This is a genomic window from Ruegeria sp. CDSC052 (assembly GCF_059610685.1).
In genome coordinates this window covers 1-56,398 of the sequence record NZ_JBXWOB010000009.1, presented here as the reverse complement: position 1 = coordinate 56,398, position 56,398 = coordinate 1, and the positions used below count along the sequence as shown (strand labels likewise).

The window sequence follows — 56,398 nt, the reverse complement described above, 5'->3', positions numbered from 1 at the left end:
CGAGTTGCTCGCCCGCTTCAAGTCGGCCTAAGCGGCAAGGCCGCCAATATCGGAAAAGACGAGGACAATATGACCGAACGAGGCAGAAAAGCACTGTTGCTGGCACCGGCAGGAATATGGCTTTTGGTAATGCTTGCCCTTCCTCTGCTGGTCGTCTTCGTCTTTTCCTTTGGCGAACGGGGTGCCGCCGGAGGCTATGTTCCAGCGTTCACGTTGGAACAATATGCCAACCTTCCTGCGCGATGGACGGCGTTTAAGAACACTTTGATCCTTGCACCTCTGGGGACTATCGCTGCGTTGGTAATTGCCTACCCGCTCGCCTACTTTCTTGCGGTGCGTTGTTCACCAAAGTGGAGAACTTCGCTGTTGATCCTGGTGATCGTGCCGTTCTGGACATCGATCCTGATCCGGTCATACGCATGGATTTTCATCCTTGGGGGGCGTGGCTTGCCCGCTTTACTGGAGTCGATCGGCATCGATGATGTCCGCCTGATAAATACGCCGTTCGCCGTGCTTGTTGGGATTGTCTATGGGTATCTACCTTTGATGGTTTTCCCAATTTTTGTAAGCTTGGACAAACTGGATAAACGCCTTCTGGAAGCCTCGGCTGATCTCGGCTCTACCCCATGGCGTACGTTCCGTCAGGTGACACTTCCTTTGTCGGTACCTGGTATCGCAACTGGCTGCATGCTGGTCTTCATCTTGCTGATGGGCGAGTTTCTGATCCCAGCGATCTTAGGTGGCGGAAAGGTCTTTTTCGTCGGAAATGCGTTGGTGGACCTGTTCCTGCAGTCTCGAAACTGGGCGTACGGATCGGCGGTCGCAATGACTCTGGTTGTCGTAATGCTTGTCACTGTCTCAATTTACATGAAATTCATCTCGCGTCTGGGTGGCCAGCGCGAAGATGTCTCGCTGATGTGAGGATCCGATGCGCTTATACGCGATTTGCGTCTACCTTTTTCTCTATATTCCCATCGGCATCATCGCGCTTTTCAGCTTCAATGCCGGACGACACGCAAGCCAGTTCATGGGTTTCTCGACCCAATGGTATGGCAAAGCGCTCAACAACCCATTTGTTATGGACGCGCTCGAGACCAGTCTGCTTGCAGCATTCATAACTGCTTGCCTCGCATCCACTCTCGGAACTATGGCTGCCATCGCTTTACAAGGGGTTAAGGGATGGCTCCGAACTTTGTTCGACGCGATGATTTATGTTGCGATAATGATACCCGGTATCGTCATCGGTATCGCGACGCTCATTGCCTTGGTTACCGTATTCGGCTGGCTTAACCCAGTTCTTGCCAGCCTATGGCCCGATGGAGCAAATCCCCCGCAACTTTCCATGGGGATGCCCACGCTTGTCGCTGCGCACACCATGTTCACAATGGCGCTGGTCATAATCATCGTACGTGCAAGGCTATCGGGTATGGACCGCGCGCTCATGGAAGCTTCGGCGGACCTCTTTGCGACGCCCTGGGGCACCTTTCGGCAGGTGACACTGCCGTTGATAGCCCCGGCAATTTTGGCGGGCTTCCTGCTCAGCTTCACTTTCTCATTTGATGATTTCATCATCGCGTTCTTCGTAGCTGGCTCAGAAACAACCCTGCCAATCTACATATTCTCATCCATCCGGCGCGGCGTAACGCCCGAGATCAATGCCATAGGCACTATGGTTATGGGCGCGTCGCTCTTGCTTCTCGTTACTGCGCAACTTCTTTTGCGCCGAGGCGCCTCAAAATCGAATAGTTAAATAAAGGAGCCAAGTGACATGCGGCTTGCAGGTAAAGTCGCGCTCGTGACGGGCGCGGGATCGGGAATTGGTCGGGCGGGTTCAATGGCAATGGCGCAAGAGGGTGCGCATGTCATGGTAACGGATCGCGATGCAACACTTGCTGACGCCACTGTGGCCGAGATCATTGCACAGGGAAATCAAGCATCTGCCTTACAGCTTGATGTAACCGATGACGATGCCCTTACCAAAACCATAGACGAAGCAGTTAAAAACTTCGGTCGGCTTGACGTGTTGCACTCTCATGCTGGGTTACAGATCGAAGGAACGCTGGAAGAAGTGGAACCGGTTGGAATGGATGCTTCTTGGGCATTGAACGTCCGCGCCCACTTCATTGCCGCGCGTGCAGCCGTCCCCCATATGAAATCACAAGGTGGAGGCAGCGTGATCGTCACTGCTTCCAATTCTGGCGTTCAATACGACCGGGGTATGATCGCCTATGCGACCACAAAGCACGCAGCTGTTGCGATGGTCCGGCAGATGGCAGCCGATTACGCTGTCCATGCAATCCGTTTCAATGCCCTTTGTCCAGGATTTGTGGACACCCCCTTCAATGCAGGCTTCGAGAAGCAGATGGGTGGCCGTGCCAAACTGGAAAGCTACATCGAGCAGGCGATCCCTATGAGCCGGTGGGCGACAGTTGAAGAGATTGGCCATGGGATCGTCTATCTAGCTTCAGATGAATCCGCTTTTATGACTGGGCAAGCCTTGGTTATCGATGGCGGTGAATGCATTTAGTGATGGGTTGGACCACTCAAGAGAATGTCTATCGCCGCACTTCATTTTTTGCGAGCACATTTCAGTCCGCTTTGGGCTCAGCTCGGCCCGTTGCTCGCGCGGCAATACCGTTGTGATCGGCTGATCGAGACCGGCCATAGGAGGATCGGGGCAAGTCTTTGATCTTGTGTCATGTCGTTCAATGCACGGACGTTGGGAAATCAGGAGCCATAGTTCGCGCTTCAGGCGGCGAAACCAGGGAGTGAGCCCAAATTGTCGAATACTGCGGAGCCGTGTTAATGTCTGCATACGATGCTCTGGAAGCCAAAATGACCAAACACCCCAGTCAAGTGAACGATGAAAGACCCGCCATTCTCTGTGTTGCAGGCTTTGGTGACAATGCGAGCATGTTTGAAGGTTTGGCTGACACCCACCTCGCCAACAGCTATCGTTTGCTACCCATCAATCTTCCGGGATTTGGCGCTCAGCCTCTGGCAAAGGCAACAACTCTTGAAGCACTTGCACAAACCGTCGCCGACAAAGCGATCAAGCACGGAGCTGAGATCATTGTCGCTCATTCGGTTGCTTCAATCATAGCCTCCCTGGCCGCCAAAAGGGCCGACTGTCCTTTGACAACCATTATTTCTCTAGAGGGTAATATCACCGCCGAGGATGCCTATTTTTCTGGAACTGCCGCGGACTACAGTGATCCGGTTGCGTTTCGTGCAGCTTTTCTTGAGCGGCTTGATGAAATGGCGAAAACGGCACCAATCATCCGACGGTATCGTAATGAAGTATCGAAGGCCGATACTCTGGCGCTGTGGCAACTCGGCACCGACGCACGGCATTTTTCAGCAGGCTGCGTGCCCGGCGAGCTTTTGCAAAGCGCGGCAAATGTGATTTATCTCTACAATCCTGACAACTGTCCGGACAGCACCGTCCGGTGGCTGGAAGAAAACAAGATGGATCGGATTATTCTCGAAAACGCCACTCACTGGGCGAGCGTAGATCAGCCCAAAAGGCTTGCGGAAATGATTGCTGAGGCACTCCACCGATAGGCGAACGCAGCCGTTCACAATTGGATAGATGAAAGTTGGCTTTGTATTGGATTTCCGCAAGAAACGGGTCGCGGTGTCGCGGTCACGTAAGCTAATCCGTTAGGTAATAGTTAGTGACGGATTCAGAAGACATGACAAACCAACCCATGCCAGCAATGGATTTAACAGCCGGCGTCATGCTGCTTTTGCTCGCCGCGGTTTGGGGCGGGTCGTTCTTTTTTGGTGAAGTAGCCCTGTCAGAGGTGCCACCACTTACAATTACATTGCACAGGGTTTTTTGGGCGGTTCCTATTCTTGCGCTAATCGTCATATTCAAAGAACTGAGTGTTCCACGCACCCCTCGGGCATGGGGCGCTTACCTCGTAATGGGGGCGCTCAATAATGCCATTCCGTTCTCGCTGATCTTCTGGGGGCAAACGCAAATCGACAGCGGGCTGGCTTCAATCCTAAATGCAACGACAGCAATGTTTGCAGCGGTCGTGGCGGGTTTGCTTCTTAAGGACGAGCCCTTGACTCCGAAGAAGATAGCAGGTGCTGCACTGGGTATTTTGGGGGTGGCCTTCATTATGGGGCCAAGCGCATTGACCGAGTTCAATCCGAGCAATCTGGCACAGCTGGCTATTCTTGGGGCGACGCTCTCTTATGCATTTGCCGGTGTATGGGGCAGGACTGCTCTTTCGGGCCAACCACCGCTGGTGAATGCGCTTGGTATGCTGATCGGCAGCACAGTGCTTATGATCCCGATTGTTCTCGTGATGGATGGCCCCCCAAACTTGGCTCTGTCTTCTGGCGTATGGGCTGCGCTTCTTGGGATGGCCGCACTATCAACAGCACTGGCCTATGTTCTCTATTTCGCAATCCTTGCGCGCGCAGGTGCTGCCAACCTTCTTTTGGTAACCTTACTGATTCCACCGTTCGCTATCGGCCTTGGCGTTTCATTCCTGGGTGAAAAGATGGAGCCAGAGGCTTGGGTCGGGTTCGCCATCATTGCCCTTGGCTTTGCTGTAACCGACGGCCGGCTTTTCTCCCGCTTTGTCAGGCGCAAGCCCCAACAAGCAGAATGAGGCGCTTTCTAGAATACTATTGACCACCACATTACGGAGTGACGATCCTCGCCGTCACCAACTGACCCGGCCAAGCGTCGGGTCTATTTTTGAGTAGCGGACACCCCCAACCCGCCAGCACCAGCGACCCCCGTCAGCCCCCGGAACGAGACTCGCCAGCGGTCGTCTCAGCACCAGTGGGCGGGTCTCTAGTGGTCTCGCAGCGGCCTCTCTAGCGGTCAGAAATGCCCCGTGCTCACTCGTCCTTTGTCCTCGTTTCGCGCTTCGCAAAATGCCCCCGAAACCTCCCCAGTTTCTCGGAGGGTTTAGCCCCAAGAGCCTGTTGTCGTTCTATGATTGCGAATTAACCATAAGCGTGCAAATTTCACTCGGTTCGTGCAAATCGATGTCAATAAGTTTGTCTACTCACACTGCGTCGAAGATCTACCACCATCTGTGCATTTCTATTGAAAGCGCAGAACACTAGTTTTCCTCAGATAATTGCTGCTGGCTTTTTGTATCGAGCCTCGGGTGGTTGATGCAAAGGCCGCTTCTAGGGTTCGCTCCAGATTTGTTGGTTCCGTTCCCAGATCTTCTCGCCAATCAGGCAGTCATAGTCTGAGGGTGAGGTGTATTGCGCCTTCATAACCTCTCCTGTTGCTGGCGCTGACGCAATTTCCAGTACCAATTTTCGTCGTACGGCCTCCGCAAAGCCCTTCTAGTCAAGCACCGGGATTACGAATGAACCAGGTCCGCCTGTCACACAGTTCTGGTAGTAGACGTCAAGATCGTCGAAGTGCCACTGACTCCCCATACCTTCTTGGGTCATCAGCGGTAACCCATTTATAATAATCGACTTCGACAATACTGCCTCACGGGCCCGCAAAACCGGGCGGAAGTTGCGAAACATCAGCCGCGACAGCTGGTGAGGTCCAAACAAGGCCCGAAGCAAGTACAATCGCGGAAACCAAACCTTTCGACTGGCGCACTATTTGGGAAGCTGGTTGGTGGGTGGCATCAATTGCACTGATCATACCTGTAGTCCCCGTACTCCAGCCAGTTTGCCGAGCCTTCGCTAAAAATCAGAAATTCGGACCTGTCTTCCCCAAGCAGGGCGACGACAAATCCGGCCGGTGGCTCGGAGTTTCCGAAGTAACTGTAGGCCGTCATGGCTCTGATTAACTCGCCGTTGACCGTTACTCGTGCGTCCCACTCCCCCTCCGGGTTTTCCAAAATCATGGGTTCGATCACGCGTTCTATCGCTCCGCCTCCACAATAGACGATGCCTTCGGGTGCTTCGTAGGAGGCTCCCTGGCTGGCATCCGAAGCACATTCAGAACGAAGGGACCGAATTGCCGCGCTGGAACCTTTTAAGTCGAAGATTCCATAGCTGACATCTTGATCAATCATCGACAAATTAACCGATGCATTGGCCGCAAGCTGGTCCAATACAAAACCATAGTCCTGCTGACTATTGAAACTGATCTCGACGGGATAATTGTCAACGATCTGCAACACAGCGTTTTCAGCGCCAACCTGAAATGCCCCAACCTCGGTGGTGCCGTTCTTCAAAAAACGAATGGAAAGCCCTTGCTTCTCCGCAATGTCCTGGCTGTCCTCATATCCAGCTGGAGCAAAGCGAATACTGTTACACTGAAGCTCCAGCGTCATGTTTCCGGTCTGAATAAATGCATTGGGATTAGGCCCGGAACTGAACGACCACTCCGCCGATGCTGTGGTCGCCATTGCCATCATTAGCGTTCCAATGGAAATCGGTCTGAAACTCATTTTCTCTCTCCATGGTGTTGCGGTTTGCACTTTCATTCAGCAGAGATTCCGACCTGTTGCCCCCACAGCGAGGTCAGGAAGCAGGTGCGCCGTATTCGTTTGCGCCTTCTTGGGAAGGTCGTGTCAGCCACCAGATCATCAGAATGGAAAGAACGAATTGCAGAATTGAGACAACGACAATACCGGTCAAGCCCAGGACTGCCGCGGGTCCTCGCAATGCATCGGGGTTTTCGGTCCCTTGCTCCAATACCGAAAAGAACGCCACCCCACCCAGCATAACAAAAAGCGTTGTAATGCTGAGCGCCATCGGCAGCAGCAAGTACCAACCAGGTCGTCCTGTATCATGCAGCCTCCGCCAACCGGCGGCTAGCATTGGAATGAGAACGGCCAGTTGAAAAACAGAGGACAGAACCCGAGATCCTTGGCCTGTTTCGGGGTTTGTCCCGAACAGGATCGAATCCAACCCGGCAAAAACGGCACTTACGAGAACCACAAACAAGAAGAACCACCAGTATTCTGAGCGTATAGCCCGCCCGGAGAACTGGAAGTATTTCGAGAAACACGTTTTAACTGCTTCACCGAATCCCATCTTTCATTCCTTTCTCAGTTTCTGTGCGGCCTCAAAACATTTCGCCGCTCAGGAGAACACACTCTCCCCTCTGGGGACTCCCACTTACCTTTTTGTTTGAAAGCAGAAGCCTATCGTACGAGAGCGTAAAGAAGTTTACGCGCGGAAAAAGTATTGATTTATGAAAAAATATATTCGAACATACGAATTCGACACAACTTTTTTTACCTCCGTTGTTGTCGCTGTCGCCCGATCTACCGGGCCCTTCCGACTGCTGGAGTGAGTGCCGGCGGTCGGAAGGCACTTCACAATAATCCGGCTTGGGAGAACACGATGCTCAGACTTAACGTACTCGCCCTCTCTCCCAAGTTCGCTCTAGCTTTTACCAGTGACGTCATACGGCCATCACACGTTGTTGGCGGCCTCGGTAGTCAACGTAATGTCGTTCTGCCCCACAAGCCCCCCGCGGCAAGTTTTTGGGAAAGGTAGTCAAAGGATCGAGGTGTGTTCTGTTGGCTGCACAGACGCCAAAGCTTCAAACATGCGCATCCAATTTCACTAATTTCAAAGGAACCTGAGGGAGAAAAAAATGACTAACAAGAAGGTTATGATTGCAGGCGTGACATGTTTCGCATTGCTTGCAGCCTGCGACGACACGAGTACGTCCAGCGCGTCCGCCGAGCTCACGCCCGCTCAGCAGGCATGTTTACGGGATGTAGCCAACACGACGAACAATTCGCAAGTCGTGGTGCTCTCATCCGCGTTTAGCGAGGCGGGAACACAGGTCACTGTAGGCGTTGGTGAGGATCGCGCTCCGTGGAATTGCATTGCCTACAGTGATGGCACGACAGCTGGTATCGAGTTCCTTGGCGACGAAGGCGCATTGTAGTCTGTTCGCTGTGTATCTCGAAAGCACCAGTCGTGATCAAATTTGAATAACGGCAAGCTTAGACATTCAAACCTCGTAATAGGATTGGGTTTTAACATGCTCAATCATGCTAAGGTTGTAGAAAATGTCCGTAACCAACTCGGTTGTAATTGCGATCATTTGCACTTTTGTGGCCATTGTTTCAGTTCCAAAATACAGCATTGCACAAACTTGGGACATAGCATCACAGCACTCTGTCAGCGGCGTAACGGTGTATGATTCAGATGAGCTGCTAACTTTTGCCGGTCAGTTGGCCTTTGATCGGTCAGGGCGCATCACAGCGGTGGAGGTCGCATCAACGATCACGCAGATCTACCGAGAAGACGGCTATTTTTTGGCTGAGGCCTGGCCTGGCCCCGATGGGCAGAGCATTGTTGTTGATGAAGGGCGTATTCAAACCATCGAAATTGAAGGTGTAGATACGCGCACGTTCCAAACCTTGGAAAAGATCTTTCGCCCCCTCACCACCGCATATCCAATAACTCTCAAACAATTTGAGCGGGCGGTTATGTTGGCCGAGGACATACCTGATTTGGAATTGTCGACCGAACTTGATTATCCGGATCAGGCAGGTGCCAGGCTGAGAGTATTGGGAGAGCCTCTGCGCAAACAAGCCGGGAGTGCGACACTCGACAACCCTCCGCGTGAGCTTGGAGAAGCGCTCAGCTTTTATGTCGTACAAGAGTTTTATTCGACGCTGACCGTCGGGGATTTACTGCGCTTTGAGGGATCAGGCAATTACAATTGGGACAAAGACGAACACTCTTTGTGGGGCGCTGTTACCTATCGCACTCCGCTGAACAGCAATGGTCTCTACGGTGAGATTTTCTACGGAAACATAAACGCAAAACGTGACCTCTCGGGGGATTTTGCAAGAACGGATATTGACGGCGAGAACTTCACCGTCGCGATGGGTTACCCCGTGATCCGCGATGTAGCCCGATATGGATATTTTCTGCTGGATTATCGCCTTTCAAAAGCGGACTCAGTCAGTGGCGGCGTTCCATTGTCCAGTGACGCGAGCGTTGCTGGTCTTACGTATCTTTACGGGCAAAACTATCCGAAAGGGCAAGCTCTGGAAGCGGGGCTAACCTTATCTTTTGGTGACAATGACAATGACACGACAGACGCAAATTTTGACGACGGAGACTCTTCGTTCTGGCATCTGCGGGGCGGCATCGGATACGAAAGTCCACTTACGAACTTGTCACCCAACACAGCTTGGCGCACCGAGATCTGGGGCCAGTTCACAACCGACCGGTTGCCCTCGGTCGAGGAGTACTTCCTTGGTGATCGCTATGCATTGCGCGGCTATCGGTTCGACGAAGTAGACGGTGATTCCGGGGTTTCCGCGATTTTCGAAGTGTCTCACTCCTACTTTCCAAGTTCCCAAAGCATTCATCGCTTAACGCCTTTTGTCTTTTTCGACGTGGGTTACATCTCGAACAATGACCCAGCGAGTTTTGAAGTTGATAATGCTACACTGGCATCGACAGGTCTGGGTTTGGACATTGAGTTTAAGCAAAACCTTTTCCTGTCCGGATATGTCGGTGTCCCTTTGAGAGACGGCCCTTTGACCGACTCAGGCGATCCTGGCGCGTATCTTGCTCTGACAACAAGTTGGTGAGAATGTTATGAAACGGAACCGCATTGTTTTACTTACCGCAGCTTGTTTGGTCGCAGAGCTGGCCGCTACGCAGGTCGTCGCGCAGGGAAATCATTTTGGGTGGTGCCGTGGCGTAGGGAATCCGCACCAGTCGAGCCAAGGATGTGGGCAGGCCGGTGGGCAAGGGGCAGGCAATCAAATTACCGGCCCAACGCAGCCGGTGGCAAATCAGTTGCCGCCTAAAGGAACACAGCAAACGCCCACATCAGTTACTGTTCCAGTCCTTGCGCCGGGCGCGGTCCCGAACGCAATTCCCGGTCAGGTTCCTATTGCGACACCAATAGCGGTTCCAGGTCAGGTTCCCACGCCGGTCCTAGCGCCGACCCTAGTTCCGCCTTTGACACCAAACGCGACACCAAACCGGGTTCCGACAGCTGTTCCAAATCAGGTTCCCTCATTGGCTACCGGTCCTACCGCAGTGCCGCCGCAAGTTCCGACTGCAACTCCCAATCAAGTTCCGATAGCTATCCCTGGCCAGGTTCCGCCTCAAGTTACTGGCCCGACGGCTGTGCCGCCCCTTGTGCCAACAGCAATACCCAACCAAATACCAGTCGCAGTGCCAGGCCGTGTTCCGCAACCCAGCGGCACTACAGCGACGCCACCGCTTGTCCCAACCGCAACCCCCAATCAGGTTCCCACGGCGGTTCCTGGCCAGGTTCCACAGTTGACACCAAAACCTACGGCAACTCACGTGGCCGTCCCAGGACATCCGAAGCCACAAGGCGTCGTGACAATCATGCGCCCAAAGCCGAGGCCGACAACCGGTACTGTTCAGCAACCTGGCACAACACAAGTGACCCACCATTTAACCCACCAACGTAATTCTAAGAAACACGATCACGTCGCAGCAACTCCTGGACGGCATGACCCGCACGACCTGCCGAGGTTCCGCAGCGCAGCGGCCAAGGAAAACTGGGAATGCGTTGCCAGCGGATTTGGGCAACGTCGGTATGATGCCGGGCGCGGCGTGTTGCTGAACAGCGGGGCACTACGACACCTTGGAAATGTGGATGCGATGGCTCGTGATGTACCAGCACGGCACCCGAAGCATTCCGGATGCATTATCTCGGTCAAACGAAAGCAGCGCTGAAGCTCGCTGGGTAGGTTTTGCTCGGACAATGAGATTAATCGACCAATAGTTCGTCAATTGTCACCTGGTTAACTGGCTTTCGTATTGCCCTTATTCCCTGGCGTTTACGTTGGCTGACGTAGCCCAACAATGCTCCGTACCTATATTTACTTCAAATAGGCCAACAATCTAAAGTGCCGCACTTCCACGAAGAGCCTCCGACCATCTGGGCCGGTCAAATTAGGCAAGCGAAACTTTGAACGGCAACTTTGCAAAGTCAGCTTTGCCCGCGCTGTGCCGTTTCTCTTCCTCAGGGCACAGGAAACGCGGCGCGTGAATGTCGGCTTGAACGGCAACGCCGTATTCATCGCGAAGCCAGAGGCAGAAGCCGCGGACAAGCCGGACCTGCTCGGGAAGCGGTAGCTCGCGCGGCAGGGATGGGCGCAGTTCGCGGATGACTCTTGCATTCTTTCGGCGTTCCGAACGCTCAGCAGCGTTCCAGAGCTCCTCGGCGTTTCCTGTCCAGTTGATCAATTCATGAGACAGGAGGCCACCCTTTCTGCCCGGCGAAAACCGTCGTCTAACCCGCGCATCCCGGAAGGTGGTGCGCGCGGTGTAGGCGGCGGATTTGACGGCGGAGCGACCGTCGGCACGAGAATGCAGGATGTGCGCGCATCGTAGACCGGGCGCCGCACAGAGGTCGGTTTCGGGACCAAAGGCGACTTAGGGGATGAGCGCAGCATTTGTCGTTTGGGCGGGAACCGGGGGTATTCTGCATTCGTAAAAGATCGGCGGGGCGGAGAACAGTCGAACTTTGATCAACAAACCTGTCTGAAACCTGCCAGCACCGGTCTCACATAGAGGTGCCGAGTGATTTTGTCGACCGGCTGTTGGCTCCGGATGGGAAGATCTTCAAATCCGAAGAAAAAGACACTGGCCGCACCTCGCAAACTTGGCATGGCATCGGGACAACATATTTTGTCAAATGGCCGCCGAAGGTTCCGCTCCTTGTGAATAATTATTAGCCTGCGAATATGAAAAACTTAATTTCCCGCGGCATATCGAAGGCCCTTGGCCGTGGCAAACAACAGCCACTTGAAAGCCCCGAGGCTATTCCGCCGGGAAATAAGCATATTCAAATGCCGCGGGAACAAGCCAACGTATTGTCGCGTTGTCTGTCGATTGATCTGGAGGTTGATCCCAAGGAAGCCAAGTTGTTCGCCTTTGCAGCCGTGCCAGACGGTGATGGAGAGGGGATAATTCATCGTAAAGGCGATCCGAAGGCCGCGCTTGAAAAGCTCGACTTGTTTTGCGCCGGTTTCGCACATGTCATTGGACACAATATTCTGCGCCATGACCTGCCGCATCTCATGGCGGTCTCGCCGCGCTTCGCAAAGCTCGCGGACGGACCGATTGACACGCTGTGGCTCAACCCCTTGGCGTTCCCGCGCAATCCCTACCATCATCTGGTCAAGCACTACCGCGATGGGCGGCTTCAAAGTGGTCACGTCAACGATCCCGAGCTCGACGCGCGTCTTGTGTTCGAGGTTCTTCGCAATCAGATCGACGCCTTGGTATCGCTGAACACGTTGTCGCCAGAAACGATGATGGCCTATCACTGGTTGTGCTGCCGAGGTCCCGGTAGCGACGGGTTTGATCGGTTGTTCAGCGACGTGCGCGGGGCGCCTATCCCGACAGAAGCAGAAGCGCACGAGGCCATTCGGAAGTTGCTTAAAGACTTGGCCTGCGGCGCGCAGGTGGACGCCTTGCTCGAGCGGCTCTCGGACACTGGGCTGGGCTGGCCGATGGCATATGCCCTTGCCTGGATTTCGGTCGCTGGTGGGGATTCTGTTATGCCGCCTTGGGTGCGGGCGCAATTCCGTGACGCAGCACGGCTGGTCAAAGACCTGAGAGATACGAATTGTCGTGATCAGCACTGTGCCTATTGCGCAGAGCACAATGATCCCACTCGTGCGCTCGAACGATGGTTCGGTTTTCCAAGTTTCCGCCCGGAACCAATCGACGAGAACGGACGCCCGCTTCAAGAAAAGATTGTGGCGACGGCCATGGAAGGCGACAATTTGTTGGGCATCCTTCCGACGGGCACGGGTAAATCCATCTGTTACCAGATCCCCGCGCTGTCTCGGTTCGACAAGACCGGGGCCTTGACCGTCGTAATATCGCCGCTTGTGGCGCTGATGGCGGACCAAGTTCAGGGCCTGGTTCGGGCCGGAATTTCCTCGGCAGTGACTATTAACGGGCTATTGTCATTGCCCGAGCGTCAGGATGCGCTTGACAAGGTGCGGCTCGGGGATGCTGCGATCCTTTTGATTTCGCCCGAACAACTGCGCAGCACAACAGTTCGGTCCGTTCTGGCACAGCGCGAGATAGGGCTGTGGGTGTTGGACGAGGCGCACTGCGTGTCCAAATGGGGACACGATTTCAGACCCGACTATCGCTACGTTTCGCGGTTTATCAAGGAGAGCTCAGGCGACGAACCGGCTCCGGTGCTTTGCTTGACCGCGACAGCGAAGCCAGACGTCGTGCAAGACATCCGCAATCATTTCAAAGAGCGTTTGGGGTCCGAACTGGTGTTGATCGACGGTGGCGCATCGCGGTCGAACCTGAGCTTCCAGGTGCTGCCAACGCAGCGTGCCACCAAGATGACCGATATCCTCGACACGATCGAAGCCCAGCTTCCGCGCGAGGGCGTGTCAGGGGCCGTCGTCTACTGTGCGACCCGAAACGCAACCGAGCGCGTGGCGGAGTTCTTAAAACAACAAGGCATCGCCGCTGAACGCTATCATGCGGGCCTCAGCGCCGATGACAAACGTGAGATCCAGGAAGATTTCCGCGTTGGCAATCTGCGCGTGATCGCGGCCACCAATGCCTTTGGGATGGGGGTCGACAAGCCGGACATCCGTCTGGTGGTTCACGGGGACGTGCCGGGGTCGCTGGAAAACTACCTGCAAGAGGCGGGTCGCGCCGGGCGAGACCGCGAACCTGCAAACTGCGTCCTGTTGTTCAATACCGAAGACGTTGATCGTCAGTTCAACCTCAGCGCGCGTTCTCGACTCGCGCGGCACGAAATCGGCGCGATCCTGAAGGCGCTTCGGCGCCTTGATGCTCGGACCGGAAAAGGCGGTGAAATAGTCGCTACACCCGGTGAGATCGTTCATGAGGAGAAAGAGCGAGATTTCCAGCGGGACAGCAATACCGACGATACGCGAGTGAAGACGGCCGTCGCCTGGCTGGAAGAAGCACACCTTCTGAACCGCGAAGAAAACCGGGTGCAGGTGTTCCCCGCCTCGCTCCGAGTAAGAAGCATGAAGGAGGTCCGTGAAATCCTTGCATCCGCTGAGATCACCGAGCGGCGGCGCGAGGATCTGGCCGCCATCGTGCAGCATATCATCAACGCGCCGCAGGAAGAGGGCATCACCACGGACGAGCTCTGCGGGGTCAGTGGGCTGACGATGTCGGGCGTTCGCAAAGCTTTGGCGGACCTCGAGGCCTTGGGGATTGCAAAAGATGATACAAACATCACCATCTTCGTGCATGTGCGCGTCGAGAATGCCTCGCCGAAACGATTCCAAGCGGCGTCCCGGTTGGAAGCTGACCTGATTGCGATCCTTAGAGAGCACGCGCCAGACGCGGACATCAATGAGGCTGTGCCCTGCCATCTGGCCTCAGTGGCGCAGGACCTGCGGGAGCGGGGACACGCCTCCGTGCGGCCCGATATTGTCGAGGGTTTGCTCCGTGGGATTGCGCAGGATGGCCGCGACATGGATGGCGGCAGAGGCAATATTGGCCTGCGCAAGGTGTCTAAAGGCAGTGTAATGGTGCGAACGCAAAGATCATGGGGGACAATCGAACAGACCGCTCAGCTTCGCAGGCAGGCCGCAGAGCGATTGGTTTCATTCTTGATCAACAAGGTTCAGGCTGGCCTGCGTGGGAAAGATGTTCCCGTCGAGACCACGCTTGGCGACCTTCTTGCAGCAATCAACAGCGATGCGCTATTGCGGACATCTGTCAATCACCCTGCAAAGCTGATGGACCGGGCGCTTCTGTGGTTGCACGAACAGCAGGTGGTGACTCTGGGCAAGGGTTTGTCCGTGTTCCGCTCGGCCATGACGTTGCACATCAATCAGAAGGGCGGCGCTTTTACCACCCAGCATTTCGCGCCGCTCGAAGACCACTACACTGAACAAACCATCCAGACCCACGTGATGGCGGCATATGCGGGCAAAGGTATCGACGATATCGATCAGGCCCAGCGGCTCGCGCATGACTATTTCGCAATGGATCAGTCCGACTTCATGAAAACTTGGATGCCAGGGAAAATTTCGGAGTTCAGACGGCAGGCAACACCTCAGTCTTACGCCGAGATCGTCGACAATCTGGGGAATTCGACACAAGAGCAGATCGTGCGTGACGACCGCGAACAGACCAATGTCCTTGTCCTCGCGGGGCCGGGGTCGGGCAAGACACGCGTGCTGGTCCATCGCGTCGCTTATCTGTTCCGGATCAAGCGCGAAGATCCAAACGGTATACTGGTGCTCGCCTACAATCGTCACGCGGCCGCCGAGATCCGGGAACGCTTGCGTCTGCTGATTGGCGAAGATGCTCGCTTTGTGACCGTCTTGACCATCCATGCCTTAGCCATGCGGTTGATTGGCGCGAGCTTCGCCGGACGGGAAACGGCCGATGAGCCTGATTTCGAGACGCTTCTGATCGATGCGGCACGTCTTTTGCGTGGCGACGGGCTGGACAAAATCGAGGCCGAAGCCTTACGAGAGACCTTGATCCAAGGGTTCCGATGGATTCTCGTGGACGAATATCAGGACGTTGGGCCCGAGGAATACGCCTTGATCGCAGCGGTGGCCGGTCGCAGTATCGACGACCCCGATCAACGCATCAGCCTGTTCGCGGTCGGCGATGACGACCAGAATATCTATGCGTTTGCCGGCGCATCGGTGCGCCACATCCGGCAATTCGAACAGGATTATTCAGCCAAGCCGGTCTTTCTGACCGACAATTATCGCTCGTCGAAAAACATCATCAGCGCAGCGAATGCCGTGATCGAAGGATCTCGGGAACGTATGAAAACTGGCCATGGGATTACAGTCGACAAATCGAGGCAAAAGGACCCGGCCGGGGGGATCATGGAAAGCCTCGACCCGGTTGCGCAGGGGCGGGTCCAAATCCTTGGCTGCCCGGCCGGAAATGACGCTCAGGCCCTTGCGGCGGTCAACGAGATGATCCGCCTGTCAAAACTGATCCCGGATTGGAGCTGGAAGGGCGCGGCAATCATTTCTCGTGATTGGCGCAAGCTTCTGCCAGTCCGCGATTTTGCCGAGGCGCATGGAATTCCAGTCGAAATGGCGAACGAAAACTTGCCAAGTGTGTGGCGCACCCGTGAGATGCGGAGGTTCATTGGTGGCCTGTGCGAGAGGCACGTTGCCTTGGTCAGCTTGGGCGACCTTACCGAAACTCTGAATGCGATACCCACGAGCCGTTGGACTGACCGGATCGGCGAGGGACTTGGCCAACTTGCGCGTGAAGTTGATGGCAAAGCGCTTCCGAGCCCTGACGTGATCGAATGGTTTGCTGAATGGTCGAAAGACTCATGGGGCGAGCAGCGTGGCCTCAAGTTGTTGACGGCGCATCGCGCGAAAGGCCTCGAATTCGACGATGTCGTGATCCTGGATGGTGGTTGGGAGCGGCCCTCGCGAAACGAAGATCAGGACGCGCCGAGGCGTTTGTTCTATGTCGCCATGACACGTGCGCGGCGCAATTTGATCGTCATGAGTAACGACAATCACGAATACCTTCCCACCGAGTCTCCTTCCGTCGTCAAGCGGAACGTGGTGCCCGACTTGGCGACAGTCCCTGGCCCGCGCCGGTTCTTTCAATCGCCAGAAATGAAGATGGTCGACCTGTCATTTGCAGGGCGCCAAGGTGATCGGCACATTGTTCATGACGCGATCGCTGAAGCGCAGGTCGGCGCGCCAATCAAGCTCGCCAGTGTTGGAGATCGCTGGCAGATCGAGGATATTCAAGGGCGGGTCCTCGGGCGGATGGCAAGAGCATTTACGCCCCCGATTGGCACGAAATTTGTCACCGGCGAGATCGCGGCCATCATACACTGGCGTAAGGAAGATGCCGATGAGCGTTTTCATCACCTGATTAAACGCGCCAATTGGGAAGTCGTAGTGCCTGAACTGGTTTTCGAAGAGGCCAAGGGGGCAGTATAAGATCAGAATGGCAAGTGGGGCGGTCAAGCAATCGTTCGCTGCACTTGCCACTAAGGACTGCTCAGGGCCGTTATCACACATTCCAACAAGATGGATTATTGGCAGCTTTGTCCGCATGGCGGGCCAACACTGTTTTCGGACACCCCCAACATTTCCAAGTGAAGTACACATCTTGAGCGGAGCTAATTGTGGAGCAAGTTGTGGAGCAAACAGCCCCTTGCCCATTCAATCAAGCAGACGCAGTCTACATTTAAGGCTTATAAAACAGATTGTTAGCTACAATCTGATCCTGGATAAATGGTGCCCGGGGGCGGAATCGAACCACCGACACGAGGATTTTCAATCCACTGCTCTACCCCTGAGCTACCCGGGCACGGATACGGCTTTTGCCGTTGGGTGGAGGCGTTCTATGACTTGCTACTGGCAGTGTCCAGAGGCTTTTTTACATTTTTTCAATGTGGGCGCGGCATCTCAGTTTCAGTTGAAGAAACATTCTGTTCAACGTCTTCTTCACGCTGCGAAGGAACCGCGTAAGACCCGTTCAGCCACTTGGCCAAATCAATGTCTGCACAGCGTTTCGAACAAAAAGGACGGAATTGAGACACCGTTGGTTCGTGACAGATCGGACAGCTCATTTCAGCACTTCCGCAAGGGAAATCCGGCCGCGTTTGCGTTGCAACTCATAGTGACCCAACGGGGTCCATCCTGCCAGAATCGTCTCGATCGGATCAGACTTGAATGCAGATCGCAAAGCGGCTTCGAAACCGCGCCGGTCTTTCTTGGGCATTGGAGCGAGGTCGAGCGTGATCTGCCCCCCCAACCCACGGACACGCAATGCACGTGGCAGTGCTTTTGCGCAGGCGAAATTGGCCTTGGTTCCGGCGGCCATCGAGGTGTCTGAACCCGTGTTTACATCTACGGCCACCAGGGCGCGGGTGGGCTGGATATAGATGTGTCCGCCCCCGGCCAATGGTTCTGATATTCCGCCCGCCTGATCCAATGCATCCAAGACACCATGCGCCTCAAAGGCGCCGGGCTCGGTGACGACCTCGGCCGGGTCGGTCCAGTCGCGCCAGGCCAAAACATGCGGCCCATCACCTGCGAGCAGAACCTCAGGCTCGGTACCGGGATCGTTCATCACAGCATCGGCATGAGCCAGCATGACGCCGATATCCTCGGCAATCTCTTGGGCATTCTCGCCCTGACAGCAGGACCGCAGGATCAACCCGTGTTCGCTGCCTGCCATGGCCTCATGTGCGATTTCCAGCAAGCGGTCGCGTTCATCCTCATCCCGGATACTGCGCGATATATTCAGGCCCGGTGCATCCGGAGTGACAATCGCAAAGCGGCTTTTGAACAGCACGCGATCCGTCACCGGCAGCGCCTTTCCGGGTTCGACAAAACCGGTCACCTGGACCAGCTTAAGCTCTCCAGGGGCCAATCCTTTGACCTGTCGCAAAAAGGCCTGGCCGTCCGGCGTGGCCAGAAACATCCCGCCCTGCCCCTTGACCGGGCGATCCGCCCGCGCCCGGTAGATAGTACCGGGTGCCGGGGCTTCGGAAGCAATCAGGAAATCGTCAAGCTTTCCGTCCACCATCAACGCCGCGGCCTCGCGGTTGTTGATGTGGTCTAAAACGATGGTACGCCCCTTCATGGTGCCTCGCGATACAAAGGATAGCCGATGCCCTGCAGCAATCCGGCGGTCTCGGATAATGGTAGGCCCACGATGCCCGTAAACGATCCGGAAATCCATGGGATGAAGGCTCCTGCAGGCCCTTGGATCGCATATGCACCGGCTTTACCCTGCCAGTCACCCGTCGCCAGATAGGCATTGATCTCAACATCCGACAGGCGCTTGACCTTGACCTGAGAAACGACGTCGCGTTGCAATACACGCTCTCCGCGGCGAACAGCGACCGAAGTGATCACCCGGTGCCGCCGCCCGGACAGAGCGTGCAGAAACTCGGCCGCCTGACCTGCATCTTCGGGTTTTCCCAGGATGCGCCGGCCCAGCGCAACCGTGGTGTCCGCACACAGCGTGACATCATCGCTTTCGGCGGGAACTGCTTGCACTTTGGCGCGCGTGATCCGGTGGCAATAAGGCACCGGCAACTCACCCTTCAAAGGCGTTTCGTCAATGTCAGGGGCACGGATGGCGTCGGGCTGTACGCCAAGCTGCGCCAGCAGGTCCAGCCGCCTTGGGCTGCCCGATCCAAGAATAAACGCCATGTGTCGGGCGTTACTTAAAGCGATAGTTGATCCGACCTTTGGTCAGATCGTAGGGGGTCATCTCGACTTGAACTTTGTCGCCAGCCAGAACACGGATGCGGTTCTTGCGCATCTTGCCTGCCGTATGTGCGATGATCTCATGGCCGTTTTCCAGCTCGACCCGAAACGTCGCATTAGGCAGGAGTTCCTTCACGACACCGGGAAATTCGAGCGTATCTTCCTTGGCCATGTTGTCTCCATAATTACGTTGCACCCGCAGAATCTACGGGGATGTGCGCCTAAATGAGCCTATTTGGGGCTTATTTCAAGGGCGTATTCACCTAAAGAGAGGATATTGTGACTGTTTCGACTCGACCGCACTGCTCGTCCCAATGGGCGCGGTTCAACACATGGCCATCCCGGCGCACATTGGCGATCGTAGTCAAGTCGACGTCGGCATAGGTCCAGCCAGGTTGGTTCAGCGCTCCCTCTGCTAACACTCCGGTCGCGGGAAAACCCTTGTCAGGTGGACCAAAAATACCACCCGTTCCTGTATTCATATCCACCGCATCGGACCATTCGTTTTTGCCCACCAGAGACGCCATGACCATAACACATTGGTTTTCCAGCGCACGCGACATAGCCCCGATGCGGACACGCCAGTATCCTGCCAACGCCTCGGTGCATGAGGGAACCAGGATTATATCCGCCTCACTTAGGGCTCTACCCAGCAGGGGGAATTCACTGTCATAGCAGATCAGGATTCCGATTTTTCCAAGTGGGGTATCAAACAATTTCAGTGGTCCGCCCGGCGCGATATCCCAGTCTTCGCGTTCAAAGCGGGTCATGATCTGTTTGTCCTGATGGTCAAACGTCCCGTTCGGAGCGTAGAACACAGCCCGGTTTACCGGACGGCCTGACCCGTCAATCACCGGAGCGGATGCGCCCAGGATGTAGGTCTCATGCTCTTGAGCCAGACGCGAATGCAGGGCCTGCACGTCCCCCATCCGATCTGAAACAGCACGGATCGAACGCTCTAGATCACCCGCTACTTCGGCCCCATCCAAAGTCGACAATTCCATCGCGCCATACTCGGGGAAAACGAGAAGATCTGCCCCCTGCCCTGCCGCATCCGAGACCCAGCGGGCCAGCTTATCTTCATACTGCGCCCAGTTTTCGAGCCAGTCGAGGTTATAGGCGGCGGAGGCAAGTCTCATGGGGCATTCCTTGCAGTCTTAACTCGGCTGAAATCTAAGTGTGCGTTCGTGGACTGTATAGCCCAACCGTGACACATTGAATTTAGGACAGCTAGTTCATTTGTAAGCCCATGGCATACGAACTTCAGCACTGGTAAATGAGAGCAAGAAAATTGAGGATTTTCCAGTGATGAATTTTAGAATCCTTTGCTTGGTTTTAGGAACAACGTGCTTATCTGTGCCCGCGCTTGCGGACTGTTTTGATACGCCAACATGGCACGACGAACCGCTTACTCAGTTGTTTTTGGATGGTTTGGGTGATGGCAAAGAGCAAGACGTTAGACGAGCCAGTTTGACCATGTTGCTTATGTCCAAAGAACCCGCCCGCGAACAGCGGGATGAGTTAAAGTTCTATTTGATGCGGACGGCATTAATGCAATTCGATGGCGACAAAGGGGCGCTCAGGAAGAAACTGCAAGATGGTTCGCTTTATGATGTCATTCAACTGACTGACTTCTCCCGTTCGAACCCGAGGGATCAAAGCAGGATCATCTCCGCTTACTGGTTAAACGGGTGCGTCGAGGAAGCGCTTGAATTACTTGCCTCGACGAACAACTCGCTGACAAGCCAATACTATATGCCAATAGCCACCGGAGATGCCGAGTTACTTCGCAGCCTAGCGCAACGCCTGGAGCCGGGCGGATACCATCAAAAAAGACTAATTACTTTTGCAAAGCTGCTTGAGAGCCCGGACACCAAAGAAGAAACTCTTCAAGAGTTTTTGGATTATCTGGAGTCGGAAAGAACAGGTGCCGAGTCAGAGGATTGGATTGACAGCACTGGAGTAAAGGTTGCTCTGAACGTAATCCGAGGCAAGCAACTGGACCTGGAGCTGTTACCGACTGAACCTGTCTATGACCCGGTCGAACTAGAGCTCAGCGGTATGCGATTCTCAGCCTTTGTCGCATGGATGGGCGCCGCTGGATTTTGCGAAGCGACTTGGAAAACATCTTTTGTCCTTCTAGGCACGCCAGCCAAAAGCATGCCCTTCAATCGCGAGCTTCTTGAAGCGTCTGTGATCAGGTGCGTAGAAAATCATGATGGATGAGGGCCGGTAGACGTTGATTTCGGCTTTCTCCGCACAGCGGGCAAAACCACCTACAAATCCCTGATCCAGAATTGCAAAGGCTTCAGCGTCTCGCCTTCTTCACCGATATCCCTCCACGAAAACTGCGCAATAGCGCCGGGCAACGGCTCATACTTCCGCGCGCTCCAAAAAGCATCCAGCGGGCGGTAGGTATCAGGCCGCATCGGGTGATCGGTCGTGCGTTGCACACCGCAAAAGGCGCATTTCGTGAAGCCAAAGCTGCGCGCATGGGCTTCGCGCAAGTCAAAGAACCTATGCCCCACGCCCTGCCCGCGATAGTTGGGCAGCAAGACGGATTCCGCGCAGTAGAAGATCTGGGACAAGTCCAGCCCAGAGCCATCGAAGGCCGCCGCGAAATCGGCGGCATGGTCGGCTAGCGGGGCGCCGGTCGATGCGCCGATCAGACGATCCCCGTCAAAGGCACCAACAACGATGGATCTGTCGCTGTCACGGTAGGATTGCAGGTATTTCCGCTCGTATTCCAGATCGCCGCCATAAAGATACGGCCATGCCCGAAACACCTCGATCCGCAAGCGAGCGACGTCATCCAGAGCCGCCTCAAGCGCCGCCCCGGTCAAGGCGCGAACGCCTGTGACCTCAGCCATTCGAGACCTGCTTGGTCCAGTCGGCCAGGTTGTAAAAGGTGGTGACCCGCGTGATCTTGCCATCCTTCAGGTCAAAGAATGACCCGGCTGGTAGGCGGTAGGTCTGCCCGCGTGCTTTGGGCAGGCCTTCATCCGTCTCAAGATAGGTGCCGTTCACGATGAATTCAGCGGCGGCACGGGTACCGCCCTCGGCCGCGAACACAACGATATCGGTGAGGTTCTCGCGATAGCAGCGGTTCATGTGGTCACAAAAAGCTGCGAATTTCTCTTTGCCCACTCGTATCTGCCCTTCGTTCACATGATGGGCTACGTCGTCGGACAAACAGGCCAGCATGCCGGTTACGTCCCCGGCGTTGAAGGCTTCGAAATAGGTTTTGACGGTTTCGTTCATGGTCACTCCGTTGGTTCGCCCCAGCGGTCCTTCAGATGCTGAATGATCTGATCGCGGGTCTGTCGGTAGTGATGTAACTTTTCCTCGCGGCTTTCGCCCAGCCCGGTAGGGTCCATTATTGGCCAATAATCGACATCCAGATGAAAAACCCGCGTCAAATCCAGCGCACGGCGCTGGCTGGCCGGCGACAGCGCTACAATCAGATCGAACGAGCTGAGGTCGTCACCCCATTCCTGCATTTCATCGAACGACCGGGATCGGTGACGTGAAAGCTCGACGTCGATTTCATGACAGACCGAAATGCAAAAGCCATCGATCTCAAGATCGTTGTGCACCCCGGCGGATTGCACATAGGTGCCGGTGCCATAAAACTTCTTCATGATGCCTTCGGCCATCGGAGATCGGACCGAATTGTGGTCGCAACAGAACAAGATGGACTGCGGCAGAGACGTCACCCGTCACCCCCCGAAATGCAATACGCAGATCAACGTAAACAGGCGGCGGGCTGTGTCTGAATCAACTTCGGCCTTGCCTTCCAGACGTTCCTGCAACACCCGACTGCCTTCGTTGTGGATACCACGCCGGGCCATGTCGATGGTTTCGATCTGGCTGGGCGGCAAAGTCTTTACGGCGTCGAAATAGCTTTCACAGATCTGGAAGTAGTCCTTGACCACCTGCCTGAATGGTCCAAGGGACAGATGGAACTCGGCCGCTTTTTCTTCGGCTTCGGTGGCAATGTCGAAGACCAAACGCTTGTCACGGATCGAGAGCTGCACATGATACGGCCCTTCCGGAACCACACGATCATCGCGTTTGGGCAGCGCGAAAGCGTTATCCTCAAGCAGATCATAGATTGCCACCTTGCGCTCCTGCTCGATCTCGGGAGTCGGCGGGGGCAAGTTTCTATCATCCAGTTCGATGTGCGAAATTCGGGTCATGGTCGTTTGGTCCGTTCAGGTCGGGACAGACTTATCCCAATGGAAATAAATGGGCAACGCAGTGACCGCCCGTCCGACGAAAATCGTCAAAGCGGGTGTTCGGACGGATCTATTCCGTGTTTGCGCAACAGCGTATCGACCAGTGAACCAGAGTTGATTTGGCGGCCAAGAAAGATCTTTCGGAACCAGGATCCAAAAAAATGGACAGACATCTGTTGGTCCCACTTCAGAAAATCCAGTTTGGAAAGGTCGGGGTCATTCCAAAGGCCGCGATATCGCAATGGGATAGGATAGAGGACCGACCTGTGCACAGCCATCTCATGCTCTGGTGTGCCATACAGAAAATGAAACAGCATGGGCGGACCAAAGCTGAAAATTGGCAGGCTCCAATAGGTCGACCCGTTGAACATCTGGCGGTAGGTTTCCCTATGTTCTTGTGTCCACCATGGCGGCACCAGATCGCTGTCAAAAGCATATTTGCACATGGCCTGCAGCCCCGGACTGTCGCTGGGCAACGCAAGTACACCGTTCATGATCCGTTGTTTCTTGAGGTTCGCATTCGGAAAAAGATACCCGTTCTTTGTCTCGAATGGCCGGACCGCATAAGCATCCGCATCGGCCCAGATATAGTTGGTTTTTTGCATCAACTGCAGACGGAAAAGATCTGCATGAACGGCCACGGATCGGGTTATCGGATCGCGGTAGATCTCGGGAGTATCATAAATTTCGCGGGCATCGCGCGGCTCGATATAATCCGGAATGTCTTCAAGATCGCCATAGTGATAGACGATTGGCTTCTGGTCGACATCGGCGAAGGACTTCAGGCACAGATGTTCCAAAAAGCTAAAGCGCTTACCGATCCAGAGGGTCGCCACACGTTCCAAATCAACCTCCTTTAGATCCGGTCGCACATAAAGAGCGCCGCAATTTGCCCCTTGATTTCAAGCCCTATCGGGGAAAATCGGATGAGGTAATTGCAGGTGTGACCCTCTGACCATAGGTGATCAACCGTTCAATCGTTTCAACCGTGCGGTCACGGACAGCCCGTGCGCCTCGAGGCTTTCCGACTGCGCAAGTTGCTCTGCCGCTGGCCCGATTGCCCGCAGGGCTTCGGGTGTCATCTGGCTGAGCGTCGTGCGTTTCAGGAAATCCATCACACTCAGACCGGAAGAAAAACGCGCCGACCGGGCGGTGGGTAGGACGTGATTAGGCCCACCAACATAATCCCCGATTGCCTCGGGCGTGTACTGACCAAGAAAGATTGCACCTGCGTGAATTGTCTTTTCGCTCAGAGCGACGGGATCTGCGACGCATAGCTCAAGGTGTTCCGGGGCAATTCGGTTCGACAGAGAGGCTGCCTCATCCAGACTGCCCACAGTGATCACCGCACCAAAATCGCGCCAACTGGCCCCGGCTATGGCCCGGCGTTGCAGGGTTTCAAGACGTTTTTCCACGGCTTGCGCCACGGCCCGTCCAAAATCGGCGCTATCCGTGATCAGGATCGACTGAGCACTTTCGTCATGTTCTGCCTGGCTGAGTAGATCCAGTGCAATCCAGTCGGGGTCGTTGTCTTTGTCAGCAATAACCAGAATCTCGGACGGTCCCGCAATCATGTCTATACCGACCTTACCAAAGACTCTGCGTTTGGCGGCAGCAACAAAAGCGTTTCCGGGGCCTGTGATCTTGTCCACCGCTGCGATGGTATCTGTTCCATAGGCCAGTGCCGCAATCGCTTGCGCCCCGCCGATGCGATAGACCGTAGTCACGCCTGACAGGTGCGCGGCCAAAAGGACCAGAGGGTTCGCCTGACCGTCTGGTGTGGGCACGGCGATGGCCAGACGCTCGACCCCTGCGACATTGGCCGGGATCGCGTTCATCAGAACCGACGACGGATACGAGGCCAGCCCTCCCGGCACATACAGCCCCGCCGCAGACACTGCGGACCAGCGCCAGCCAAGGGTCGCCCCGGCCTCATCCGTCCATTGGTGATCGGCGGGCATCTGTTTCTCGTGATAGGCCCGGATGCGTTCGGCTGCCAGTTCGAGCGCCTGACGATCCGCGTCCGAGACCTGCGCAATGGCGGCGTCGATTTCCTCTGCCGAAAAGGCCAGCGTATCCGGTGTCAGCTCTAACCGGTCGAATTTGGCCGTCAGTTCGATTACCGCCTCATCCCCACGGACCCGCACATCGTCAATGATCTGCGCGACGATGGCATCCACATCCGGGCTGTCTTCGCGCTTGGCCGACAGCAGGGTTTGAAAAGCGGCTTCAAACTCGGGCGACGTGGTGTCTAGAAAAACGGGCATGATCTGGCACTCCGTGGCGTTTCACCGGGTCATATCGCCGGGATGGGCTGTCCTCAACCCTGAGTCCACCGGGTGCAGCGATTTGCGCATCTCAAAACAGGATATGCTTTTGCGCGCCGCGCAGCCGCCAGTCGGTTTCCAGCCATGCCGGATATAAAACGCCTGGGCCGTCCGTGTCCCCTCAAGCTGTGCCTCGGTGCAACCGGCAGCGGCCAGTTCCTGTTCCAGCCGGGCCAACAACGCGCTTCCCACCCCAAGACCGGTATGAGCCGGGTCGATATAGAGCAGCGTGATCTCGCCGCCCTCACGCAATCCGCCGACAGCCGCAACCTGACCTGCGCGCTCGGCCAGCCAAATCTGCGCTCCGGCCTTGATCCAACCCCGAATGGTCTCCGGGTCTTTATTGGCGGTCCATTCCGCAACGGCCTGTGGATCATCGCCATGATCCACCCGGCACAGCTGCGTGATCGAACGGATCAGTACGCGGCTTAAATCAAAGACATCAAACACGGTCGCGCGGCGCAACATCAGACCAGCGGGTGGTTCTGAGAAGGCCTGCGCGATACCGCGCTTATTCTGCATGATGCGGTGCTTGCCCCGACGGCGCCTGATACGGGCGGGTCACATCTTTGAGCGTGACGTCTATTGCCTCGACCGACAGGCGGATCGCGCCATCACCGGCCAATGTCAGCAAAATCTGACCCGCGCCGTCTTCGCCGGGTTCAAAATCGACCGAAAGCAAGGACATCACCAAATCCTTCTCGCTACGGTCGATACCCTGGCTGGCCACGGTTAGAACGGAAGCGAACACCAGCACAGACTGCACCCTTTCGAATGGACGGCCCCGGCGCGTGGCCGCATCCTTGTCCTCCCAGCGGAAACGGTTCAGCAACAGGCCAAAGCGGCGCTGCGACGGATGCCAGGTCATTTCGGATACGGGGAACACTGCATCCTGTGTCAAAGTCGAGATCACCCGAAGGTCATCCCCATCCTCTGCACCCAGATTCAGTGGAGCCTCACGCCCATCGTGGAAACTTGCGTCTGTCATTGGTCTTTGATCCGTTCAATTTTGGCGCCCACGCCTTCCAACTTGCGCACAACATGCTCATACCCACGATCCAGATGATAGACCCTGCTGACAGTTGTTTCACCTTCAGCAGCCAGCCCCGCCAGTATCAGCGAGACCGAAGCACGCAGATCTGTCGCCATAACCGGCGCGCCCTTCAGACGTTCGACACCAGTCACGGTTGCCGTGCCACCGTGCACTTCGATATTCGCGCCCATCCGCACCAATTCGGGGGCGTGCATGAAACGGTTCTCGAAAATGCGTTCTTCAAGCACCGAGATACCTTCGGCCGTGCACATCAGCGCCATCATCTGGGCCTGCAGGTCGGTCGGAAAACCCGGGAACGGCTCGGTCACGACATCCACGGCTTTGACGCGCCCGTTCTTGCGGGCGACCAAAAGACCGTTTGCTGTTTCCGAGACATTCACGCCCGCCGCATCCAGTTTCCCGGCAAATGATTCCACCAGAGACATCCGCCCGCCCAACAGTTCGACTTCTCCACCACAAATCGCCGGCGCCAGCATATAGGTGCCCAGCTCGATCCGGTCAGTGACTACTTGATGGGTGGCGCCATGCAACCGGTCTACGCCTTGAATTTCGATGGTCGGCGTGCCTTCACCGGAAATCTGGGCACCCATCTTCCTCAGACACTCGACCAAATCGACGATTTCAGGTTCGCGCGCCGCGTTCTTCAGAACCGTTGTGCCTTTAGCCAGCGTGGCCGCCATGACAATGTTCTCGGTCGCGCCCACGGATGCAAATCGCATCTCATGCACGGCACCTTTCAACCCGCCCACAGCTTTGGCATGCAGATACCCGTCCTTAAGCTCAATCTCAGCGCCCAGCGCCTCGAGCCCTTCGACGTGCAGATCCATCGGACGCGCGCCGATTGCACAGCCTCCGGGCAGCGAAACGACCGCCTGCCCAAACCGCGCCAGCAAAGGACCCAGCACAAGGTTTGACGCGCGCATCTTTCGCACGATGTCATAGTCCGCCGTCTGACTGGTCAGGTCGTGGCTGGACATTGCGATCACCTGACCATCCTGCAATGACGACACCTCGGCCCCCAAGGACTGCAGCAAAGCCGTCATCGTCTTGATGTCGCTCAGCCGAGGCGCATTGGTCAGCGTCAGCGGTTCTTCGCTGAGCAAGGTCGCCGGCATCAGCGTCAGACACGCGTTTTTTGCCCCTGCAATCGGTATCTGACCTTTAAGCGGCCCGTTGCCTGTCACCAGAATCGAATCCATCTGCTCTTATCCCTCGTCTTTGTCGGCTTTGCCGTTCTGGGTTGCCCGCGCCTTAGCCTGCGCCTTACGCCGCGCCATATTCGCCTTGAGCGCCGCTTTCAGCCGCTCTTCGCGCACATCGCCGGATCTGCCGTGTTTTTTAGGTGTATTTTTTTCTGCCATAACCTTTCTCTACAGGAGGCGAAAAAAACCGTCCAGACACCCTTGCGCCGCGTTTCGTTTGAGTCTAATCACCCGCCCACAGCGCTGCTGTAGCTCAGAGGTAGAGCACTCCCTTGGTAATGGGCGGGTCCATTCCAAGTTTGTTTGTTCGAACAATGAGTTAGTGGAGCGTGGTGGAAATTAGTAGGGTATTAGTAGGGCGTTTTTCCCGGTGCCCTGAAGTGGATAGGCTGCTGTAGCTCAGAGGTAGAGCACTCCCTTGGTAAGGGAGAGGTCGAGAGTTCAATTCTCTCCAGCAGCACCATAAAATCAATAATTTACGAGATTTACTCTGCTGGCACCATATAAGTGGCGACCACATGGCGACCACGCCTTAGCAAAATACGTCCGTTGTTAACGTCGCATGGTCGGGGCCTTGCCTTCATAGACGAGCTCCACCCCCCGCCCCTTGGCACCCCTTCAGCTGATCGAACGCAAGCCTGTGAGCCTCTCACACTTTCTGTGACGCGTTTTTCCAAGGCTACTTTTATTGGGGTAGGTCCACTATCTGTTGGTTGGAGCCCGTCGAACTAGAGTTTTGGGTTCGAGTATCCCTTCGCACCAATAGCGGACGTTCAGGAAATTTGATTTTATGTCCGCATTGCGGGACAAAGCGGACTTGTGCATGTGCGGCTATTGCTGACGCAGAATTTGCTCGCATGTGCGGCGGACACGTCGCTGCGATGCAGCTGATATCGCCAAAGCGGCCATTGCCGAGTGGTCTTAGAGGCCTGGTTCAAAACTGCACTTTCGTTGCAATGGCGCAACAGAGGACTAAGTGACCAGCTGCTCTTTCGGTTTCGCGTAGTCGTCTCAACCCCAAGCATGCCCGGCTGATCGGTCACCTGAAGCGGTTTGCCACCGGTCTCTACCGGCAAATATCTCATTTTGCGTCCTTCGGAGATCTGATGAGCCATGACAACAAAAGCGGTGCCAAAGCGAGGGCAAGCATGACCCGAAAGACATGATGCACACCGACAAAAGCCACGTCACGATCATAGCTCAGCGCGATAATTGACATTTCCGCCAGCCCGCCGGGCGCATAGGCAAGAACCAACGAAACCGGATCAACACCAACCCCTTGTGCGACCAGAAGCGCTGCGGTGAAGGCCGTGCCGATTTGAACGCCGACGACTATGAAGGCCGCGCCAAACGAAGCAGTCAGGCTCTTGAGCGGGGCACCTGCGAAACGCCCACCTACGTTGATTCCGATGAAAACCTGGATGACGATTGTAATTGACCCTGGAACGTTGAAATCCGACGCCCCCGAGAGGTGCAGCGCCGCGCTGATCAGCATCGGCACAATCACGATGGGCGCGGGCAACCTTCGCCAGCCGCGCGCGAAGAGTCCCGCGAGAATGCAGATCACAATCCACAGCCAGTCCTGTCCCGTCAGGGTCGCAACATTCATCGATGCGTTGCCTGCGGCTGGTTCAATCGTCGCAATCTGGCTGATCAACACGGGGATGAACAGGATCGCAAGGGCAATCCGAAGCGCGTGTATAATTGCAACGCGGGTCTGATCTGCGCCCTCTCGGTCAGACAGCAACACCATCTCTGCAATGCCTCCGGGCATCGCGCAAAGGGCAGCGGTTGTCGCCTCAAACCGCAAGATCTTGCGCAGGAAAAGGAATCCTGCCGCAAACATCACCGCAAGAGACAGGATCAAACAAAGTAATGTCGGCCACCAGGTTCCAACGGATGAAATCAATTCACTGGTAAAAGCGGCCCCCAGCATCACGCCGATGGAGGCGCGTATGATATTGAGCAGCAAACTGGGGGTTTGAACTGGCAAACGGGCCAGCGAGGCCGCCGCCGTCGCCAACATAGACCCGATCATCCAGCCCAGAGGCAGGCCGGTGCGCGAAACCACCCATCCAGCGATGCTTGCAGCGGCTATCGTCGCAAAGAGAAAGCAATATGAGCTTTGTCGCAAAATCAGACCAGTTGCTCTTTGCTGAGCAACACCCCGTCCGCATCACCATAAACCCAATCGTTCGGCTCAAACGTGACGCCACCAAATCCAATCTTTTGACCAACTTTGCCCCAGCCTTCTTTTGCGCTTTTTACCGGGCTTGTCCCAAGCGCAAATACCAGCGTATCCATCTGGTCAATCTCGATACTGTCACGTATCGCTGCATTCAAAATCAGACCGGTCCAGCCATTCTTGATTGCCAACCCGGCCAGAATGTCGCCCAGAATTGCAATACGGGTGGACGCGCCTCCATCGACAACCAGCACGCGCCCCTCACCCGGAGTTTCCAGCTGAGCGCGCACTTCAGTATTGTCCTCGAAACACTTCACCGTCTGCACCTGAGCCGCAAAATTGGTGCGGGTCCCGAAACGGCGAAAAGGCAGATGCACTAATGCAAGGTCGTTCGCATGGTTATCAATCAGATCAGCGGTTTTCATATCGGCCTCACATATTTGAGTAAGTTGCTCTTAGGTCGGCCACGTCGGCCTCGCTCAAAAAGCGCGTCTTTCGACCGCGCAACGCCACAAGAAGCTTGGCGGTTTCTTCCAGCTCTTCTGCTGCGCACACTGCAGAGAACAGATCTTTGGCCGACACCACAGGGCCGTGGTTGGCGAGCAGAACAGCGCTGTAGGCACCCTTCAGATCGCGGATCAGATCACCTGATTTCGGATCGCCCGGCTTGACATAGGGCACTAATTTCACCGTGCCGACCCGCATCACAACATAGGGTGTCAGCGGTGGGATGCAGTCATCAGGATTGGTGTCTTCCAAACAAGATAGCGCGGTCGCCCAAGTCGAATGAAGGTGCACCACGGCACCAGCCTGCTGGCGGGTTTCATAAAAGGCCTGATGCAAAAAGACCTCTTTGGTAGGCCGGTCGCCTGCGACATGGTTGCCCTCTAGGTCGATCTTGCTGATCCGGTCGAGGTCAATCGCGCCCAAGGTGGAGTTAGTCGGAGTCATCAGGATGCCATCAGGCAGACGGGCCGAAACATTGCCTGCCGTGCCGACAGAGAAGCCCCGGTTGAACAGCGACGCACAAAGGTCCGACATCTGTTGGCGGAGTTCTGCTTCGGTGTTCACTTTTGCCCCTCCATCATGCGCAGTGCTTTGGTGAAAAAATCGGGCGCGCCAAAATTGCCTGATTTCAGCGCAAGCGAGATCGGTTGATCGTCGCCCAAGGTCAGAACCGGAACACCCGGATCGATCTCTGCGCCGATGCGCATCGCGGGTGCGCCTAGTTCGTCGGCTACGGCCTGCGCCACTGCTCCAGAAGTTTCGCCTCCTGCAACCACGATTCGGCGATACCCGCGCTGCACCAGTGCACGTGCCGTATCGGCAAACAGATCGTCCAGTTTCGTAGCTACGGCCTCGCGACCAAACTTGGTCTGGATATCTTTCACCTCTTTGGGTGTGCCAGAGGAATAGATCAGAGGAGCGTTTCCCGTATTGTCGACGATGAAGGTCAACAGGTCATCCTTGGTGATAGTATCGTTCATGACACCGGGCACGTCGATGGCAAAGGTCGGATGAGACTTCTGGTGTTCGGCCAGCTGGCCTCGCGTGGCCCCAGAACAAGAGCCCGCCAGAATGGCTTCGGGTCCTGATGTACCCTCGGCAGTCGGCGCGTTGGGTTCGGCCATCCCGTTGCGAATGAAGTTGCGCGGCAAGCCCAATGCAATGCCGGAGCCGCCCGTTACCAAAGATGCCCCCTGAAGCGCTTCGGCTAAGATCAGAAGATGCTGATCCGTCACGGCATCGGCCACGAGAAATTTTTCAGATGCGCCAACAATTGCGGCCCGCACCTGCTCAGACCCCATCGATACAGTTGAAAGTGGCACGTGCCCGACCGAATTTTTGGTTTGCTGACGCAACCAGCGACGTAAGTCAGGATCGGTCATTGGGGTCAACGGGTGGTTCTGCATCCCGCTTTCGCTCAGCAACACGTCGCCCACGAAGAGGTGCCCCTGGTAGACCGTGCGTCCGGTTGCCGGGAAGGCCGGACAGACGACAACTCTCTGCGCATCCAGCGCAGCGCTCAAGGCGTCGGCAACCGGGCCTATATTGCCCTTGGGCGTAGAATCGAAGGTGGAGCAGTACTTAAAAAGGATTTGTTTACAGCCCTGATCCAATAGCCAGCCAAGCGCCTCGAGGCTTTCGCTTACTGCATCTTCGACCGCATTCGAGCGCGACTTCAAGCTGACAATCCCGGCGTCGATATCCGATGCTGCGGCCCCCGTCGGCACACCAGGATATTGGGCGGTACGTAGCCCACCTTCAGCGTCAACGCCCTTGGCCAGCGTGTTGGCGACATCGCTGCCACCCGTGAAATCATCCGCGATAACGCCAATCAACATGGCTGAACCTCTTATTTCTGTTCGATCCGGCGGCGGATTTCTTCAATCGCAGCCTCCGGGCTGGTCAATACTGGAATATCCGTGCGAGCACGCACCGCATCCACGGCACCAGCCATGGAAAACTGGGCCAGCAGAATGACATCGGCGTCTTCAACTGTGGCGGCAGTGTCGGCAATCAAACGATTATGGGCACCATCATCGCCTGCTTTCTTTGCATCAAGCGCACCATCGCAGAAAATCGACGAGATCTGCGCAGTGCTGCCCTTTTCGCGGGCCGCCTCGCGGAATTCATCCTCCATCCCACCGGCGGCTGGTGGGAAGGTATAGAGCATCACAACACGGTCCCCGTGGGAAAACGCCGTATCGAACATAGCTTCGTTGGGTTTCATGACAGGGATGTTAGATTCAAAGTCTGCTCGCTCGATGGCCGAGCCAAATGCCGAACAGGTAAACAAAACTCCGTCTGCTCCAGCTGCTTCTGCATAACGCGACAAATCGACGATCCGGCGAACGAGATCACCTGACAACTCGGCCGATTTCGCCCGATCAACAGACAACCCCTCTTCGAGTATCGAAATTGTCTCAGCTTCGGGCCACAGCTTCGCCGCCGCTTCTTCGATCGGGTCTATTGCCACTTTCGTGGCGTGTATCAGGGCAACTCGAGGATGGTCAGCCATTGGATTTCTCTTGATAACTCGGCGACGCTGTAAGAGTGCAGCGCCGCCGGTAAATGCGGACGATTTGCCCGCAGGGAGGAACTCTAGGCAGCGATGCTTTCTCTCGCCACCGTCTCGGCGACAAGGGAGCCGAAAGAATCACAGTTAACGGATCCACCCAAATCGCGCGTTCGCTTCGCTGGATCATCAATCACTGTATCAACCGCCTCTGCAATCGCGTTACCAGCATCCATCAACTTCTGGATGCCGCGCTGTTCACCCAGCCAGGTCAGCATCATGGCAGCTGACAAGATCAAAGATGTCGGGTTGGCCACGTTCTGTCCCTGGATATCTGGTGCCGATCCGTGTTGTGCCTGGGCGCAGCACAGTCCAGTTTCTGCATTGGCATTGATCGACCCGGCAAGACCGAGGGATCCAGACAGTTCCGACGCCAGATCCGACAAGATATCGCCGTAGAAGTTGGTAGCGACCACAACGTCATACACTTCGGGTTTGCGCACCAGTAAAGCGGCGAAGGCGTCGACGATCAACTCCTCGGTTTCGACCTCTGGGAAGTCTTTTGCCACCTCGCGGAAGCAATCCAAGAACAGCCCGTCGGTCATCAGAAAAGAGTTCGCCTTGTGGATGGCAGCGATTTTCTTGTTGCGCTGCATCGCCAGTTTGAAGCCTTCGCGACAGATACGCATAGAGCCATGTCGTGTGATCTTGCGCACCGACAACGCCATGTCGGGATCGGGCATCATCTCACCAACGCCTCTAAACATGTTGCGATCGGGGTAAAATCCCTCGGTCGCCTCACGCATAATAACCAAATCCATACCGGGTGCTTTGTTCGGGATGAAGCTTCGGGTGCGTGCAGGGCGCACGTTTGCATAGAGGTCAAGGCCAATGCGGAAACCAGCAGAAACGTTGCGACCTCCTTCGGCCAAGGGTGGGTAGTCCATGTGGGACTGAGTGCCCAGGATCACGCCGTCGAATTCCGTGCGTGCCCGGTCCAACACGCTTTCTTGCAAGGTGATACCGTGCTTTTTCAGACTGTCGAAGCCTGAGATCGCTTCCTCAAAAGTCAGCCCTAAATCAAAGCGATTGTTTGCAGCTTCGACAACCTCAAGGGTCGCTGCCATGATTTCCGGCCCAATACCATCGCAAGGCAGTGTCATAATACGCATATCAGTCTCCTATGATTGGCCAGTTAGCCAAATTCTTTGGGGGGCGCCGGCTTAGTCGCCGACGAATTCTTCTTCGTTGCGGGCGGCTTCCATACGCTTCTTCATTCTGCGACCCATCAGCATGGGCAGAACGAAGCCAGCAATTGCGATAAGCCACAGGATGATCGCCAGAGGGCTGCCAACAAGGATGAACCAGTCACCATCGGAGATTGTCATGGCGCGGCGCAGGTTCACTTCCATCTGGTTGCCCAAAAGGATGCCGAGGATCACCGGCACCAACGACACGTCCAGCTTGCGCAAAACCCAACCAGCGACACCGAAGCCAACCATCAACATCACATCAAATGTCGAGCCTGTGATCGAATAGATGCCCACGAAGGAAATCATCGCGACGATCGGCATCAGGATCCGGGTCGGAACCATCAATACTCGGGTAAAGATGCCAACCAGCGGGATGTTCATCGCCAGCAGAATGAAGTTGGCGAGGAACAGCGATGCGATTAGGCCCCAGACAATGTCCGGGCTTTTCTGGAACAAAAGCGGACCCGGTGTAATGTTCAACTGTAGCAGTACTGCGAGCAAAACCGCTGTGGTTCCCGACCCCGGTACACCTAATGCCAACATCGGTACAAGCGCGCCACCGGAGGCAGCATTGTTGCCAGCTTCAGGTGCCGCAACGCCCCTTGGATCACCTTTGCCAAAGGTTTTGCCGTCACGGTCAACTGCTTGCTTTTCTAGCGAGTAAGCCAGAAACGAGCCCAGCGATGCGCCTGCTCCCGGCAGAACGCCCGAGAAAAAACCCAGACCCGTGCCGCGTGCCATCGAGGGGATGCAGCGCTTGATCATTCCGAAATCGGGCATGATGCGGCCAACCTTGGTCACTCCGGCCGAGCCAACGGCACCACCGCGATGATGTTCAAGGAAAATGAACACTTCACTCAGCGCGAACAGGCCGACGATTGCGATCAGGAAGTCGATACCATCGTAGAGATGAATGTGGTCGAACGTGAAACGTTGGGAGCCAGTTTGGCTGTCACTGCCGATCATAGCAATGCCAAGACCAAGCGCTGCTGCAAAGGCTGACTTCGCTTGGTTCGTCGATGAGATCCCACCAAGCGTTGCGAAGGCAACAGTGAACAACACAAAATACTCCGCGGGACCGAACAACAGCGCAATCTTAACCAGCTGGGGAGCCAGAATGACCAGACCGCAAGTTGCCACGAATGCGCCAACAAATGACGCAACGCCCGACAAAGACAGCGCCTCGCCTGCCTTGCCCTGCTGAGCCATTGGATAGCCATCCAAACAGGTCATCATGGCCGGTTCATCGCCGGGGATATTCAAGAGGATCGAAGAGATACGACCGCCATACATTGCGCCGTAGTAAACACTGACAAGCAAGATCAGCGACCCCGTCGCGTCCAGACCCAGTGAGAACGCGATCGGAATCAAGATCGCGACACCATTTGCTGGGCCAAGACCCGGCAGCGCACCCATCAGCGTCCCCAGAAAACACCCGACAACCGCCAGTAGGAGGTTTTGCGGGGTGAGTGCGATTGCAAAACCATCACCAAGAAGAGAAAGGATTTCCATGCCTAGTGCTCCTCAGAAACCAAGTGGACCTTTGGCCAAGGCAAGGCCGAGGATCAGGTGGAAAACGACATAGATACTTACCGATGTGCCGACGCCTGTGACGAGGGACCAAAGGGGTTGCGTCCCTAAGCGCCATGTCAAGTAAGCGGTTGCAAATACAGTAGAAATCAAGAAGCCAAATTCGGGAAGCGCCCAGCTGTAAATGAGCATGACAACAGCGGCGAAGACGATTTCAGCGAACTCGCGCATATGCGGCCATTCCGGTTCGTCATCGGGACGTAAAATGAAATAGAGCGAGCAGATGGCCACGATAGTGCCAACGATGTAAGGAAAAGCACGGGGCCCAACCACATCTACCATAAAGCTGTCTTTGATTGTTGATGCAGCCCAGATGTAAAAGATGGCCAAAGCCAAGCCGAAGCCGCCAAAAATGCGGTCACTCATGTTTCCCTCCCAAGAATTAAGTGAAGTGGGCTGACCCGATGCAGCGGGTCAGCCCTGATGGCATTAGTCGATGATGCCAATCTCTTTCGACAGCTTGGTTACATCTGCGATGCTACCAGCTACGAAGTTGTGCATGTCGTCGCCAAAGTTGTTGAACGGCGCGATTGCGGCGGCTTCGAGGGTCTCTTGGAAGCCCGGGTCAGCAACCAAGGTCTGGATCGCATTTGACCAGAACTCTTTCGCTTCGTCCGAGGCACCTGCAGGCATGTAAAGTCCGCGCCAGTTTGCACCTACGACATCATAGCCCAGTTCCTTTGCAGTCGGGATGTCTGGGTAGTTGGCCAAACGCTCTGGCGCCATGATGCCGATGATACGAATGTCACCCGACTCTAGGAAGCCCAGCATCTCAGAGAAATCGCCCGACAGAGCTTCTGTCGCACCTGAAAGCAACCCGGTCATTGCTTCACCGCCACCATCAAACGAGACGTACTTCAGTTGCGTAACGTCTTCCATGCCAGCTTCCCGAGCAACGAGCATCGGTTTAATGTGGTCAAAACTGCCGACAGAAGAGCCGCCAGCAATACCAACAGAACGCGGATCTTCAAGGATCGCGTCCATCATGTCGCTGAGGTCTTGAAATGGTGAGTCTGCACGCACTGCGATGGCACCGTACTCAGCACCGAAGGTCGCGAGGAAGTGCACATCGTCTTGCACGGCCCCCTCATAAATGCCCTGCGCGATACGTGCGCTAGTGGACATTGATGCAGCTACGATCAGATTGTTGTCTTCGTTGCGCTCTTTGGTGACGTGCGCGAAGGCAACACCGCCGCCGCCGCCGGACATATTGGTGACTTGCATCGAGTCTTCGATGACACCCAGATCAAACAGATATTTAGCAGTCGTACGGCAGATGAAATCCCAACCGCCGCCCGGATTAGAAGGTGCGATACATTGCGGGCTTTCAGCTTTGAATTCAGCCGATGCTGTGCCCACACCGGCCAGCAAGGCAACGGTTGCGAACGCGCTTGCACGAGTAAGTTTCATGAACACGAGTAATTCCTCCCATTTGTTCGTTGTTCGATAGCGCGATTCTCGCACTAGCGTCAGTGATTGCATATTAAGGCACCAAAAGCCAATCCTATTTTGCTTTTATACAGGCAAAAATCCACTTCTGGATGAGCGTCAAGCTAAGCTCAGATGACGACCTGACGCATAACATGCTGTTAAATTGTGCTTTTTACCGCAACCTCGAAGTTTCTGAACCCTACTTGCTTTTTGCCGCACCACCAAAAACCAATAATTACCACGCGGGATCTGAAAAAAGATGTAGACGAAAATGCAATTTTTTGCTTTTTATTCGCTATAAAGCCAGAATCTTGGAGCGCACTCTTGGCGTGAATCCAATCTGGGAAATGCCAACAAACAGTCGATTGGTGATAAGGGTGCCTGGACGGACAAGCGAGCTTTCAAAAAAAATTTCAAACCGACTTCTGCATGATATCGTGTCTGGCTCTATTCTTGCGGGACAACATATCAGCGCTCAACAGGTTGCCGACAGATACGGTGTTTCACGCACGCCAGTGCGCGAGGCTCTGATCAACCTAGAAAACCAGAGCGTCCTCATCCGGCAAACAAATCGCGGGTATTTTGTTGCAGACAAAATTCCTTCCAAAGTCAACGCAACCTTAGTTGATACGCCACCTGATGGACATGAAGACTATCAAGCACTGGCTAATGACTGGCTGACAAACCAGATCCCCGAGGACGTCACAGAACAATTTCTACGACAACGATACGGCTGGACCAAAACCAAGGTTAACGACCTTTTGGTCAGGGCGTCACGGGAAGGATGGATCGAACGCAAGGAGGGGTATGGATGGCGCTTTTTGCCTGTTGCCAAGACTCCGGAAGCCTTCGACCAAATCTACCGTTTTCGGATGGCAATCGAACCTGTTGCAATGCTCGAACCCACCTTCGAACTCGACCACAGAGTTCTGTCTGAGCAACGGCGGATTCAGGAAGGTATGTTAAACATGGACCTCAACTCCGCTCCGGACGAGTCATTGCTGAAAAACGGTTCGCTGTTCCATGAAGAACTGATCAAACTCTCCGGTAACCCGTTTTTCCTGATGTCATTGCAGAGGGTTAACCGGATGCGCCGTTTGATGGAATACAAGGCTGAAATTAACCGCGATCGCCTGATTGAGCAATGCTCAGAGCATCTAGAGATTCTTTCACTTCTTGAACGCGGAAGTGTTGCCGATGCCTCGTACCGGATGCGCCAGCACCTTAGCGGAGCATTGAAACGCAAATCGCCACTGGCTTGGAGTTGGGCGGCGGACAACCATTCAGAGATCGAACAAAGCCATGTCAAACGACGCTAGAATTGTGCCCACGATCCGCTCGATGGCGCTAGTTGCCCATGATCAAATGAAAGATCCCATGATCGAATGGGCGAATGCGCATAAGCCTGAACTGGAAAGATTAGAACTATTCGGTACCGGCACGACCGGGGGCCGGATAGCCAAAGAAGCGGGATTGCAAATCACTTGCTTAAAGAGCGGCCCGTTGGGAGGCGACGCCCAGATTGGGGCGTTGATAGCAGAAGAGCGTTTAGATGCTTTGGTCTTCCTTATTGATCCGCTTTCTGCCTTGCCCCACGATGTGGATGTGAAGTCGCTTTTGCGGCTAGCCACACTTTATAACACGGCTCTGGCCATCAACCCGGCAAGCGCAACGTTATTGGTACGTGCGGCAAGCATTGAACCGCCTAAAACAGTCTGAGGTTCCTGTCTTTGCAGCCGGAACATCGAAGGAGCGTAGTGATGGCGTGACGTGCCAGAAAGCAGTGGGAAAGAGGAGGATCATGATCCAGCGCGGTTGACTCGTTTGAGTAGCAAAACTGGTGAATAAATCAGAGTTGGCAAAAAATATCGCAGCGATTGCGAGAAAATGCTGCATCGGCAATTACCGCACCTACAAGAGTCCGGTTTGGCCCGCGACTTGATCCTTGCCTTCTAAATTCTTGCTGCGCCAGGATCAAATGGCAGGTATCGCCGCCGCCGAGTAGCATCATAAAGCAAGCATGTGCAGCAGAATTCGTGCTGCGAGCGCAACGGCATCCAAAAACTGGCGCTGGAGGCGGCTTATGGCGTTTAGTGTCCATTCAACCGCGACGATCCGACCTGACAAAGCCAACTTGGGCACGTTGTCCAACGCGATTTACAGATTTGCGGCAAGATCCACAGCAATGGCGAAATCCGTTCTGAAGGCAATACATGCAGCCCGGACGAAGTCGGTTTTGGCGAACATGAGCGATCAGCAATTGGCCGCGATCGGCATCAGGCGCTCCGAGATTCTGCAGTACGCGGAACGGCTCATGGCGCAGGAAACAGACGGAAAAAACCAAGACCAATGCGGCGGGCCCCAATCCGAGGATTGCTGGCGAACTTGAACAAGAATTGCTGGTCCTCGCTCCTCCCAGAGTAAGCCAGCAAAAGCAGCGGCGACGAAAAATATCAACAGGGACCGCCAATGCTTTTGGGCCAGCACCTTCACCTCCTCCCGAAGGTGCTCGCCCAACCCACGTCTGCAATCGGAGCGACAAGGCGATGGTCCATCTCGGACATCATCAAGACTTTGCCATTCGCCGACACTATCCAGCCGACCAAAACGAGATCTGCGATCACTTTCGACGGCTCGACGCCGAAGCTCGACGCGCGCGGTTCTGGTGGACTGTCAGCGACGAGCGTCTGACGACCTAAGTTCAGAGCATTCCTCATTATGACAGCATTCTCTGTGGCGCGTTTGCAAAAGGGCGTCAGAGGGGCGTCGCCGAACTCCGCGGTGACGACCAGACCGGATCTACAAAGACGGAAGCCGCCTTTTCTGTCGAACCTGATTGGCAAAACATCGGAATTGGTGATGCGCTGTTCGAGCGCATTATCGCAATCGCGCGGAAGTGGGGTATCAGTTCAATTGAATTGATGTGCCTGCGAGAGAACCGCCGCATGAGGTATCTTGCAGCAAAGCACAATGCTCGGCTGTGCATCGATCAGGGCGTTGCTAAAGCAGTTTTGCATCCAAACTGGTCATCGCCCTCCTCCCAAGCCGCAGAAGTCGTTGGTGAAGCCAGGGGATTTTGCTTGTTCATTTGAGTGGGGGGAGAAACAAACGTTCCGAAACGTTGCGTTAACACATACTCGAATACTCTCAAAGTCCCGCAAAGTGGACCAAGCACCGTTCTTGCCGGCTAGGCTCTCATCAAATGCCGGAAAGAGATCTAAGGTGCGACGCGACCTCGTCCGAACCGTGGCCGGCTTTCAGGCAGGCAAATACCACCGGCAGATCGCCCCGCATTCTCGCGGCGTCTCGGCGCATGACGTCCAAAGATGCCCCCACATGAGGGGCAAGGTCGGTTTTATTGATGACTAGGATGTCTGACCTGGTGATTGCGGGGCCACCCTTGCGTGGGATTTCCTCGCCTGCGGCCACGTCGATCACATAGATTGTCAGGTCCGCCAACTCCGGGCTGAAGGTGGCCGATAAGTTGTCGCCACCGGATTCGATCAGGACGACCTCGACGTCGGGGTGACGCAGCCGCATCTCGGCCACGGCAGCCAGGTTGATCGACGCGTCTTCGCGAATCGCCGTATGAGGACAGCCGCCGGTTTCCACTCCAATCACGCGATCCGAAGGCAGGATTTGCATGCGCATCAGAGCTTCGGCGTCTTCTTGTGTGTAGATGTCGTTGGTGATGACGCCGATCGAGTGATCGTCTTTCAAAAGTTCGGCAAGCCTCGCGGTCAGGGTAGTCTTTCCTGCACCGACCGGGCCGCCGATACCGATGCGCAAAGGGCCGTTGAGTTGTGTCATGATTGGAAGAGCCTCGGTTCAAGAGTTTCGTGGGCCATCGCGGAGATGTCTGAGAAAAAGGCGTTGCCAAAAACGTCCGTGGTGTCCGCATTTCTCGTGTCTTCGGCGACCTGAAGGCAAAAGGGCTGCAAGTTCAGGATCACCCGTTGACCGGCCGTCTGCCCGATGGGGCTCAGGCGAATGGCCGAGGAGGTCAGGTTTGCGACAAAGGCCTGCAGATAGAGAACGGCAGTCGTATCGATATCCAGCTCTGCCAATCTAGCGGCGCGACCGACGGCAACGGGCAACAGCATGTCAGGCAGCGCCAAACCCCAGACAGCATTAACCGTCGCAACAAAGGCAGCGCCCTGCCTTTCAGCTTCGCGCAGACGCTCTTCGGCGATAGCAAAGGAACGTGCTTTCGCGTCCATCTCCAATGGGTCGTCGGCAGCATAAGCCAGCCGCATCCAGATCGCATCAGCGCGGCCTGAGCCATCACTCAGGCAATCTCTCAGCCAGTCTTCCAAACTGGTCGCGTCGGCGGCAATCCAACCCTCGTTGATCGCTGTTTCAAGTCCGTGCGAATAGGCGAAGGCCCCCACTGGAAACGCGGGCGACAGCCATTGGGTCAGCGTCAGTAAGTGCGCATCAATGGGCGTGGGCATGGGCCGAGTGTCCGTGATCATGCGCATGGGTGCGCCCGTGACCATAGGCGCCGCCTTCCGGAGTGAAGGGTTCGGTGACTTGGGTCACCGTGGCACCGAGGTGGCTCAGCATATGAGCGATGACGGGATCATCCTGGATCAAAAGGCGGGTCGCCTCGATCTGACAAGGTGTGTGGCGGTTGCCGATGTGCCAGGCGAGGCGGGGCAGGTCTTGCCCGGAAACGGCCAAGAGGTTTTCGGGTGCCGCCGTCACCTTGACCAGACGTCCATCGCCCAGTTCCAGCACGTCGCCATCGTTCAGGGATACGGTCTGTTCGAAGTCTGCGACAAAGGACCAGCCTTCGGTCGTTGTCAGTTTCTTTCGCCGGAAAAATCGGGCGTCATACGTCAACGCGCAGTCCGCCACCGCATTGTCTGATGTGCCAGCGGGATGGAGCGTTTGTGCAATGGGAATATCGGTCATGAGGCCTCAATACAGAAAATACCGCTGCGCCATGGGCAGCTCGGTTGCAGGTTGGCAGGTCAGCAATTCGCCATCAGCCCGCACCTCATAGGTTTCGGGGTGCACCTCGACCTCGGGCATGGCGTCGTTCAGGACAAGATCCGCTTTGCCGATACCGCGCGTGTTCTCCACCGGCAAACTTGTCTTGGCCAATCCAAGCGCATCTCCCAGTCCTTCGGAGTGTGCCGCCTCGGAAACAAAGGTCACGGCATTGGCTTCCAGCGACCGGCCAAAGGCCCCGAACATCGGGCGGGTATAGACCGGCTGCGGTGTCGGGATCGAAGCGTTTGGATCGCCCATCTGCGCACACACAATGCTGCCGCCCATAAGGATCATCTCAGGCTTCACACCGAAAAACGCCGGGTTCCATAGGACCAGATCGGCGCGTTTGCCTTCTTCGATCGAACCGATGTGCTTTGACAGCCCGTGCGCAATGGCCGGGTTGATCGTGTATTTCGCGATATAGCGACGGACGCGGAAATTGTCGTTGTCGCCGACCTCCTCGGCCAAGGCGCCCCGCTGTTTCTTCATCTTGTCAGCGGTTTGCCAGGTGCGAATGATCACTTCGCCCACACGCCCCATGGCCTGGCTGTCTGAAGCGATGATCGAGAACGCCCCCATGTCGTGCAGGATGTCTTCGGCGGCGATGGTCTCGCGCCGGATGCGGCTTTCGGCGAAAGCCACATCCTCTGGGATGGATTTGTCCAGGTGATGGCAGACCATCAGCATGTCCAGATGTTCGTCCACTGTATTGACCGTAAAAGGTCGGGTCGGGTTGGTCGACGACGGCAGAACATGGGCCTCGCCACAGATCTTTATGATGTCAGGGGCATGGCCGCCCCCAGCGCCTTCGGTGTGGAAGGCGTGGATGGTGCGGCCCCTTATGGCGGCGATGGTGTTTTCGACAAAGCCGGATTCGTTCAGCGTGTCGGTATGGATCATCACCTGAACGTCCATGTCGTCCGCCACAGATAGGCAACAGTCGATAGCGCCGGGCGTCGTGCCCCAATCCTCATGCAGCTTCAACGCGCAGGCACCGCCCTTGACCTGTTCCTCTAAAGCGGCGGGGAGCGACGCATTCCCCTTTCCCGCAAAGGCGAGGTTCATCGGAAACGCATCCGCCGCCTGCAGCATCCGCCCAATGTGCCACGGTCCCGGTGTGCAGGTCGTGGCCAGCGTGCCATGGGCCGGGCCAGTGCCGCCGCCCAGCATTGTGGTTAGACCAGAATACAGAGCATCCTCGATCTGTTGCGGGCAGATGAAATGAATGTGGCTGTCGAACCCACCGGCCGTCAGGATCTTGCCTTCGCCAGCGATGGCTTCAGTGCCAGGGCCGACGATGATGGCGACGCCGGGTTGTGTGTCTGGGTTGCCCGCCTTGCCGATCTTGTGGATCTTGCCGTCTTTCAAACCGACGTCCGCTTTGTAGATGCCGGTTGCGTCCACGATCAGCGCGTTGGTGATGACGGTATCCACCGCACCCTCGGCGCGCGTGGTCTGCGCCTGACCCATCCCGTCGCGGATCACCTTGCCGCCGCCGAATTTGACCTCTTCGCCGTAGGGGCCTGTCAGGTCCTTTTCCACTTCAATGATCAGGTCAGTATCGGCCAGCCGCAGCTTGTCGCCGGTGGTGGGGCCGAACATGGCGGCGTAGTCAGAGCGGGGGATTTGGGTGGGCATCAGAGATCTCCCATCACAAGCTGGTTGAACCCGAAGACACGCCGTGCGCCGCCAATCAGGATCAGTTGCACCTCGCGCCGTTGACCAGGTTCAAACCGCACGGCTGTCCCGGCTGCGATATCCAGACGCATGCCGCGTGCGGCGTCGCGGTCGAAATCGAGCGCCGCGTTGGCCTCGCCGAAATGGTAGTGTGAGCCGACCTGTACCGGTCGGTCGCCCGTATTGGCGACCATTAGCGTGATCGGCTCCGCCCCTGCGTTCAGAGTGACCTCACCGTCCGCCGGAAAGAGTTCGCCGGGGATCATTGGCGTCTCCGAACCCGGATTGCCTTGCGCTTGGCCATGAAGGCCGCCGCGCCAATCAACAGCAATGCGACGGGTACGGCCCAATCTGCTGAATGCCCATGCGGCAGGCTGGCAGGATGGGCCAAGGCGGGGGAAGCCAGAAACAAAGCGGGAATAGCGTAACGCATGAGAGACTCCTATCGGATGGGATTGTGGACGGTGACCAGCTTGGTGCCGTCCGGAAAGGTGGCTTCGACCTGCACTTCGTGGATCATCTCGGGGATGCCGGCCATGCAGTCGTCGCGGGTGATGACCTCGGCGCCTACCTCCATCATGTCGGCGACCGAGCTGCCATCGCGAGCGCCTTCGACGACCGTGTCGGTGATCAGCGCGATGGCCTCGGGGTGGTTCAACTTGACGCCACGGGCAAGGCGCTTGCGGGCCACTTCGGCAGCCATGGCGATCAGCAGTTTGTCTTTTTCGCGGGGGCTGAGTTGCATGGGTCAGAATCTCCAGGATTTCGGCAGGGTGGTTTCGGTCAGGCGTTCCAGCACCGGCACCAGCCATTGGCGCAACAGATAGGAATCGGCGGCAAGAAGTCGGATGGTCAAAAGATCGGGCGCGACAAGGCTTGCGCCGCCGGTCTTTGGCAAAAGTTGCCGGACAATAGGCAAAAGCGCCTCGGCACGCGGGCCGAAGTAAAGGGCGCTGGCAAGGGCGGTCATGCCGCCTGCGATGGCCGGACGGTCAAGACTGGCGCTGATTGATCCGGTCAGGTTAATGCGGTCCCAATAGATCGGGCGACCATCGTGGCGCAGGGTGATCCGGTCGCGAAAACTGCCCGAGATACGGGTTTCGCCCATGGCGCGTCGACCGAAGACGACGGGTTCGACCAGCACGGCCTCGGCTCCGTCGGTGACGTCCACGTCAAGGCGACGGTTGAGACAACCACCGTCAAACATGATCAACTCTTGTGGCAACCAATGCAGTACCGCGCCCATGGCGACAGACAGGCGCGTGCTGACACACGCAGCGCCAGATGTGCTGCGATAGGCACGTTCTGCGGCTTGGGTTGTCAGGATCAGGTGGCTGTCCGGCCCGGCGCTGGCCGAAGCCTCAAACCGGTCGCCGCCTGTTAATCCGCCCGAAGTGTTCAGCACAATGGCTTCGACGGCATCCTTGCGACGCGGAAAAGCCACCTTGCTAGCGCCCGAGGTTCTGAAGCGGTTTATGCCCGTACGTCCGTCACGGCATTTGGTCGACAAGGTCATGGCACCGATGGATCTCGGGGCGGTGTTCGCCTCTCGTGATGCCAGATGTGGTTGACCCATGCGTTTGTCGCCCCCGGTACTCGACCCGCATGGTTCACCATGCAGATTGGGGGGTGATCCACCGCTGCGCGCCGGGAAAAAGACCAATCCCGGAGTTCTGCCTATTTGCTGTGCGAAAGTGACCCCACTCGCCCAGAAGTTCAGCAATGATGAGATGCCGACACGGAAATGCCTGAATGACGTGTCGAACGGGTGACAGGGACTTCGTCTGTTAAGTGTGCGTTAGCCATAAGGCGGCAGAAAGCTTGATTGCTGACTCTTAGGTCGTTCATGATCGGATCATGAGCAGTTTGAAAACCTTTCTGGTCCTGCTTCTTATCCTGCCGAAGCAAAGTCCGGCGGCAGATGATCCCCTGATGTCTTCATTCGCGGCATGTGCAGGACGGTTCTCGGCCGAGTTGGAACATGCCTGGCTTATGAATGATGACCGCACGGATCAGATCGCGCATCGCCGGGCGCAGTTCATCGACCTTCTGAACACGACGGTGCCCGACGATCAACGACGTCATGCCCTTCACCTGCGTATCGACGCCAAGATGGCGCATGCGAAATTGCTGTCCGCCGCCAGATTCTCACACGATGCGGATCGCTCCAAATGGGCGGTGCGGCGTGCCCGGGCCGAGATCGTCTATTGCACAGGATTCTTGCTTGAAAGCTGAAGCGCCCAAAGATTTGGCGTTTCTTTCGCACAATAAAATGGCGAACCCGCGAAAGTCTGCGCAATTTTTGACGGATTGACGCCAGGGGCCGTTTTCCAACCCCCGCTGATCTCGCAGTCGCAGCAATTTCCATGGAACGACTTCTTCCGGGATCACACAAATCCCGTTGAACGTGCGATGGTGCTGGCCTTGCAATTCCAAAACACCACCGCACTCCGCAATTAGATTGCGTGGGGGGCATATGGGGGATCACACCCTTGAAAGCAACGCTTCCCCGCGCAGTGCCTGAAGGAAAACTGCGATGAAAAAGACACTTCTTAGTTCTGCTGCCGTCCTGGCCGCTTCGATGCTGCCGGCCATGGCGCAAGACTGCCCGATCAAGGTGGGAGTGCTGCACTCCCTGTCCGGAACCATGGCGATTTCAGAAACAACACTAAAAGACACGATGGAAATGCTGATCGAACAGCAAAACGCCAAAGGCGGCGTTCTGGGCTGCGAGTTGGAGGCCGTCGTGGTCGACCCGGCGTCGGACTGGCCGCTCTTTGCCGAAAAAGCGCGCGAGCTGATTTCGGTACACGAGGTTGACGTGATTTTCGGCAACTGGACATCCGTGTCGCGGAAATCGGTTCTACCTGTGATCGAAGAATTGAACGGACTTCTGTTCTATCCGGTTCAATATGAAGGCGAGGAATCCTCAAAAAACGTCTTCTACACCGGTGCCGCCCCCAACCAGCAGGCAATCCCGGCGACGGATTACTTTCTGGAAGAACTTGGCGTCGAGAAATTCGCGCTTCTGGGCACCGACTATGTTTACCCCCGGACGACGAACAACATCCTGGAAAGCTATCTTCAGCAGAAGGGCATCGCCGAGGACGACATCTTCGTCAACTACACGCCCTTTGGTCATTCTGACTGGTCCAAGATCGTCTCGGACGTCGTGGCTCTTGGTGCGGATGGCAAGAAAGTCGGCGTGATTTCAACGATCAACGGCGACGCAAACGTGGGCTTCTACAAGGAACTCGCGGCTGCTGGCATCAGCGCCGACGACATTCCCGTCGTGGCCTTCTCGGTCGGCGAGGAAGAATTGTCGGGTCTCGACACCTCCAACCTTGTTGGTCACCTCGCAGCCTGGAATTACTTCCAGTCAGCAGACACCGATGCCAACGCCGAATGGGTCGAGGCCTGGAAAGCCCGCATGGGCGACGAGCGTGTGACGAATGACCCGATGGAGGCGCATTACATCGGCTTCAACATGTGGGTGAATGCGGCGACCGAAGCAGGTACCACCGATGTCGATGCCGTGCGCACCGCCTTGTACGGGCAGGAATTCCCGAACCTGACTGGTGGCACCGCGGTCATGCTGCCGAACCACCACTTGGCCAAGCCGGTTCTGATCGGTGAGATCACCGAGGATGGTCAGTTCGACATCATCAGCCAGACGGAGGAAGTGCCGGGCGATGCCTGGACGGATTTCCTGCCGGAATCGGCGGTGCTGAAATCCGATTGGGCGGAACTCGATTGCGGGATGTACAACACCGAAACGTCGTCCTGCGTTCAGATCAAGTCGAACTACTAAGCATGGTGGGTTGAAAACCCACCCAACGGGTGCGGCGAATGTCGCCCCCAGAACGCCTTACGGGGGCTGAACTATCCATGTCGCTTATACGTCGGTTCAACATCGGTTTCATGTCGGTGCTTCTGTGCGCTCTTGCCTTGCCACTTTCGGCGCAGAACGCCGAGGCGCCGATCCAGCAACTTTTGCAAGAACATGGCGAAATCATCGCCAAATCCTCGCGCAAGACCATCGGTCCTGCCATCGACGCGCTTGCCTCCAGTGGTCTGGTCGAGGCCCAGGTCGTGCTGGAACGCTGGCAAAACAAAGAGATGTGGCGCGACAAGGACACCGGGCTTTTCGTCTATGGCGAAGCCTCGGGCAAGGAATTGACGGCGTTCGACTTTGCCGATGGCGCGGAACTTGGCACTTTCGTTGCCCGTGACTTCAAACAGTTGAAACCCAACAGCGGCATTCGCGGCATGATCGGCGCGGCCCTGGTGCAATTCCAACTATCAGGGTCCTTTGCCGAAAAGATGCAGGCCCTGAATGCGATCGAGCGTGACTCGGAGGCGTCCCATCTTGTGGCCCTGACCAAAGTTCTGCCCAACGAAACGGACCAGTCTGTGCAAAGTCGCATGGAACGCCTTCAGGGACTTTTGACAATCCGCTTCGGCGCGACCGACGAGGAGAGGATTGCTGCCATCCAGCAGTTTGACGGCGATCTTGGTGTCGATGTCCGGGCCGCATTGAACCCGCTTTTGGCCGTGAAGGTCGAGGCTTCGGCACAAGCACCCGAGGGCGATGACATCGCCCGCATCCTGACCGTCGGCAGCGACGACCTGCCGCGCGAGTCCGCCTATGACCTTCTGGTTGCCGCCGATCTGGCGAAACCCCGGATCAACCGGTACGACAAGCGGAACGCGCTTTTGGCCAACATCTCGGAGGGATCGGTCGCGGGGGTTCATGTGGCGACGCTGAACAGCGAAGACGCACGCGACCTTGCCTATGAAGCTTTGGCCGAACAGGGCGTGGTAGACCCTGTGGCCACCGAAGCCGAGGTGGATGAAACCCTGGCAGGCTTCACGTTCTACGAACGCTACAGCGGCTCGCCTTCAGTGGCCGTTGCCGCGGCGGCGGTGCTGACGGGCATCGAAAACAAGGTGGCATTCAACCAGGCATTTGACCTTGGCCTTGACGCCCTGTCGCTCGCTTCGATCTACTTTCTTGCCGCCATCGGTCTTGCTATCACCTTTGGCGTGATGCGCGTGATCAACATGGCCCATGGCGAGTTCATCATGATGGGCGCCTACACCGGCTACGTCGTCCAGCAGATCATCCCGGATTACACGATTTCCATTATCGTCGCCTTGCCGCTGGCCTTTGCCGTCACCTTCGGCGCAGGGGTCACGATGGAACGGCTAGTGATCCGCCACCTCTACCATCGCCCGCTGGAGACGCTTCTGGCGACTTTCGGGATTTCCATTGCCCTGCAACAGATCGCCAAGAACATCTTCGGCACGCAAGCGCGGCCCCTCACCTCGCCCGGCTGGCTGGACGGATCGCTGGTGTTCAATGACATCGTGTCGATCAGCTATATCCGGATCGCAATTTTCGTTTTGGCGCTTTTGTTCATGGCGCTATTCCTTTTCGTCATGAACCGCACTCGATTGGGGCTGGAAGTGCGGGCGGTGACGCAGAACCCCCGCATGGCGGCCTCGATGGGGATCAACCCTGACAGGATCAACATGCTAACCTTCGGCTTCGGCTCGGGTATTGCCGGGATTGCGGGTGTGGCGATTGGGCTTTACGCCAAAGTGACCAGCGAGATGGGCGCGGACTATATCGTGCAAAGCTTCATGACCGTGGTCGTGGGCGGCGTTGGCAACATCTGGGGCACGCTTCTGGGCGCGACCATGGTTGGCTCGCTGCAAAAAGGGATCGAATGGCTGAACCCCTCGAACACACTGGCCGCACAGACCTATATGATCCTCTTCATCATCCTCTTCATCCAATTCCGGCCGCGCGGGATCATCGCGCTTAAAGGCCGGGCGGCGGAGGCATGAGCATGGCGGAACTGACAGCAGGCCCTGTGCGTCGCACACCTTTCGTGGTGCGTTATCCGTCGGTGCTTATCTTTCTGGCCTGTCTGGGGCTGTTCACCCTGGGCGTGACGATCCTGTCCGAAGGGTTCGGTATCGGCGTCATCTCAACCAGTTTCGTCAAGACCCTGGGCAAGACCCTGTGCCTCTGCCTCGTCGCGCTGGCGATGGATCTGGTCTGGGGCTATTGCGGTATCCTGTCCCTTGGGCATATGGCCTTCTTCGGAATGGGCGGTTACGCGATAGGCATGTGGCTGATGTACGAGCGGACGCGTCTGATCGTCGTCGAGAGCCTCGCCGCCGGAGGGCTGCCGCCAACGCCCGAAGAGGTCTCCAGCGGGATCGCTGGCCAGATCTTCGGTGTCGTCGGAGCCTCGGAATTTCCGCCGATCTGGGCCTTTGCCCATTCTCTGCCGCTGCAACTGGCCGCCGTCGTACTGGCGCCGGGGCTTCTGGCGCTGGTCTTTGGCTGGCTGGCCTTCCGCAGCCGGGTGACAGGTGTGTACCTTTCGATCCTGACGCAGGCGATGACGCTGGCGCTGTCACTGTACCTGTTCCAAAACGACAGCGGATTGCGCGGCAACAACGGTCTGTCAGGCCTGCAGAACCTGCCGGGGTTGGAGAGCACTAGTCAGGCCATCGTTTCGGTCTGGTTCCTTTGGGCCTCGGCCCTGGCTCTTGGACTTGGATACGTGCTGGCGACTTGGATGGTATCGGGCAAGTTCGGCTCGGTCCTGCGCGGCATTCGGGACGACGAAGCGCGGGTGCGCTTCCTTGGCTATCCAGTCGAGGCGTTCAAGCTGTTTGTCTTCACCGTATCGGCCGTGCTCGCTGGCATTGCAGGCGCAATCTACTACCCACAGGCGGGCATCATCAACCCGGCGGAACTGGCGCCCATTGCCTCGATCTATCTGGCGGTCTGGGTGGCCATCGGCGGGCGTGGGAGATTGTACGGAGCCGTGATCGGCGCGGCTTTCGTCTCGCTCTTGTCGACCTGGTTTACCGGCGGGCAAGCCCCTGACCTGAACATCGCCGGGTATCGCATTCAATGGGTCGATTGGTGGACCGTCCTGTTGGGGCTGTCCTTCGTGGCGGTTACGCTTTTCGCACCGAAAGGCATTGGAGGGCTGTTCGACGCCTTGGCAGCGCGTCGCAACCCCAATCGGCATGGGCGCGACCTGGGGCCGGGCCACGGTTCTTTGAGAGAAAAGGAGGCAGATGCATGAGCGCGCTTCTTGAAGTCTCGGGCGTGTCGGTCAGCTTTGACGGGTTCAAGGCGCTGAACAACCTGTCGTTCAGCATTGACAGGGCCGAATTGCGGGCGGTCATCGGCCCGAACGGCGCGGGCAAGACCACCTTCATGGATGTGGTGACCGGTAAAACCCGGCCTGACGAGGGCCATGTGCTTTGGGGCGAACCGCCCGTGTCCTTGCTGGGCAAATCGGAAAGCAAGATCGCCATGGAAGGGGTCGGGCGCAAGTTCCAGCGACCCACGGTGTTTGAGGATCAGACAGTTCAAGACAACCTGATGATGGCGCTGAAAAAGTCGCGGTCGCCGCTGGCCGTGCTGCTGTTCAAACCCGAAACACCGGACTTTGCCCGGGTCGAAGAACTGGCGGATGTCATTGGGCTGGACGCGGTTCTGTCACGGAAATCTGGCGAGTTGTCCCACGGGCAAAAGCAATGGTTGGAGATCGGGATGCTCTTGGCACAGGAACCGAAGCTGTTGCTGGTGGACGAACCTGCGGCAGGCATGACGACCGCAGAACGTCAGAAGACCACGCAAATTCTGCGGGACGCGGCGAAGACCCGCGCTGTCGTCGTAGTGGAACACGACATGGATTTCGTACGGCGTTTGGATTGCAAAGTGAGCGTGCTGCACGAAGGCTCGGTTCTGGCCGAAGGCTCGATCGATCACGTCACCAAGAACCAGCAAGTCATCGAGGTGTACCTTGGCCGATAGTTTCCTCAGCATCCGCGATCTGACGCTGCACTATGGCGGCAGCCAAATTCTGAACGGCGTGGATTTCGACGCGGCCCAGGGCGAGGTCACCTGCTTGATGGGCACTAATGGCGTAGGCAAGACGTCGCTGTTAAAGGCACTGGCGGGCACCCATCCCCGGTCGGGGGGCGACTATGATCTGGACGGCCAAAGCATCGGAAAGCTGAAGGCCTTTGACCTTGCGCGGAAGGGCGTTGCCTATGTGCCCCAGGGGCGCGAGATCTTTCCGTTTTTGACGGTGCAGGAAAACCTTGAGACGGGATTTGCCTGCCTGCCAAGTGGCGAACGCAAGGTGAAGGACGAGATTTTTGATCTGTTCCCCATTCTGAAGAAGTTCCTGCAACGGCGGGGCGGTGACCTTTCAGGCGGCCAGCAACAGCAACTGGCGATCGCGCGCGCGCTGGTGTCGAACCCGAAAGTGCTTCTTCTGGATGAACCGACCGAAGGTATCCAGCCGAACGTCATCCAGCAGATCGGCGGCACCATCCGCATTCTGAAGGAACGCGGGAACATCGCGATCGTCCTAGTCGAACAGTATCTGTCCTTCGCCTATGATCTTGGGGATGCCTTCGTCGTGATGGAGCGCGGTGCCGTCAAACTGAGCGCGCGAAAGCCGGAACTATCACTCGAAAAGCTGACCGCCAGCACGTCTTTGTAGTACGCAATGGCAGGGTGATCTGTATACTATTCTTCCCTTCATAACCGGTTTTACCGCTTCAAGGCCGTAAGTCTGTTCCAAACCGGCGAACGGCAAGTGCCATTCGCCGACGCGGGTCAGATTTCAATCTGCTCCGCAATAGTGAGAGCATCTTCCAACTCAACGCCAAGGTAACGCACTCTACTGTCAATCTTAGTGTGACCCAGCAAAAGCTGCACTGCGCGGAGATTCCCTGTCTTACGGTAAATCTCCGCTGCTTTGGTTCGGCGGAGTGAATGGGTCCCGTAACCGCTCGACTCCAATCCAATCGCAGTCACCCAATCTCTGACAAGCCGACCATGCTGACGCGTTGAGATATGGGGTCGCTCGAGGAAACGGCTCGGAAACATGAAGCTACAGCCCATCATCTTTGGCGACTTGACCCAAGCATGAACCGTATCCTGTGTGTTTTCCGTCAGTTCGAATTGTACTGGTTTCTTGGTTTTGCTCTGGACCACTGAAACCCGTTCTCGAGCACGGATCGCCCAGACCTGCTTGGGAAGCAAGGGTCGTTTCTGGCCGATGATCCGCCCCTTGTTTCATGCTCTGCGCTTTGGGGTGACTGCGGGAAGTTGAACTCTAGGCATAATGTTCCCTCCAATCCGCCCTCCGCATCCAATCATCGGCACCACGCCAACGAGACAATTGTACAATCGAATCGGATGCCTGCTGTCCGAAGCCCACTCTACTTGAGTTCTCGGTGCATGCATTGAACCGCTTTGAGTTCGTTGGCGGACATAGGTTGTGATGCACCCCAGAACGGAATCAAGGCGCGTCAGCCCCACCGTGGAAGCACCGGTCCGGTGGGCCGACGCTTGCACGGATTTTCACGGATCACTGCTTCAGTCCACAACCTGTGAATCCGGGCGCACATTCTTGCTAGGCAATATGTGAATGGCCGAATTCAGCGCTGTGCCGTAACACAAGAATTCGTGCGTGCGCAGAGATTTCCGTGTTGCGAGCGTACGCAGCGAAAAAACCCGAGGTACAGGTTGGGCACGCTGCCGCCATTCTCCGCGGTGGTCATCGATTGGTGGTAAGAGCCCTTACCTGCTGTCGACCGAGCTTCGGACTTTTGCATGTGCGGCACGTAGCGAACCGCACATTCCGGACGTTCAGACCCGAGCGGCAAATGGTAGGTGAGCGGACTAAGCCGCCACTCGCCGCACCGTCCACTAAGAAGCGCTCCGCGAACTTTGCGGACCCTGGAACAGCCTTTGACACAACAATTTGGAACGCCGCAGTTAACCGCGTGCACACCAGCATTGATTTCGAAAAGGTCCCAATGCCATCATCTTCTAAAAGTAGGAGGGGATTAGATGTGGAAACCAATCATATTTGCTTTTTTGATTGTCGTGACTGGTGCCGCAGCGGCTATGTCGCACGATGTGCGGGATCCAGCGGCTTTGCAAAAACCGCTTATTCAGGACTTGCTAACCGAGTCGCTCAAAAGCACTGAGGGCTTGGAGGTTGTCGTGAGCCATGTTGCCCTACCACCAAACCTCACTTTACCAATGCATTGGCATCCCGGTGAAGAATTTGCCTACATTCTGCGGGGCAGCGTCACCCTCATCCTAGACGGCGAAGGCGAACAAGAAGCTTTTTCAGGTGACGTTGGCGTCGTTCCGTTGAAGAAAGTGCACACCGCTCGCTCAGGGGACGAAGGGGCAACCATTTTGGTGTTCCGTGTCCATGAGGAGGGCCAGCCAGGCAGAGTTTTGGTCAGCGACTGATTTTCAAGACAAAGGCGAAACATCCTTTACCGAATGCATGGTTGTCGGAACCGGGGGGGTGCCGTTTGCCTTCACACTTGCAACCCTGCTTTTTTCCACCCGCTGCGCCAGCGATCAGCGCAGGTTGGAATAGAGAATAATGGTAAACGTGTTGTCTCGGTTATCGAAGCCGCATTCGGAGCGATTTCGTTCAATTTGACAGCCGCTGTTTTTGCCGCATCTATGTCATCGAGCTCAGCAAGCGAGGCAATCAGCATCAGGTGGCTCATCAGGAAGGTTGCACGCACAGACAAGGCTTCGCGACAGGCCTGCGCGGCTTCCTCATAACGTCCCAAGTGAAACAAGGCGGCACCCTGTCCCATGAAAGCGGCGTGCCGCAATGGATCACCCGGGCTGAGTTCGACAGACCGGACTGCATGTTCCAGCGCCTTGTCAGGGCGATTCAGCAAATAAAGATTTGCAGCGGCGAGCATGTGGACCGTCGCCGCGTTGGGATTTTCCGACAATGCTTCCTTAAAGGCTGTCCGCGCACGGGACAGGTCTTGTGCCAGCATAGAGATCGAATGTGCGGCATAAGCCTTTGCAATGCCGTCCGCGCGATCGCTCCGCAGCACCTGCTCTGCGGCCGCGACAGCTGACTTGGGTCCCTGATCTACAGGTTCCAAACCTTGCACAAGACGTTGGATATGAAGCCATGCTAGCAAGCCCGCTGCGGAGGCGTATTCCGGATCTCGATCCAAAGCCAGTTTTGTCAGTCGTATTGCCTCTATGTTGTCTTGGTCAGTCAGCAAGTGGAAATGTGATAATGCTCGGAGGTAGAGCTCGTATGCCTGTAAGTCCTTGGTGGGTTTTGCACGCGCACGATTTGTTTCAGCGTGCCGCACCGATGGTTCAATAGCTGTAACTACGTCTTCGGTGACTTGATCTTGAAGATCAAAGATGTCGTCGAGCACACCGTCAAAGCGGTCCGCCCACAAATGGCTCCCATTTTCGGTATCTATGAGCTGTCCCGTGATGCGGACGCGCTGCCCGGAACGCCGAACGGAGCCTTCCAGTACATACCGAACCCCTAAGTCGCGGCCCACGTCGCGGATGTCCGTGCTTTTCCCCTTATAAGCAAAAGAAGAGTTTCGTGCGACGACCATCAACCAACGAAACCGAGATAGCTCAGTTATGATGTCTTCCGTTATGCCATCGGCAAAGAACTCCTGCTCCGGATCACCCGACATATTGTCGAATGGGAGCACTGCGATTCCCGGCCTCACATCCGCTTTGATCGCGAGATTGGCTTTCGTACCCTTTGGCCAACACCAGATTCCAACATGCCGCGTGATGTTTTTCAGTTCGGTTTGCTCTCCGCCGTCGAATAATCCCGCATCGTTACGGTCAAGGCTGTTATGTGACGTATCTGAAAAGAGCACTTGTCCCGGCTTCGCGAGAGCCTCCAGACGCGCCGCAACATTGATGCCGTCGCCGAAAATGTCATCGCCATCGGTTACCACTTCCCCTGTGTGAACCCCGATGCGCAGTTTGATGTGGTCAGGTTTGTGGGCGGACTGAACTGCAATCGCGCAAGCTGCTGCTTCAGATGGTGATTGAAACTCGACGATCCAGCCGTCGCCCATGCTTTTGATCAGTGAACCATTGGTATCTTCCACGATCGGGAGAAACGTGTCCTCGCGGAAGGTCTTTAATGCAGCGACTGTGCCAGTACGGTCCTGATCCATCAGCGCGGAATAGCCCACAATGTCGGCGGCCAATACCGTCGTGAGACGTCTTCCCATTCACCCCTCCTCTTTGCAATGAAGTTAGCTCGGTGGGTTGCTTCTGTCAGCCCATTCGTCAGATTTTGAAAAGCCGTAGGCTCCAGACTCATTGATTTACAGCCAGAATAGGACTGTAGCAGCGAGAGCGATGGCCGAGAGGAATACCTTTGG

General features: G+C 56.2%; 59 protein-coding genes and 2 tRNA genes (1 of these 61 cut by a window edge). 22 read left to right on the top strand and 39 right to left on the bottom strand.

Going from position 1 to position 56,398, the window contains the following annotated elements:
- From AC2FIM_RS14645 to AC2FIM_RS14620, 6 genes are all read left to right on the top strand, one after another.
- On the top strand, positions 1-31 hold the end of the coding sequence (locus tag AC2FIM_RS14645; protein ID WP_142638980.1) for an ABC transporter substrate-binding protein. 1,133 nt of this gene lie to the left of the window's left edge; 31 of the gene's 1,164 nt are visible here — the last part of the coding sequence; the start codon falls outside the window, past its left edge; its stop codon occupies positions 29-31.
- A gap of 38 nt (positions 32-69) precedes the next feature.
- Positions 70-921 (top strand): ABC transporter permease, encoded by an 852-nt coding sequence (locus AC2FIM_RS14640; protein ID WP_142638982.1) that lies wholly within the window; start codon positions 70-72, stop codon positions 919-921.
- Between the two features lie 7 nt (positions 922-928).
- Positions 929-1,750 carry an ABC transporter permease gene (locus AC2FIM_RS14635; protein ID WP_142638984.1) on the top strand — a complete coding sequence of 274 codons (822 nt, stop codon included), beginning with the start codon at positions 929-931 and terminating at the stop codon, positions 1,748-1,750.
- Between the two features lie 18 nt (positions 1,751-1,768).
- Positions 1,769-2,527 (top strand): SDR family NAD(P)-dependent oxidoreductase, encoded by a 759-nt coding sequence (locus tag AC2FIM_RS14630; RefSeq protein ID WP_142638985.1) that lies wholly within the window; start codon positions 1,769-1,771, stop codon positions 2,525-2,527.
- Positions 2,528-2,805: 278 nt separating this feature from the next.
- Entirely contained in the window at positions 2,806-3,564 is a 759-nt protein-coding gene (locus AC2FIM_RS14625; protein WP_142638987.1) for an alpha/beta fold hydrolase, read from the top strand.
- A 155-nt stretch (positions 3,565-3,719) separates the two neighbouring features.
- Entirely contained in the window at positions 3,720-4,628 is a 909-nt protein-coding gene (locus AC2FIM_RS14620) for a DMT family transporter (protein WP_496679436.1), read from the top strand.
- A gap of 697 nt (positions 4,629-5,325) precedes the next feature.
- Here the strand turns inward: AC2FIM_RS14620 and AC2FIM_RS14615 are convergent.
- The 3 genes from AC2FIM_RS14615 to AC2FIM_RS14605 form a co-directional block, all read right to left on the bottom strand.
- Positions 5,326-5,517 carry a DUF1194 domain-containing protein gene (locus AC2FIM_RS14615; protein ID WP_496679451.1) on the bottom strand — a complete coding sequence of 64 codons (192 nt, stop codon included), beginning with the start codon at positions 5,515-5,517 and terminating at the stop codon, positions 5,326-5,328.
- A gap of 107 nt (positions 5,518-5,624) precedes the next feature.
- Positions 5,625-6,395 carry a hypothetical protein gene (locus AC2FIM_RS14610; RefSeq protein WP_496679443.1) on the bottom strand — a complete coding sequence of 257 codons (771 nt, stop codon included), beginning with the start codon at positions 6,393-6,395 and terminating at the stop codon, positions 5,625-5,627.
- A gap of 73 nt (positions 6,396-6,468) precedes the next feature.
- Entirely contained in the window at positions 6,469-6,984 is a 516-nt protein-coding gene (locus tag AC2FIM_RS14605; RefSeq protein ID WP_142638993.1) for a DUF805 domain-containing protein, read from the bottom strand.
- A 568-nt stretch (positions 6,985-7,552) separates the two neighbouring features.
- Here AC2FIM_RS14605 and AC2FIM_RS14600 point away from each other — a divergent pair.
- The 3 genes from AC2FIM_RS14600 to AC2FIM_RS14590 all read left to right on the top strand — a co-directional run bounded on the left by AC2FIM_RS14600 (position 7,553) and on the right by AC2FIM_RS14590 (position 10,647).
- The gene (locus AC2FIM_RS14600; protein WP_496710022.1) at positions 7,553-7,852 is read left to right on the top strand and encodes a hypothetical protein; all 300 of its coding nucleotides are present in this window, start codon (positions 7,553-7,555) and stop codon (positions 7,850-7,852) included.
- Between the two features lie 169 nt (positions 7,853-8,021).
- A complete protein-coding gene (locus tag AC2FIM_RS14595) occupies positions 8,022-9,518 on the top strand; it encodes a ShlB/FhaC/HecB family hemolysin secretion/activation protein (RefSeq protein ID WP_496679724.1) in 1,497 nt (498 codons plus the stop codon).
- An 832-nt stretch (positions 9,519-10,350) separates the two neighbouring features.
- On the top strand, positions 10,351-10,647 hold the full coding sequence (locus AC2FIM_RS14590; protein ID WP_142638999.1) for a hypothetical protein: 297 nt from the start codon (positions 10,351-10,353) through the stop codon (positions 10,645-10,647).
- 219 nt (positions 10,648-10,866) lie between these two features.
- Here the strand turns inward: AC2FIM_RS14590 and AC2FIM_RS14585 are convergent, their stop codons facing one another.
- Positions 10,867-11,289 carry a MobA/MobL family protein gene (locus AC2FIM_RS14585; protein ID WP_246097288.1) on the bottom strand — a complete coding sequence of 141 codons (423 nt, stop codon included), beginning with the start codon at positions 11,287-11,289 and terminating at the stop codon, positions 10,867-10,869.
- Positions 11,290-11,765: 476 nt separating this feature from the next.
- On the opposite strand from AC2FIM_RS14585, the gene AC2FIM_RS14580 reads away from it, so the two are divergent.
- The gene (locus AC2FIM_RS14580; RefSeq protein ID WP_496708366.1) at positions 11,766-16,880 is read left to right on the top strand and encodes a RecQ family ATP-dependent DNA helicase; all 5,115 of its coding nucleotides are present in this window, start codon (positions 11,766-11,768) and stop codon (positions 16,878-16,880) included.
- Positions 16,881-17,178: 298 nt separating this feature from the next.
- Here the strand turns inward: AC2FIM_RS14580 and AC2FIM_RS14575 are convergent.
- The 6 genes from AC2FIM_RS14575 to AC2FIM_RS14550 form a co-directional block, all read right to left on the bottom strand.
- A tRNA-Phe gene (locus AC2FIM_RS14575) sits at positions 17,179-17,253 on the bottom strand.
- A gap of 79 nt (positions 17,254-17,332) precedes the next feature.
- Positions 17,333-17,515, bottom strand: coding sequence for a DNA gyrase inhibitor YacG (locus AC2FIM_RS14570; protein WP_271952462.1), 183 nt, complete (start codon positions 17,513-17,515; stop codon positions 17,333-17,335).
- Positions 17,512-18,534, bottom strand: a complete 1,023-nt coding sequence (locus AC2FIM_RS14565) for a ribonuclease E/G (protein WP_142639006.1) — start codon at positions 18,532-18,534, stop codon at positions 17,512-17,514. The genes AC2FIM_RS14570 and AC2FIM_RS14565 overlap by 4 nt, the downstream gene beginning before the upstream one ends.
- A complete protein-coding gene (locus AC2FIM_RS14560; protein WP_271952459.1) occupies positions 18,531-19,109 on the bottom strand; it encodes a Maf family protein in 579 nt (192 codons plus the stop codon). The genes AC2FIM_RS14565 and AC2FIM_RS14560 overlap by 4 nt, the downstream gene beginning before the upstream one ends.
- A gap of 10 nt (positions 19,110-19,119) precedes the next feature.
- Entirely contained in the window at positions 19,120-19,338 is a 219-nt protein-coding gene (gene infA, locus AC2FIM_RS14555) for a translation initiation factor IF-1 (protein WP_005978431.1), read from the bottom strand.
- A gap of 91 nt (positions 19,339-19,429) precedes the next feature.
- Positions 19,430-20,305: a carbon-nitrogen hydrolase family protein gene (locus AC2FIM_RS14550; RefSeq protein WP_496679720.1), complete on the bottom strand. Its 876-nt coding sequence runs from the start codon at positions 20,303-20,305 to the stop codon at positions 19,430-19,432.
- 169 nt (positions 20,306-20,474) lie between these two features.
- Here AC2FIM_RS14550 and AC2FIM_RS14545 point away from each other — a divergent pair, with 169 nt between their 5' ends.
- On the top strand, positions 20,475-21,392 hold the full coding sequence (locus tag AC2FIM_RS14545) for a hypothetical protein (RefSeq protein WP_496679717.1): 918 nt from the start codon (positions 20,475-20,477) through the stop codon (positions 21,390-21,392).
- A 50-nt stretch (positions 21,393-21,442) separates the two neighbouring features.
- Here AC2FIM_RS14545 and AC2FIM_RS14540 read toward each other — a convergent pair whose 3' ends face one another.
- From AC2FIM_RS14540 to AC2FIM_RS14495, 10 genes are all read right to left on the bottom strand, one after another.
- A complete protein-coding gene (locus AC2FIM_RS14540) occupies positions 21,443-22,036 on the bottom strand; it encodes a GNAT family N-acetyltransferase (protein WP_281995643.1) in 594 nt (197 codons plus the stop codon).
- Positions 22,029-22,427 carry a ketosteroid isomerase-related protein gene (locus tag AC2FIM_RS14535; protein WP_281995642.1) on the bottom strand — a complete coding sequence of 133 codons (399 nt, stop codon included), beginning with the start codon at positions 22,425-22,427 and terminating at the stop codon, positions 22,029-22,031. Before AC2FIM_RS14535 ends, AC2FIM_RS14540 begins: the two co-directional genes overlap by 8 nt.
- A 2-nt stretch (positions 22,428-22,429) precedes the next feature.
- Complete coding sequence (locus tag AC2FIM_RS14530; protein WP_142639018.1) at positions 22,430-22,882, bottom strand: arsenate-mycothiol transferase ArsC; 453 nt, start codon at positions 22,880-22,882, stop codon at positions 22,430-22,432.
- 3 nt (positions 22,883-22,885) lie between these two features.
- On the bottom strand, positions 22,886-23,365 hold the full coding sequence (locus AC2FIM_RS14525; RefSeq protein ID WP_142639020.1) for a UPF0262 family protein: 480 nt from the start codon (positions 23,363-23,365) through the stop codon (positions 22,886-22,888).
- An 86-nt stretch (positions 23,366-23,451) separates the two neighbouring features.
- The gene (locus AC2FIM_RS14520; RefSeq protein ID WP_281973616.1) at positions 23,452-24,249 is read right to left on the bottom strand and encodes a hypothetical protein; all 798 of its coding nucleotides are present in this window, start codon (positions 24,247-24,249) and stop codon (positions 23,452-23,454) included.
- Positions 24,250-24,369: 120 nt separating this feature from the next.
- Positions 24,370-25,671, bottom strand: a complete 1,302-nt coding sequence (gene hisD, locus AC2FIM_RS14515) for a histidinol dehydrogenase (RefSeq protein ID WP_496679712.1) — start codon at positions 25,669-25,671, stop codon at positions 24,370-24,372.
- A 21-nt stretch (positions 25,672-25,692) separates the two neighbouring features.
- Positions 25,693-26,253, bottom strand: a complete 561-nt coding sequence (locus AC2FIM_RS14510) for a GNAT family N-acetyltransferase (protein ID WP_142639025.1) — start codon at positions 26,251-26,253, stop codon at positions 25,693-25,695.
- On the bottom strand, positions 26,243-26,719 hold the full coding sequence (locus AC2FIM_RS14505; protein WP_142639027.1) for a DUF2948 family protein: 477 nt from the start codon (positions 26,717-26,719) through the stop codon (positions 26,243-26,245). Before AC2FIM_RS14505 ends, AC2FIM_RS14510 begins: the two co-directional genes overlap by 11 nt.
- On the bottom strand, positions 26,716-27,984 hold the full coding sequence (murA, locus tag AC2FIM_RS14500) for a UDP-N-acetylglucosamine 1-carboxyvinyltransferase (RefSeq protein ID WP_271952449.1): 1,269 nt from the start codon (positions 27,982-27,984) through the stop codon (positions 26,716-26,718). The genes AC2FIM_RS14505 and murA overlap by 4 nt, the downstream gene beginning before the upstream one ends.
- A gap of 6 nt (positions 27,985-27,990) precedes the next feature.
- Positions 27,991-28,146 (bottom strand): hypothetical protein, encoded by a 156-nt coding sequence (locus tag AC2FIM_RS14495; protein WP_185956727.1) that lies wholly within the window; start codon positions 28,144-28,146, stop codon positions 27,991-27,993.
- A gap of 229 nt (positions 28,147-28,375) precedes the next feature.
- Between AC2FIM_RS14495 and AC2FIM_RS14490 the strand changes: the two genes are divergently transcribed.
- Positions 28,376-28,450 (top strand) — tRNA-Thr (locus AC2FIM_RS14490).
- Between the two features lie 618 nt (positions 28,451-29,068).
- Here AC2FIM_RS14490 and AC2FIM_RS14485 read toward each other — a convergent pair.
- The 9 genes from AC2FIM_RS14485 to AC2FIM_RS14445 form a co-directional block, all read right to left on the bottom strand.
- Positions 29,069-30,121: an AbrB family transcriptional regulator gene (locus AC2FIM_RS14485; RefSeq protein WP_271952447.1), complete on the bottom strand. Its 1,053-nt coding sequence runs from the start codon at positions 30,119-30,121 to the stop codon at positions 29,069-29,071.
- Between the two features lie 2 nt (positions 30,122-30,123).
- A complete protein-coding gene (rraA, locus tag AC2FIM_RS14480; protein ID WP_142639033.1) occupies positions 30,124-30,597 on the bottom strand; it encodes a ribonuclease E activity regulator RraA in 474 nt (157 codons plus the stop codon).
- A 7-nt stretch (positions 30,598-30,604) separates the two neighbouring features.
- Positions 30,605-31,243 carry a 3-oxo-tetronate 4-phosphate decarboxylase gene (gene otnC / locus AC2FIM_RS14475; RefSeq protein WP_142639035.1) on the bottom strand — a complete coding sequence of 213 codons (639 nt, stop codon included), beginning with the start codon at positions 31,241-31,243 and terminating at the stop codon, positions 30,605-30,607.
- On the bottom strand, positions 31,240-32,517 hold the full coding sequence (gene otnK / locus AC2FIM_RS14470; RefSeq protein WP_142639037.1) for a 3-oxo-tetronate kinase: 1,278 nt from the start codon (positions 32,515-32,517) through the stop codon (positions 31,240-31,242). Before otnK ends, otnC begins: the two co-directional genes overlap by 4 nt.
- Before the next feature lie 11 nt (positions 32,518-32,528).
- Positions 32,529-33,194 (bottom strand): aspartate/glutamate racemase family protein, encoded by a 666-nt coding sequence (locus AC2FIM_RS14465; protein WP_271952443.1) that lies wholly within the window; start codon positions 33,192-33,194, stop codon positions 32,529-32,531.
- An 83-nt stretch (positions 33,195-33,277) separates the two neighbouring features.
- Complete coding sequence (locus AC2FIM_RS14460) at positions 33,278-34,363, bottom strand: isocitrate/isopropylmalate dehydrogenase family protein (RefSeq protein WP_142639041.1); 1,086 nt, start codon at positions 34,361-34,363, stop codon at positions 33,278-33,280.
- Between the two features lie 51 nt (positions 34,364-34,414).
- Complete coding sequence (locus AC2FIM_RS14455) at positions 34,415-35,956, bottom strand: tripartite tricarboxylate transporter permease (protein ID WP_271952440.1); 1,542 nt, start codon at positions 35,954-35,956, stop codon at positions 34,415-34,417.
- A gap of 12 nt (positions 35,957-35,968) precedes the next feature.
- Positions 35,969-36,400, bottom strand: a complete 432-nt coding sequence (locus tag AC2FIM_RS14450) for a tripartite tricarboxylate transporter TctB family protein (RefSeq protein ID WP_142639045.1) — start codon at positions 36,398-36,400, stop codon at positions 35,969-35,971.
- A 63-nt stretch (positions 36,401-36,463) separates the two neighbouring features.
- Positions 36,464-37,444: a Bug family tripartite tricarboxylate transporter substrate binding protein gene (locus AC2FIM_RS14445; protein ID WP_496679850.1), complete on the bottom strand. Its 981-nt coding sequence runs from the start codon at positions 37,442-37,444 to the stop codon at positions 36,464-36,466.
- A gap of 131 nt (positions 37,445-37,575) precedes the next feature.
- Here AC2FIM_RS14445 and AC2FIM_RS14440 point away from each other — a divergent pair, with 131 nt between their 5' ends.
- From AC2FIM_RS14440 to AC2FIM_RS14430, 3 genes are all read left to right on the top strand, one after another.
- Positions 37,576-38,784, top strand: coding sequence for a GntR family transcriptional regulator (locus tag AC2FIM_RS14440; protein WP_496679846.1), 1,209 nt, complete (start codon positions 37,576-37,578; stop codon positions 38,782-38,784).
- Positions 38,768-39,184, top strand: coding sequence for a methylglyoxal synthase (locus AC2FIM_RS14435; RefSeq protein ID WP_142639050.1), 417 nt, complete (start codon positions 38,768-38,770; stop codon positions 39,182-39,184). Before AC2FIM_RS14440 ends, AC2FIM_RS14435 begins: the two co-directional genes overlap by 17 nt.
- Before the next feature lie 989 nt (positions 39,185-40,173).
- Entirely contained in the window at positions 40,174-40,557 is a 384-nt protein-coding gene (locus AC2FIM_RS14430) for a GNAT family N-acetyltransferase (protein ID WP_416383945.1), read from the top strand.
- 106 nt (positions 40,558-40,663) lie between these two features.
- Here the strand turns inward: AC2FIM_RS14430 and ureG are convergent, their stop codons facing one another.
- From ureG to AC2FIM_RS14390, 8 genes are read right to left on the bottom strand one after another with little or no spacing between them, the layout of a single operon-like run.
- Positions 40,664-41,275 carry an urease accessory protein UreG gene (gene ureG / locus AC2FIM_RS14425; RefSeq protein WP_271952430.1) on the bottom strand — a complete coding sequence of 204 codons (612 nt, stop codon included), beginning with the start codon at positions 41,273-41,275 and terminating at the stop codon, positions 40,664-40,666.
- Complete coding sequence (locus tag AC2FIM_RS14420) at positions 41,272-41,919, bottom strand: urease accessory protein UreF (protein ID WP_271952428.1); 648 nt, start codon at positions 41,917-41,919, stop codon at positions 41,272-41,274. The genes ureG and AC2FIM_RS14420 overlap by 4 nt, the downstream gene beginning before the upstream one ends.
- Positions 41,903-42,382, bottom strand: a complete 480-nt coding sequence (locus AC2FIM_RS14415; protein WP_271952427.1) for an urease accessory protein UreE — start codon at positions 42,380-42,382, stop codon at positions 41,903-41,905. The genes AC2FIM_RS14420 and AC2FIM_RS14415 overlap by 17 nt, the downstream gene beginning before the upstream one ends.
- 6 nt (positions 42,383-42,388) lie before the next feature.
- Positions 42,389-44,101, bottom strand: a complete 1,713-nt coding sequence (gene ureC / locus AC2FIM_RS14410) for an urease subunit alpha (protein WP_496708364.1) — start codon at positions 44,099-44,101, stop codon at positions 42,389-42,391.
- Positions 44,101-44,406: an urease subunit beta gene (locus tag AC2FIM_RS14405; RefSeq protein WP_281995608.1), complete on the bottom strand. Its 306-nt coding sequence runs from the start codon at positions 44,404-44,406 to the stop codon at positions 44,101-44,103. Before AC2FIM_RS14405 ends, ureC begins: the two co-directional genes overlap by 1 nt.
- Entirely contained in the window at positions 44,403-44,573 is a 171-nt protein-coding gene (locus AC2FIM_RS14400; RefSeq protein WP_185956729.1) for a hypothetical protein, read from the bottom strand. Before AC2FIM_RS14400 ends, AC2FIM_RS14405 begins: the two co-directional genes overlap by 4 nt.
- 9 nt (positions 44,574-44,582) lie before the next feature.
- Positions 44,583-44,885 carry an urease subunit gamma gene (locus tag AC2FIM_RS14395; RefSeq protein ID WP_271952423.1) on the bottom strand — a complete coding sequence of 101 codons (303 nt, stop codon included), beginning with the start codon at positions 44,883-44,885 and terminating at the stop codon, positions 44,583-44,585.
- 3 nt (positions 44,886-44,888) lie between these two features.
- Complete coding sequence (locus AC2FIM_RS14390) at positions 44,889-45,716, bottom strand: urease accessory protein UreD (RefSeq protein WP_496708363.1); 828 nt, start codon at positions 45,714-45,716, stop codon at positions 44,889-44,891.
- Between the two features lie 281 nt (positions 45,717-45,997).
- Here AC2FIM_RS14390 and AC2FIM_RS14385 point away from each other — a divergent pair, with 281 nt between their 5' ends.
- The 6 genes from AC2FIM_RS14385 to urtE all read left to right on the top strand — a co-directional run bounded on the left by AC2FIM_RS14385 (position 45,998) and on the right by urtE (position 52,689).
- A complete protein-coding gene (locus AC2FIM_RS14385; protein ID WP_142639066.1) occupies positions 45,998-46,375 on the top strand; it encodes a hypothetical protein in 378 nt (125 codons plus the stop codon).
- A 301-nt stretch (positions 46,376-46,676) separates the two neighbouring features.
- Entirely contained in the window at positions 46,677-47,951 is a 1,275-nt protein-coding gene (urtA, locus tag AC2FIM_RS14380; RefSeq protein ID WP_142639068.1) for an urea ABC transporter substrate-binding protein, read from the top strand.
- A gap of 110 nt (positions 47,952-48,061) precedes the next feature.
- Complete coding sequence (gene urtB, locus AC2FIM_RS14375) at positions 48,062-49,993, top strand: urea ABC transporter permease subunit UrtB (protein WP_496679881.1); 1,932 nt, start codon at positions 48,062-48,064, stop codon at positions 49,991-49,993.
- Positions 49,994-49,995: 2 nt separating this feature from the next.
- Positions 49,996-51,255, top strand: a complete 1,260-nt coding sequence (gene urtC, locus AC2FIM_RS14370) for an urea ABC transporter permease subunit UrtC (RefSeq protein ID WP_142639070.1) — start codon at positions 49,996-49,998, stop codon at positions 51,253-51,255.
- Positions 51,252-51,992 (top strand): urea ABC transporter ATP-binding protein UrtD, encoded by a 741-nt coding sequence (gene urtD / locus AC2FIM_RS14365; protein WP_496679878.1) that lies wholly within the window; start codon positions 51,252-51,254, stop codon positions 51,990-51,992. The genes urtC and urtD overlap by 4 nt, the downstream gene beginning before the upstream one ends.
- Entirely contained in the window at positions 51,982-52,689 is a 708-nt protein-coding gene (gene urtE / locus AC2FIM_RS14360) for an urea ABC transporter ATP-binding subunit UrtE (RefSeq protein WP_142639074.1), read from the top strand. Before urtD ends, urtE begins: the two co-directional genes overlap by 11 nt.
- 116 nt (positions 52,690-52,805) lie before the next feature.
- Here urtE and AC2FIM_RS14355 read toward each other — a convergent pair whose 3' ends face one another.
- Positions 52,806-53,255 (bottom strand): tyrosine-type recombinase/integrase, encoded by a 450-nt coding sequence (locus AC2FIM_RS14355; protein ID WP_246097292.1) that lies wholly within the window; start codon positions 53,253-53,255, stop codon positions 52,806-52,808.
- 792 nt (positions 53,256-54,047) lie between these two features.
- Between AC2FIM_RS14355 and AC2FIM_RS14350 the strand changes: the two genes are divergently transcribed.
- Positions 54,048-54,461 (top strand): cupin domain-containing protein, encoded by a 414-nt coding sequence (locus tag AC2FIM_RS14350; protein ID WP_142639076.1) that lies wholly within the window; start codon positions 54,048-54,050, stop codon positions 54,459-54,461.
- Between the two features lie 71 nt (positions 54,462-54,532).
- Here AC2FIM_RS14350 and AC2FIM_RS14345 read toward each other — a convergent pair whose 3' ends face one another.
- Entirely contained in the window at positions 54,533-56,245 is a 1,713-nt protein-coding gene (locus AC2FIM_RS14345; protein ID WP_496708361.1) for an adenylate/guanylate cyclase domain-containing protein, read from the bottom strand.
- Positions 56,246-56,398: the final 153 nt, after the last annotated feature.

Bases quoted from the DNA above. Each gene is read 5' to 3' on its own strand.
- AC2FIM_RS14640 (WP_142638982.1), top strand. From the start codon at position 70: ATGACCGAACGAGGCAGAAAAGCACTGTTGCTGGCACCGGCAGGAATA.
- AC2FIM_RS14635 (WP_142638984.1), top strand. From the start codon at position 929: ATGCGCTTATACGCGATTTGCGTCTACCTTTTTCTCTATATTCCCATC.
- AC2FIM_RS14630 (WP_142638985.1), top strand. From the start codon at position 1,769: ATGCGGCTTGCAGGTAAAGTCGCGCTCGTGACGGGCGCGGGATCGGGA.
- AC2FIM_RS14625 (WP_142638987.1), top strand. From the start codon at position 2,806: ATGTCTGCATACGATGCTCTGGAAGCCAAAATGACCAAACACCCCAGT.
- AC2FIM_RS14620 (WP_496679436.1), top strand. From the start codon at position 3,720: ATGGATTTAACAGCCGGCGTCATGCTGCTTTTGCTCGCCGCGGTTTGG.
- AC2FIM_RS14615 (WP_496679451.1), bottom strand. From the start codon at position 5,517: ATGTTTCGCAACTTCCGCCCGGTTTTGCGGGCCCGTGAGGCAGTATTG.
- AC2FIM_RS14610 (WP_496679443.1), bottom strand. From the start codon at position 6,395: ATGAGTTTCAGACCGATTTCCATTGGAACGCTAATGATGGCAATGGCG.
- AC2FIM_RS14605 (WP_142638993.1), bottom strand. From the start codon at position 6,984: ATGGGATTCGGTGAAGCAGTTAAAACGTGTTTCTCGAAATACTTCCAG.
- AC2FIM_RS14600 (WP_496710022.1), top strand. From the start codon at position 7,553: ATGACTAACAAGAAGGTTATGATTGCAGGCGTGACATGTTTCGCATTG.
- AC2FIM_RS14580 (WP_496708366.1), top strand. From the start codon at position 11,766: ATGCCGCGGGAACAAGCCAACGTATTGTCGCGTTGTCTGTCGATTGAT.
- AC2FIM_RS14570 (WP_271952462.1), bottom strand. From the start codon at position 17,515: ATGAGCTGTCCGATCTGTCACGAACCAACGGTGTCTCAATTCCGTCCT.
- AC2FIM_RS14565 (WP_142639006.1), bottom strand. From the start codon at position 18,534: ATGAAGGGGCGTACCATCGTTTTAGACCACATCAACAACCGCGAGGCC.
- AC2FIM_RS14560 (WP_271952459.1), bottom strand. From the start codon at position 19,109: ATGGCGTTTATTCTTGGATCGGGCAGCCCAAGGCGGCTGGACCTGCTG.
- infA (WP_005978431.1), bottom strand. From the start codon at position 19,338: ATGGCCAAGGAAGATACGCTCGAATTTCCCGGTGTCGTGAAGGAACTC.
- AC2FIM_RS14550 (WP_496679720.1), bottom strand. From the start codon at position 20,305: ATGAGACTTGCCTCCGCCGCCTATAACCTCGACTGGCTCGAAAACTGG.
- AC2FIM_RS14545 (WP_496679717.1), top strand. From the start codon at position 20,475: ATGAATTTTAGAATCCTTTGCTTGGTTTTAGGAACAACGTGCTTATCT.
- AC2FIM_RS14540 (WP_281995643.1), bottom strand. From the start codon at position 22,036: ATGGCTGAGGTCACAGGCGTTCGCGCCTTGACCGGGGCGGCGCTTGAG.
- AC2FIM_RS14535 (WP_281995642.1), bottom strand. From the start codon at position 22,427: ATGAACGAAACCGTCAAAACCTATTTCGAAGCCTTCAACGCCGGGGAC.
- AC2FIM_RS14525 (WP_142639020.1), bottom strand. From the start codon at position 23,365: ATGACCCGAATTTCGCACATCGAACTGGATGATAGAAACTTGCCCCCG.
- hisD (WP_496679712.1), bottom strand. From the start codon at position 25,671: ATGCCCGTTTTTCTAGACACCACGTCGCCCGAGTTTGAAGCCGCTTTT.
- AC2FIM_RS14510 (WP_142639025.1), bottom strand. From the start codon at position 26,253: ATGCAGAATAAGCGCGGTATCGCGCAGGCCTTCTCAGAACCACCCGCT.
- AC2FIM_RS14505 (WP_142639027.1), bottom strand. From the start codon at position 26,719: ATGACAGACGCAAGTTTCCACGATGGGCGTGAGGCTCCACTGAATCTG.
- murA (WP_271952449.1), bottom strand. From the start codon at position 27,984: ATGGATTCGATTCTGGTGACAGGCAACGGGCCGCTTAAAGGTCAGATA.
- AC2FIM_RS14495 (WP_185956727.1), bottom strand. From the start codon at position 28,146: ATGGCAGAAAAAAATACACCTAAAAAACACGGCAGATCCGGCGATGTG.
- rraA (WP_142639033.1), bottom strand. From the start codon at position 30,597: ATGAAAACCGCTGATCTGATTGATAACCATGCGAACGACCTTGCATTA.
- otnK (WP_142639037.1), bottom strand. From the start codon at position 32,517: ATGTTGATTGGCGTTATCGCGGATGATTTCACGGGTGGCAGCGATGTC.
- AC2FIM_RS14465 (WP_271952443.1), bottom strand. From the start codon at position 33,194: ATGGCTGACCATCCTCGAGTTGCCCTGATACACGCCACGAAAGTGGCA.
- AC2FIM_RS14460 (WP_142639041.1), bottom strand. From the start codon at position 34,363: ATGCGTATTATGACACTGCCTTGCGATGGTATTGGGCCGGAAATCATG.
- AC2FIM_RS14455 (WP_271952440.1), bottom strand. From the start codon at position 35,956: ATGGAAATCCTTTCTCTTCTTGGTGATGGTTTTGCAATCGCACTCACC.
- AC2FIM_RS14450 (WP_142639045.1), bottom strand. From the start codon at position 36,400: ATGAGTGACCGCATTTTTGGCGGCTTCGGCTTGGCTTTGGCCATCTTT.
- AC2FIM_RS14445 (WP_496679850.1), bottom strand. From the start codon at position 37,444: ATGAAACTTACTCGTGCAAGCGCGTTCGCAACCGTTGCCTTGCTGGCC.
- AC2FIM_RS14440 (WP_496679846.1), top strand. From the start codon at position 37,576: ATGAGCGTCAAGCTAAGCTCAGATGACGACCTGACGCATAACATGCTG.
- AC2FIM_RS14435 (WP_142639050.1), top strand. From the start codon at position 38,768: ATGTCAAACGACGCTAGAATTGTGCCCACGATCCGCTCGATGGCGCTA.
- ureG (WP_271952430.1), bottom strand. From the start codon at position 41,275: ATGACACAACTCAACGGCCCTTTGCGCATCGGTATCGGCGGCCCGGTC.
- AC2FIM_RS14420 (WP_271952428.1), bottom strand. From the start codon at position 41,919: ATGCCCACGCCCATTGATGCGCACTTACTGACGCTGACCCAATGGCTG.
- AC2FIM_RS14415 (WP_271952427.1), bottom strand. From the start codon at position 42,382: ATGACCGATATTCCCATTGCACAAACGCTCCATCCCGCTGGCACATCA.
- ureC (WP_496708364.1), bottom strand. From the start codon at position 44,101: ATGCCCACCCAAATCCCCCGCTCTGACTACGCCGCCATGTTCGGCCCC.
- AC2FIM_RS14405 (WP_281995608.1), bottom strand. From the start codon at position 44,406: ATGATCCCCGGCGAACTCTTTCCGGCGGACGGTGAGGTCACTCTGAAC.
- AC2FIM_RS14400 (WP_185956729.1), bottom strand. From the start codon at position 44,573: ATGCGTTACGCTATTCCCGCTTTGTTTCTGGCTTCCCCCGCCTTGGCC.
- AC2FIM_RS14395 (WP_271952423.1), bottom strand. From the start codon at position 44,885: ATGCAACTCAGCCCCCGCGAAAAAGACAAACTGCTGATCGCCATGGCT.
- AC2FIM_RS14390 (WP_496708363.1), bottom strand. From the start codon at position 45,716: ATGGGTCAACCACATCTGGCATCACGAGAGGCGAACACCGCCCCGAGA.
- AC2FIM_RS14385 (WP_142639066.1), top strand. From the start codon at position 45,998: ATGAGCAGTTTGAAAACCTTTCTGGTCCTGCTTCTTATCCTGCCGAAG.
- urtA (WP_142639068.1), top strand. From the start codon at position 46,677: ATGAAAAAGACACTTCTTAGTTCTGCTGCCGTCCTGGCCGCTTCGATG.
- urtB (WP_496679881.1), top strand. From the start codon at position 48,062: ATGTCGGTGCTTCTGTGCGCTCTTGCCTTGCCACTTTCGGCGCAGAAC.
- urtC (WP_142639070.1), top strand. From the start codon at position 49,996: ATGGCGGAACTGACAGCAGGCCCTGTGCGTCGCACACCTTTCGTGGTG.
- urtD (WP_496679878.1), top strand. From the start codon at position 51,252: ATGAGCGCGCTTCTTGAAGTCTCGGGCGTGTCGGTCAGCTTTGACGGG.
- AC2FIM_RS14350 (WP_142639076.1), top strand. From the start codon at position 54,048: ATGTGGAAACCAATCATATTTGCTTTTTTGATTGTCGTGACTGGTGCC.
- AC2FIM_RS14345 (WP_496708361.1), bottom strand. From the start codon at position 56,245: ATGGGAAGACGTCTCACGACGGTATTGGCCGCCGACATTGTGGGCTAT.